Below are 57,511 nucleotides of genomic sequence, written 5' to 3' on the forward strand. Positions count from 1 at the left end.
CTTGGAAGTGATGTAAATCCTGTCTGAGGTGGCAGGGTTTGGGTAGATGTTCAATCCCTCTATTGCTTCCTTGCCGGCAGCAGCAACTCCTTTGTTTTCCTGGGCTTTAGCGCCTATCGAAAACAAACAGAACAGCAGTAAGGTTATATAAAAGTATTTTTTTGACATAGTGGTGATTGATTTTGTAAATATATAAATTTATTTCAAATATTATACCAAAAAAGTTAGGTACGAATTTTACTTTATATTGGCTTAAAATGATTAGATGAGAGGTGTTGTTTTAATACAAAAAAATACCCCTCAAAGAGGGGTATAATCCTGCCAGCGTGTGCAGTATACTAACTTAAATTTATTCGCTTTGCTTATTGCAGAAGGTTTGTGCTTCCTACAGTAGTCCAGTTTCCGTTATCTATGTTCGCTCCTGTTGCAGTTGTGCTTGTAGTAAAGTTACCTGCAGGGAATCCTACTACTATTGCAGGAGTTGCGCCAAGGATGTTGCTGCTTGTGCCAGAGATGTTAAGGTTGGTAAGTTTGATTTTAGAACCGTTCACCTGGTTAGTGTTGGTTGTAGCATCAAATATCCTTACAGCTGCACCAGGGTAAGTTACACCACCTTCGGTATAATCGCCATAGCCCCTGATCACTACATTGTTGAAGTCACCGTTTCCTTCTTTTTTGAATAGGAAAGCATCGCTTTCAATAGCGCCAGGAATCTCAGGAGTTGTGCCTGCTGCCCTTATAAGCGTCACGTTTATAACTTTAGGGAAGAAAGCATTGTTATTGCTTGATGATTCTATCTCCATACCATAGTTTCCTTTAACTGTCTGGTAAGCATACCAGTTCGAGTTGTTTTGGCCTTGCCATCCATCCTGCCAGTCAAAAGCATCGTCATAATTTCCGTAAGAGATAAGGTTTGTAGCGCTTACAGTACCTCCGAAGAATTCGAATCCGTCATCAGCGCCTTTGTAGGCTACAAGGTGGTCAAGTGTTGTTTCTGAACCTACAGAATAGAATGTGAATGCGTTGTTCTCTTTTGAACCATCGGCAAGTTTTGCGCCGGCATATTCTACACGAACATAATGAAGCGCGCCACCATTGTGTTGTGCATTTGTACCACCATAAGACTGGTTGTTTCCGTCTTCTGACGTAGCAGTAGTAACACCACCTGCTGCTTTAATAGGAGCATCTCCATACATGATGATACCACCCCATGAACCCGGAACCGAAGAAGCTTCTGTAAATACAACCGGTTCAGAAGCTGTACCGTTGATAATAAGCTTGCCGCCTTTAAGTACAACAAGGGCGTTGTCGCCTGTTTCTTTGTCACATGTGATAGTTGAACCTTTATCGAAAGTTACTGTTACGCCAGAATTGATCTTTACGATACCTTCAAGAGTATAGTTTCCGTATGCAAATATCGTGTCATTTGCAATTATTCCTGTAATGTTGCCTTCTACAGGTTGTTGAACCGGGTTGCTGTCATCGCTGCTGCACCCTGTAAAAAGAGAACTGATAACTGCAAGTCCTAAAAGAAATTTTTTCATGAGTTGTTGTTTTTAATGAGTTTTGTAGTTTTTAAAAATTATTTTTTTGATGCTCCAAAATTAGCTTTATGCACCGTGCCGGGCGTTAGATAATTGTTATATGATGATTAAGTAATGCTTGCTTTTAGGTTACGGTAACATTACCAATGTAAATTTTTCCAGACATAAGAAAGCCGCTCTGTAGAAGCGGCTTTAAATTGTTGTCCAAGAGGTTTAGAAGGTATAGTTTAGTCCGAGGGAGAATCCTACGCCGCGTTTGTAATCGCTTATTATCCTTGATGATTCGGTGAACTCAGCACGGTTTTCGTCTCCTACTTCAAATCGAACTTTAGGGTTAAGTATGTTGTGTGCAGAGAATTTCACGTCAAAATGATCGGACAGTTTGCTGCTCCAAACAAAGTCAAGCCTGCTTACCGGCAATTCATAAATATGGTCATACGGTATACTTCCCACGCTGTATATCCTTTTACCAAATACAGAGTATACAAACGAAACCGTATTGCTCCATGTCTCACTGAATTTAAACTGGTATTTCAGGTCAGAGTTTATAAGCCATTTAGAGGCTCCCTGCATCTGGCGTTCGCGATGTGTTTCTACCGTTGCCGTGCGGGTACCGTTACTGTTAGTTACAAAATCATTCACCTTCAGGTTGGTATCCATTAGCGAGGTATTGAAGCCCCACGAAAAGTCAGCCAGGTTTTGATTAATACGTGCAAGGTCAAGTATAAAGTCGATCTCTGCGCCGTATAGTGTAGCATCCCCGGTGTTTAGGAATGTCGTTATAAAGCCGCCGGCATTTGCCTGGAAAGTCCTGTCGATCACGTTTTTTATCTTTTTACCAAACACCCCTATAGAGAACATCTCCGTACTGGTAGGAAATACCTCATATTTCAGGTCTGCATTCAGGTTGTCGCTGTTTTCAAGATAAGGATTACCACTCAGTGAAGTACCATCAGCGTTGATGTAGGTTATAGCGAGCATTTCAACAAGAACGGGCCTTGTATAAGTCTTGCCTGCTGCAAAGCGCAGGTTTGAAATTTCATTCAGGCCATATTTAACGCTAAGTGAAGGAAGTATATATGTCTTGTCGAATTTTTTGACTTCAAAAGGTTGGTTAAAAGAGCCATTCTCACGGAATTTTATTTCTCTTTGAGCCTGCTCTACACGCAAACCTCCGTTAATTTCCCATTTTTCACCAAAGTGAAGCAGTAAGCTGCCATACCCGCCATTTATACCTTCAGAAAGTGTCGACTTGTACTGTGCATTCGAGCTTTCCCTGAAGTTGAAATTTCCGGATGCAAGGTCACTGTTTATTTGTGTGTCAATATCGTCAATATTAGTTGTGAAATTTGACGGTGATCCCTCAGCTTTAAAGGTGCTTAAAAAACGGTATGATGTTTCGTTTTCAGACATATTTCCGTTATAGCCTAATGTCAGCTGGTGTTGTTTAATGTCTTCCGAGCCAAATTTAAGCCCATATTCGGCCATGCCTGAGAAATAAAAATTGTTGCTTACATCAAAATACTGGCGAAGGAAATTGTTTCCTCCATAAGAAGTAAGGATCTCATTGTTTGATTGCTTTGTTCCGAGGAAAAATTTCCGGTCAGGCTGTTGGTACGATGTTTTGGAAAAAGAGACACCACTGCGTACAAACTGGTTTTGGTCTTCAGTCAGGAAATACTTTCCGTTAACTTGTGCGGTAAGATAATCCGACTGGTCAAGCTGGTTGGTGCGGATAAGTGCGTTGGGGTTGTTTTTCTGGTTTTCGTATACACCAAACTGGTCGCGGATCAAATTTTCGGTATTCCTTAAATAAAATGCTGTAAACGACAGGTCAAGGCGGTTGTTTTTGTAATTGGTGCCCACCAATGCCGATGTATTGGTTTTATAGCGGTAATCAGTGGTGACAAAATTATTATAGTAGATAATTTCGGTATTGTCTCCGCCCTGGAGGGTACGGTTTACACCCTGATAAACTGTATAGCTGTTGTCAAAGTTCAACGACAGCAGGTAAGTTAGTTTAGAATCATCCTTCAGGTCAAATCGTTCTGAGTGAAGGAAACCTATACTTGAGTTAAGCGGGCTTTTGTTGGAGTCAACATTAAAACCGCTTTTGAAGCTTTTTTGCGATTCGCTGCTTGTCAGTGTCCTGTTCGATGGAATTTCGCCAAAAATACCGGGTAATGCCCTGTCTTTTCCGGTAAGGCCAAAAAAGCCTTTTGAAGAGTTAGCATCCTGGGAGATTTTGAAATCAGATAAGTTATTATCGGTAGTATAGCCAATGCCAATACTTAGCTTTGTAATTGCATTAGTGCCTTTTGATGTTGCGATGTTAAAAGTACCGCCTGCAAAATCACCGTAAATAGACGGATTAAATGTTTTATATACATCTACAACACCTACAATGTCAGTCGGGAAAAGATCAAGTGGAATGATTTTCTGGAAAGGACTGTTTGAAGGTACTGCCAGGCCATTCACTAACAGGTTGTTGTAGCGGTCTTCCAATCCGCGTACAAACAGGCCGCGTGAGCCCACTTTTGTAATACCGGTTATTTTTGTAAGCCCTTCTTCAACATCTCCAATGCCTTTGCGGGATAGTTCCTGCGCGCCGATACTTTGCTTTATCTCAACAGCTGTTTTCTGCTCAAGCAGCAAAGCTGTTTCTTTTTCGCGGTTAAATGTTTTTTCGATAACCACATCGTTCAGCTGTACACTGTCGGAGTGCAGTTGCTGGTCTACAGTTTTTGTTTCGCCCGCAGCTACAGTTACTTCTACTATTGCATCCTGATAGCCTAAAAACCCAAAAACAATAGTGTGTGTTCCTGCCGGTACCGATAGTGAATAGTTTCCGCTTTCATCTGTAGTAGCGGAGATGTTTGTACCTTTTACGAATACTGTTGCAAAGGGCAAAGTTTCATTATTCATGTCTTTGTCTGTAACAGTCCCTTTAATAGTTGCATTCTGAGCTAATCCGGCAAAGAATGTAAGCAGTGTAATTACAAGAAATTTTAATTTCATGTTGTGTCGTGTTGTTGTTAAAATTTTGGTGCAAAGTTGCCCCTAGTATCTAAATCAAGTGTTACTGAATTGTTAGCTTTATAATTGCTTTTTATTATTAAATTGTTAAGACATTAAATTACGGTTAAGGCGTTTAAACGTTTTGTATTATCTTTACCTTTACCACCGAAAAACAAACACATACGTGTTACTATGAAGAAAAAAGACATTAAGATCTTATTAGTTGACGATGAGCAGGATATCCTGGAAATTGTAGGATATAACCTTTCTCAGGAAGGCTACCAGGTGGTAACAGCAGCAAATGGCCGTGAGGCGATTGCTAAAGCAAAAAAAGAACTGCCGCACCTTATAATAATCGACGTTATGATGCCCGAAATGGACGGCATGGAAGCAGTAGAGAATATAAGGAGGATGCCGGAACTCAGCAATGTCATTATTACGTTCCTTACTGCCCGCAGCGAGGATTATTCGCAGGTGGCAGGTTTTGATGCCGGGGCAGATGATTATATCGCCAAGCCTATAAAGCCGAAATTGCTGGTAAGCAAAGTGAAAGCGCTGCTAAGGAGGCTGAAGGATGATGAAAGCAAGGACGATGTGCTGCGTGTGGGGTCGATAGAAATTAACCGCGAAGAATACAAGATCGTTATGGAAGACCGCGAAATTGTGCTCCCCCGAAAAGAATTTGAACTTTTTTACCTGCTGGCCTCAAAACCGGGCAAGGTGTTTAAAAGGGAAGAGATATTGGACAAAGTGTGGGGTAATGAAGTGGTTGTAGGTGGCAGGACAATAGACGTTCACATTCGCAAGCTTCGCGAAAAAATAGGAGAGGATTTATTTAAAACCATAAAGGGTGTGGGCTATAAGCTCGAAGTTTAGTGGCAATAAGTTTTAAGAAGACATACAAATTTGCTGTTAAGTCAGCATTATACATTACGCTGTTCTCTACAGGGTTCCTGGCTGCTATGATGTATTTCTTCCTTATCCTGCGATGGGATTTTATTGCCATATTTGTTGTTTCCCTTTTTATATTTTCTTTTTTTGTAATACAGTACCGTGTAGAGCGGTTCATTTACCGCAGGGTAAAAAAAATATACGACGATGTTTCGCTGCTCGAATCGAGTACCTTCCGGAACAAATCCATTACTACAGACATGGCCACCCTTACCCGCGAAGTACAAAAGTTTGCGCGGGATAAGAAAATCGAGATCGAAACCCTTAAAATACGCGAAGAGTACCGCCGCGAGTTTTTGGGTAACGTTTCGCACGAGCTAAAAACACCGCTGTTTACTGTTCAGGGCTACCTCCTTACGCTGCTCGATGGCGCTATGAACGATAAAACCCTGCGTAAAAAATACCTGCAACGTGCCGAAAAAGGTGTGGAAAGGCTCATCTATATCGTGCAGGACCTTGACATGATTACCAAGCTTGAGGTGGGCGACCTGAACCTGAATTATACCAAATTCAATATTGTGGAAGTAGTTCAGAATGTTTTTGACCTGCTGGAAATGAAGGCCGATAAGAAAAGCATTATGCTTATGTTCGACATGAAGTACCTCAAGCCAATAATGGTATATGCCGACAGGGAAAAGATACAGCAGGTTATAACCAACCTGGTGGTGAACTCTATAAAATATGGGAAAGACAACGGTACTACCGAAATAAGCATAGAAGACCTGGTAAACAATAAGATTATTGTGCGGGTTAAAGATAATGGCGAGGGTATCGAGAAAAAACATATCCCAAGGCTTTTTGAACGCTTTTACCGGGTTGATAAAAGCGGCGCACGTACCGAAGGCGGCTCAGGCTTAGGGCTGTCAATCGTGAAGCACATTATCGAAGGCCACGACGAAAAGATCTATGTGGAAAGCAAGCACGGCGAAGGCTCTGAGTTTTCATTTACTTTAGAGAAAACGAAGTAATTTACTTCAATTGTTTTCTTCTTAATCAAAAACTTTTAAGGGAATAAATATTGCTTGCAATGCCTTCGCGTCTTAAAACGCAGACTTTTCGGCATGAGTCTTAGCGGCTTTGCTCCTTTGCGTGACATTCAAAAAAAACAGGCATCTTTCCTTACATTATTTCCCCTCGAAAAGCCTAAACAAGTCTTTCCATTTAATATCATTCCCCATGTTTTTTAGGCCTTTGTAAAGGTCTGCTTTTTGCAGGTCTTCTATCCTGAAGGCATCCTGTTTTGCATACGGTACCAATCCCGAGCGCTTTAGTTTTTTTGCCAGGTATTCCTGTTCATACTGGCCGGGCGTAGGGATGAAGAATGCTTTTTTACACAATTTGGCGAGATCCATTATGGTAGTATAGCCTGACCGGCACAGTACCATCTCACTTTCGTTAAAAGCCTGTTCCAGCGAAGGGGTGTTCATGAAATTGTAAAAAGTGATGTTGCCGCAAACGGTCATTACTTCTTCATCTTCAACTACTCCGCGTATAAAAAGTACCCGTCCCTCATACCCTGCAAGCTTTTCCCTAAGCAGTTTTTCGAGCAAAGCCCTTTGCGGTTCGGCACCCGAAAGGAGTACCATTAAATTATATTTTTTTTCCAGCGCTTTTTTATGCAGCCTGCTCAGCGGGCCGATGTATTTAAGCTGAAGCGATTCTTCGTCCTCAACATGGCCAAGCCTGCCGGAAAGGTTAGGGGAGTTGGTAACGTCAGGTATCCAGCATTCATTATGCTTTTTTACATATTTGCGGTATATCATGGTGGCAAGCCATGTTGTGTTGCCAGTAAGCACATTCAATTGGTGGGTGATAAAAACCGATGGAATTTCTTTTGAGTATACCCCAAGCCTGTTGTCAGATATAATTCCTGCCAGTTGCTGTTGTTTTACCAGTTGCGTAATGATAGCATTTTCACGCCGTACTGCCCTGAAAATACCAGGCATTTGCAAAAGTAGCTTCAGTTTGAACATTCTGCCGTTTTGGGAATAGTCATTCATGTAAGAAGGCAGTTCGAGCGACGTAAGCCATGGGAATTCTTTTTTGAGCAGGGCAAGTGCAGCGCCATCAGATGCTATAATGGGTTCGTATCCTTGATTTTCGAGCGCTTCAATTACGGGTATGCAACGTGTGGCGTGGCCAAGTCCCCAGTTGAGCGGAGCCACGAGAATTTTCTTTTTTGAATGCAAAGCAGGGTGTTTTTAATAACTATTTAATAAGTGCAATCTAAAATTATTCCCAGTGTCGTATATTTCCCTAATTTTACCAAAAATTTAAGTTTAAGAGTGGGAAGCAAGAATAAATTAAAGAGGTTCAGGGAGAATGAGACGTTTGGAAATGTACTGCAGCCCACAAGGGAAGACGCGGTTTCAGGTGAGTTTCCTTTAAAAGGAAAATGGAATGCTGAATTCTTTAAAAACGACAAGCCCATTGTGCTCGAACTGGGGTGTGGCAAAGGCGAATATACTATTGGCATGGCCGAAAGGTATCCCGAAAACAATTATATCGGAATAGATATAAAAGGCGCCCGTTTTTGGAGGGGAGCCAAGACTGCGGTAGAAAACGGCCTGGATAACGTTGCTTTCCTCCGTACCCAGATAGAGCTTATCCAAAATTTCTTTGCTGATGGCGAGGTTTCGGAGATATGGATCACCTTCCCCGACCCACAGATAAAATACAAGCGTACCAAGCACAGGCTTACCAATGCCGAATTCCTTCAGCGCTATAAAAAGATATTGAAACCGGATGGCGTGGTAAACCTTAAGACCGACAGCGAATTTATGCACGGCTACACCCTTGGCCTGCTGCATGGTGAAGGGCACGAGGTTATTTATGCTAACCACCACGTGTACCGTAATGAGGGAGCGCCGGAAATAGTGACTGCCATACAGACTTTTTATGAGCAGCAATACCTGGAGAAAGACAAAGCGATAACCTATATACGGTTCAAAATAAAATAATTTATGGAGATAATCCTTCCGCTGCTTTTGGGCATTGTGCTGTCTTCTGTAGGTGTAGTCCTTCCAGGGCTCCTCAACATGACGGCAGCCAAGATCAGCCTGAAGGAAGGGAGGCAAAGTGCGGTTATTTTTGCCCTCGGGGCATCCACCGTGGTTTTTTTCCAAACCTATATTGCAGTTTCGTTTGCCAAGTTCCTCTATAGCAGGCCCGATATTATTCATATACTCGAAGAAACCGGCCTGGTTATATTCTCGATACTTACGCTTTACTTTTTACTCATTGCAAAAAAGAAAAAAGTAAAAAAAGGCAAAGATTTGGTGAAGCTGAAAAGCCGTACCAGTAACTTCTTTTTAGGGGCATTGCTATCGGCGCTCAACTTCTTCCCGATACCCTATTATGTATTCATCAGCGTGTCCTTTTCGTCGTATAACTATTTTTACTTTACCAACCTGTTCGTGTTCCTATTCGTAATAGGGGTAGTCATCGGTTCATTCTCTATATTTTACCTCTACATTGTGTTCTTTAAAAAATTGGAGCATAAAGCCGATTTTTTCATGAAGAACGTCAACTATTTCCTGGGCGGGGTAACGGGCATGGTCGCGATACTTACGCTTATCAAGATACTGCGCAGCCAATAACCAAACTGTTATGGCGGATAACGATAACTTTTTCGAACGAGTATATGAAGTGGTAAGGCAGGTGCCTCATGGCAGGGTTACATCCTATGGCGCTATTGCAAAATATCTTGGCGCGTCACGTTCCGCACGGATGGTAGGGTGGGCGATGAATGCCTGTGGTGGCCGCGACGATATTCCGGCACACCGTGTGGTAAACCGCGTAGGGCTGCTATCGGGCAAGCACCATTTTGAAGGAACTAACCTCATGCAGCAACTGCTCGAAAATGAAGGCGTTAAAGTAAAAGAAAACAAGGTTGTAAAATTCGATAAACTCTTCTGGGATCCGGTAAAGGAACTGGGGTTTTAGGAAGAAAGTCCGAAGTCTGAGGTGAGAAGTCCGATGCTTGATGTCCCAAACGTAAATAGCATAGGCTCCAATTTTTCATTTTCAGTAATCGAATTCAGTAATCGAACTTACAACCTCGGCTTGTACTGTACATCCGACCTCCAACATCTGACTACCGACTTGCCGACCCACTACATCCGACTTCGGACCTCCGACTTCCAACAAAAAAACCTTTCCCGAATAAATTTTTCACACTATCTTTGTTGTTTGAATTCAGTCTTAATAAGAGGCTGTTAGATACATTATGAAACTAGACAGAAAAGAAATACTGAAGGCCCTGGAAACCATAACACTTGCCGGAGAAGGCCAGAATATGGTAGAAAGCGGAGCCGTGAGAAACGTACTTACATTTGGCGATGAAGTGGTGGTAGAGCTGGTAATGCACAACCCGGCAATGCACATTCGCAAGCGTGCTGAAGCCGACATCATCAAGACCATACAGGAAAAAATATACGCCGATGCGAAAGTAAAGGTAAATGTGAAGGTTGAAGCTCCTGAAAAACCCGAGATCAAAGGGAAAGGCATACCGGGTATCAGCAATGTTATTGCAGTATCATCGGGTAAAGGAGGCGTAGGGAAATCTACCATTACGGCCAACCTTGCCGTAACTTTAGCGAAGATGGGCTTTAAAGTAGGTGTACTGGATGCCGATATCTATGGGCCATCGATGCCAATAATGTTCGATGTGGAGCGCGAGCGCCCTATATCGGTACAGGTTGACGGTAAATCGAAAATGAAGCCTATCGAAAACTATGGTGTGCAGATATTATCGATAGGGTTTTTTACAAGCCCTGAGCAGGCAGTGATATGGCGCGGGCCAATGGCCAGCAAGGCGCTGAACCAGATGATATTTGATGCCGACTGGGGTGAACTTGACTTTATGCTTATCGACCTTCCGCCGGGAACGGGAGATATCCACCTTTCTATAATGCAGTCGCTGCCGGTAACAGGCGCGGTTGTAGTGAGCACGCCGCAGGCTGTAGCTTTGGCCGATGCCAAAAAAGGTGTGGCAATGTTCCGTCAGGAAAGTATCAACGTTCCGGTACTGGGCATCATAGAAAATATGGCCTATTTTACACCAGACGAGCTTCCTGATAATAAATACTATATCTTTGGTAAAGAAGGCGCAAGAAATCTTGCGGAGGACCTTGAGGTGCCTTTCCTGGGAGAAATTCCATTAGTGCAAAGCATCCGTGAGGCCGGAGACTACGGGCGGCCTGCGGCATTGCAGACTGCTACCCCGCTCGAAGCAGCATTTGAAGCGCTGGCACGCGAGGTGGTACAGGAAACGGTAAACAGGAATGATAACCTTCCGGCAACTGAAGCAATTAAAATAACGACGATGGCTGGCTGTTCAGCAGTAAAAAAGAAATAAAATGACAACAGAAGAGATTAAAAGCAGTGTAGAGAGGGCCCTCGATGAGATCCGCCCGTTCCTTGAGTCTGACGGTGGGAATATTTCGCTTATCAGCATTGAGGACGACAAGCACGTGCAGGTGCGCCTTGAAGGTGCCTGTGTGGGATGCAGCGTGAACCAGATGACACTCAAGGCAGGCGTGGAGACTACTATTAAGAAGTATGCGCCACAGATCGAGACGGTAGTAAACGTTGCCTAAAATATTCCAGCAAAAGCTGATAACCATCATATTTTAAGAAAGTGGTTTTAGGGAACTTTGCCTCAAACCGCTTTTGATAGTACATATAATGATTACAACAGACATTTTAATAATCGGTGCGGGCCCTACCGGGCTTTTTGCCGTATTTGAAGCAGGCTTGCTCAAGCTGAAATGCCATATTATAGACGGCCTTCCGCAACCGGGCGGACAGCTTACAGAGCTTTACCCAAAAAAACCGATTTTCGATATACCCGGATTCCCCTCGGTAATGGCAGGCGACCTGGTAGATAACCTGATGGAGCAGATAAAGCAGTTCCAGCCGGGCTTTACGCTGAATGAAAAGGCCGAAACGGTACAGAAACTCGAAGACGGCACTTTTATAGTGACGACTAATAAAGGCACGCAGCACCATGCCAAAGCCGTAGCCATAGCAGGTGGACTGGGGAGTTTTGAACCTCGCAAGCCGCTGATTGAAGACATAGCTTTCTACGAAGATAAAGGCGTGGAGTACTTTGTAAAAGACCCCGAGCTTTTCCGCGATAAGCGTATCGTTATTGCGGGTGGTGGCGACTCTGCCCTGGACTGGAGCGTTTTCCTCGCCGATGTAGCATCAGAGGTTACGCTTATCCACAGGCGCAATGAATTCAGGGGTGCGCTCGATTCGGTTGAGAAAGTTCAGGAACTGAAACAGGCAGGAAAGATACACCTGATAACACCTGCCGAAGTAACCGGCATACACGGATCGGAAAAGGTTGAGGCACTGGATATCGACATTGAAGGCTCAAACAGGAAAATACAAACCGATTATTTCATTCCGCTATTCGGGCTTACGCCAAAACTGGGTGCGCTTGCCAACTGGGGCCTTGAAATAGAAAAGAACGCTATTAAGGTAAACAACGCGCTGGACTACCAGACAAATATAGAAGGCATTTATGCGATAGGCGATGTTAATACCTACCCCGGCAAACTGAAGCTGATATTGTGCGGCTTTCATGAGGCAACGCTGATGTGCCAAAGCGTTTATAACAAGTTGAACCCCGGCAAGAAATACGTCCTTAAGTACACTACCGTAAGTGGTGTCGATGGCTTTGACGGCACCCGCAAGGAAGCCGAGAAGCAGGTGGTAAAAGCGATAGAATAGTTTATTTGTTTAAAGTTTAAGGTTTCAGGTTCCACTCTTGCCGAAAGGCTTGGGAGTATGAGTAAGCAACTTTAAACCTTAAACTTTAAACCTTAAACTTTAAACCTTAAACTTTAAACCTGAAACAAAAAAAATGGAAGTAACCCTAAAAATAACCGACCGCGAAGGCATTGTACACGAAGTGCAGGCGCCTACCGACATGGCCATGAACATTATGGAACTTTGCCGCGCCTACGAACTGGCTCCCGAAGGTACTATCGGTATATGCGGTGGGATGGCTATGTGCGCTTCCTGCCAGTGTTACATCCTGAATGATGTTGCGCTTCCCGAAATGGGTCCCGATGAGAAAGCCATGCTGTCTGAAGCATACAACGTAAAGCCCAACAGCCGCCTTGGCTGCCAGATCCCGATAACGCAAGAACTGGAAGGGTTGGAACTTGAATTGGCACCGGAGGAATAAATAAAAACCTAAATTTATGCAATAAAAAAAGCGGGACATTAAAACGTCCCGCTTTTCTGTTTATTAAACCGTTATATTAGTTCTTAACGAATTTCAGTTTTTTAGACTGGCTGCCTTTGTCTACTTTGATAAAGTAAATACCGTTACTATATGATGAAGTGTTGATAGTAAGGTTAGCGTTGCTGCTTACTTTTACTGTGGCAATAGTTTGGCCAAGGTTGTTATAGATGGTGAAGCTGTCAGGCAGTTCGCCATTTTCCACTGCAATGTTCAGGATATCCTGTGCCGGGTTCGGGTACAGGTTTATACCATTAAGCAATTCGAAATCTTCAACTCCGGCAGTTGGCGGCTGGCATACTGTAGAAGTTGTAAGCGAAGCCCTTCTTGGTGAGTTTTGCATTACAGTTCTCATCCTTGTTTTTTGATCTGCCGTGAAAATATTCATACAATTATCCCTAGTATAATCCATATAATTATTGGTCATATCTTCTCCCGGCAGGGAAGGGCAAGAATCAAAGCCTTCCGGGCAGGTATCATTCGCATCCTCAGAAACAGGTGTATCGGCGCAGTAATCGCCATTTTGGGCCTGGTTGCTACAGCCAATATAATCGCCCCAAATATGGATTAACCCAAGAGCGTGGCCTATTTCGTGTGTGGCAGTACGGCCTTTATCATAAGGGGTTTGATAAGTACCAGAAGGATAAATTGTCCTTGAGCCGAAATTTTGATATCCGATTACTACACCGTCCCTACTAGCAGTATAAGGAGCGCTAAGTCCTTGAAGACCTGAGGATTGTGGAAACTGTGCGTAACCTAATACATCAGCAAGGTCGCCGCCAAAACGGCATACCCATATATTAAAGTATTTTGTTGGGTCCCATGATGTTTCCGGTTTCATAATGCTTTCAATATCAGAGTTGCCCCATTCAGTCTGACCGAGGTTTACCCTGTCGATGCCGTTGGTAAGGGTGCCATCCGGTGCTGTTTTGGCAAGGCAAAATTCAATTTCAATGTCAGCCCCTACCGCATCGCTATTAAATCCCGGTGTACCGGCCATACGTCTGTAATCCTGGTTAAGCACTGTGATCTGGGAAAGTATCTGGCCTTCTTTAATATTTTCGCCCGAGCCTACCGCATCGCCATCGTGTATTACGTGTACAACAACCGGTATAGTAATTACGATAGCCTCATTACTGGGAGAAGCCTGCCTGCGTGCTTTTCCCTCGGCTATTTTTCCTGCAATCCATTGTTCGAACTGCTCTTTTGTTTCTCTTTCAGGCATCTTTTCCTGAAGATATTCTTCGTATTCGGTAGATACACAGCGTATGTGGCCGCTTTCGCTTGGGGCTGTCTTTACGGGCCTTCCGAAAGCTTTTGCCTTTTGCTGTGCATTCGCAGTAAGACCCAAAGTTAAGAGGGCCGCTAGTAAAGCAATTTTACTATATATAGTTTTTTTCATTGTTTGGGGTAAATAGTAATAATATTAATTTAAAAAAAGTCTCGCAAGGTATTTAAAATCAGTGGTATTTCAAATAAAAAACGTTAAATTTCCTCGCTAATTATCAATATGCAAATTAAAATATAAGTAAGGTTAAATGCAAAAAATGTAGGTAAAAACGCTATTTAAAGCGGTAAACGTTAATGCATGTGTTAAATGTGCTTATTTATCTCGTCTTTATAGGTATCTCCTATAGGAATTACGAAATCATCTATCTGTATGGTTTTATTATAAATTGTTTTAACTTTTCTCAGTGGAACGATGTATGACCTGTGCACCCTTAAAAATTCTGAAGCGGGGAGTTTCTCAAGAATACTTTTCATTGATAGCCTTGTGGTGATCGGGCTTTTATCTTTCAGGTGTATTCGGATATAATCATCAAGGCCTTCCACCAGTAATATGTCGTCAAATTCTATGCGGTGCAGTTTGTAATCGGCGCGTATCAGCAGGTGATTGTGCTCTTTTGTTTGCTGTCTTGCTTTCTGTTCCTTTGCTGCTTTGTCTATGGCCGTCATAAAACGCTCTAACGAAAAAGGCTTCAGCAGGTAGTCTACAGCATTTACATTGAAACCTTCTACGGCATACTCGCTATAGGCTGTTGTAAATATTACCATGACATCACTGTCCAGCTGCCTGTAAAATTCCAGCCCGTTCTTTCCCGGCATCTGGATATCCAGGAATAACAGGTCGACCGGAAACTTTTTCAGGTGCTTTAAAGCCTCTCCGGTATTCGTAAAGGTTTTTTCCAGTTCAATAACAGTTGCCGACTGCCTGCAAAAATGGTCGATCACCTTAAGTGCAAGGGGCTCATCATCTATGGCTATGGCTTTTATCATGCCAGGTTCAGTGTTAATTTAACCTCAAATGAAGATATGGTATCAAAGATAGCCAAGTTATGCTTTTGCGGGTAAAGGTATTCCAGCCGTTGTTTTGTGTTTTCTATCCCATGCTCGCTTTTTTCTTCAGCGGGTATAGCGATGGCTACCTTGTTGTTCTTAACGCTAAGTATCAGCTCACTGTCTGTGATATCAATAGCTATGGCAATGAAAGAGTCCTCTTCGGAATTCAGTCCATACTTAAAAGCATTTTCGATAAAAGGAATAAGAAGCATTGGTGATATTCTTTTTCCGACAGGATCGCCTGTTATTATAAAAGAGAAAGGCGTTCCTCCGTCCATGCGCAGCTGTTGCAGGCTGATGTAATTTTTTACATAGCCTATTTCATTTTCAAGAGGCACACTGTCATGGCTGCTTTCGGTTACCACATACCGCATCATTGCAGAGAGTTTCAATATAGCCTCTGGTGCGGCGTCCGATTTTTCCAGCGCCAGCGCATACAGGCTGTTTAGTGTATTGAAGAGAAAATGCGGGTTTATCTGCGCTTTCAGGTAGGATACTTCTGTTTTTAATTTTTCACTTTGCATGGTGTCCAGCCTTTGGTTCAGGCGCATCAGGAAAGAAAGGAAAAACACCAACAGGAACTGAAATACAGAGCCACCCCGGAAAAAAGGGACAAAAGTGGGGCCGTTACCCAGTGTGGCCCGCCCGTGATGAAGGCATTGGACGTGTCCCGGCATAGCTCCCGACCCCAACATAAGGCCGGGCAATAAAGCTATGATAAAATAGCAGGCTATTATTGCTAAAAAGAAAAGCAGGCGTTTATGCGAAAAATAAAGCCTGGGGATGAAGTAAAAATAATTGGTATAGAAGAAAGCCAATAAAAGAATATGGATTGCAAAATTACGCTGGAAAGGCGCTATATGGAACAGGCTGGGCGATTCGCGGTCCGGCGATAAAAGTATAGGGATGCTGAGGAACAGTACGCCTCCCAATATATGGAGCAGGTATGATTGCGTTTTTTTCGTCATAACGGCAAATGTTGCATCAAAACTAATGAGAAAAAAAATGTAACACGAAATTTTGAGGTGAAACGGGCGATAATTGCGGTAAAATAAAGAACCCCGACATTTGCCGGGGTTCTTTGTAAGAAAGGCTACTAACCTTTAATATTTAATAAATTGTAGTGTTTTTGAGTTTTCGCCGGAAGCTATTTTGATAAAGTAGACACCGTTGGCAAAGCCCGAAACGTTTACCTGTTGAGCCGCCGAAGCAAATTTGCCATTGCCCATAACCTGTCCGAGGCTATTGTATATAGTGTAGCCGTCAGGTAAAGCATTTGCCTGTGGTAAAGCTATCGTCAGCTGGCTGTTGGCAGGGTTAGGATAGAGGCTGATCAGGTTAAGGCCTTCCGCTTTATCTCCAATGCCAAGGTTAGAGTCTATCCTGAAATCTACAGTAACCTGCTGGCCAAACTGGCCACCTTCGGTAATCACCGTGCCATTTGTAGTTTCAAGCCTGTAATAGCCTTCTCCATTTTCGCAGCACATTCCGTCGGCCATAAGGTCAAATACCCCAAATGAATAGCACCCGTCGGCAGGGATAGGTACTGTTATAGTGTGAAGCTCATTAGATCCATAGGTGTTAAACTCGCCTGTATTGAAATCTATATTCGCCGCAATCGGGTTTTCATTGCCGTCTACTATCGCCCACAAAGTCTCTTCGCCAAAATCATCTGTCATAATAGTTACAATAACGGCTGCGGTGTTATATGCACCAACGATCGTGAAGGCCTGCGACTTGTGGTCGTTTGCAGGCGCCTGGTCGGCCATGCCATTTACATTGTTAATAGCTACGTTAAAGGTATGGTCGCCCGATGCAACCGTAAATTCCGGAAGCTGGATGGTAGCTTGCTGATTGCTGGCAAGGCTTCCTGTCCAGTTGTATGTAGCAGGCGACTGCGCGTCGATGTAGTAATTGATTACTGCGGCAGTCAGTGTTGTATTACCGGTGTTTTTAAGCACAACCTTTGGTGCGAATGTAGATCCGCATCCGGGGTTTACACCTTGTATATTCAAGGAGCCGTCGTTATTGAAGGTCTCGCCCGGTACACATCCGTCAGAAGTTGTAAGTGAGGCCCTCCTTGGTGAGTTGGCAAGTACAGCCACAACCCGGTCTTTTTGGTTTAGTGTAAAAATGTTCAGGCAGGCATCATCGGTGTAATCCATATAATTCTGCACCATATCGTGGCCCGCATCGTTAGGGCACGAATCCCAGTCTGCATCAGGGCATCCCTCATTAGCATCTGCGGCTGCAGGGGTATCATCGCAAAAGTCATTGCCCATACAATCGGTCTCGTCTCCCCAAATATGCCTCAGGCCAAAAAAGTGCCCGATCTCGTGAGATGCAGTCCTTCCTTTGTCTTTATTCGGATAATAGTTTCCGCCGGGATAAACGTCTGCTGAACCAAAGCAATTGGCAGCGATCACCACACCATCGGTATTGGCAGTTACAGGCGTTCCTCCATCAAGCCCATCAACTCCTGAATCGGTAGGGAATTGTGCATATCCTGCCAATTGAAGGAAGCCTCCAACATATATTTCATTCACTACCCAAATGTTCAGGTATTTTGTAGGATCCCACTGCGTCTGGGTTTTAAGGACTTCGACATCCTCCATGTCCCAGCCATTTTCAGAACCAAGGTCATAGCGGATAATGCCCGACGTATTAAGCCCGGCAGGGTCGCGCTGCGCCATACAGAATTCAATCTCGAGGTCGGCTCCCACAGGGTTGTCATTGTGGCCAGGCGTGTTCAGCAGTTTCCTGAAATCCTGGTTAAGTACTGTGATTTGCGAAAGGATCTGCCCTTCGGCTATATTTTCGTTGCTACCAACGGCGTCGCCATTGTGTATTACGTGTACCACCACCGGGATGTTAACAACGGTGTTGGTATTCTGCCCGCTTTTTTGGAGGCGGCGTGCACGGGCTTCCGCAACTTTTGGCGCAAGCCATTGTTCAAACTGCTGTTTGTTTGCCCTCTGCGGACTTTTTTTCTGCAAAAGGGCTTCATATTCGGTAACACCGCATTTTGCAAATTCAACAGGCCTCCCAAATCTTTTCGAAGGATGGTCCTGCGCATTGGCGCCAACAGAAAATAAAACCAGGCCAAGCAAGCCGGCTTTGATAGTAAAGTTTAATTTCATATAATAGTTGGTAGTATGGATAATTGCGCCGAATGTAGTTAAAATAATGTTAACCGCGACGGGAAGGCATAAAAAAATCCCCGCCTTGATGGGCGGGGAAAGTATTATATCGATGCAAGGTCATGCTGGAGTATATTCTCCTCAATGGCATCCCACAGGGCAATCCTCTTTTCGAGAGCCATTACCGATACTTCTTGCACCTCTTTCCATTTACGGGTGTCGGTGCCGCAGAGTTCGGTAACCATCTGCATTGCCATTGGCCCGTGCTCATCGGCATCCAATTCTATGTGGCGCTCAAAATAATAAATGAGCTTATCAAGGTTTGCCTCCGGGAAATTGTCCCTGAAGTTTTTCAGTATCTCGGTAAACATTGACGGTATGAGGTCTTCGCGGCCAAAAGTAAACGCCGCAGCAATTTCGTGCGGATGGCCTTTGTCGATAACCCGGAACGTGAAATCAAGGAACCCTTTTATGTGTTCATGCAGCCCACTCTTTTTGATGGACACAAATATATTCTGGGTTTCCACCACATCTTCCAGGAATGCTTCAATAGCCGATGTGTCTGCTCCGCAGGCTTTCATTGCATTGAGGTACATTTCATAATGGCTTTGCCTTTGCCCTTCGGCGTTGATATCGGTCTCTTCCGCAAGGACGATCTCATTGATAAGATAACGCATTTCGGGATTGCCAACAGGCAGCCATGGGGTAGTGGTACATGTAAGTTTGGATTGCAGCGCTTTAAGCAGCGACATAAAATCCCACACTGCATATACATGCCCTTCCAGGAAATGCCTGAGGTCATCAATAGTTTTTACCTTACCATATAAGGAGTGCTGTAACAACAGTTCCTTTTGGGGCAGTATGCTGTTGTTGATTGTAAAAGTATTCATAGCATCAGTTTTTACAAAATTAGGAAAGCTATCATCATTAAAAAGCTTATTTCAATTGTTTTTACCAATACAAATATAGTGCCTGACTATACTCGGAAATTATAAATATAACTCTGTATTTTTAGAATTATTGAGCCGTACAGCAGATTTTTAAATTGGTGTATTTACGAAAAGGTTATTGTTGAAAAGTTTTGGCTTATCAGCTACGCAAGTAGACAGTATAATGATGTGCTCGTGATGTATGAATGTGTCATTAATTTAATGTTTAAGTTAAATTGGCGGATTAAATATTCCTTACCTTTAGAATGCACCTAAAATATATATTTATGAAAACTATTTTACTTTTTTTGTTTTTATGCTGTTGTAGCATAATTGCAAAGGCACAAACTCCCTACCTTGGATCTGATGAAACCTTTGCGAATCCTGACAGGGGGTTTTATAAATTTACGGAAACTCATTCGGGAAATTATACGCTGCTTAATCAAGCAACGGTTACAGGATATCGTTTAAATGAAAATATTACTCTTATTTACAGAGGGTTTTATCTGGAAAACTTTGTTAACTCCAATATATCGCAGGAGTATCTTGATAATATGCAGCTTGATTTCAATGTTATAAGAAATGCAGGAATTAAAGTTATTGTCCGGTTTGTGTATAATAATACGCCGCAGGACGCTTCTAAAACCAGAATTTTATCCCATATAAATCAACTTGGTAATGTGCTGGCAGAAAATGCTGATGTTATTTCAACCGTTCAGGCAGGGTTTATAGGAAGCTACGGTGAATGGTGGGGCACTACTCAGGCGGAGTTTGGCGGTTGGGGATATAATAATACTCCTTTAAATGCAACTAATTACTCAAACCGAAGAGAAATAGTTGATGCTCTTCTTGATGTTTTACCAGAAAATATAATGGTACAAGTGAGGACACCATTTTATAAAATGAATATGTATGCTTCAGATCCACAATCAGCTAATGCAATGCGTGTGGGTTTCCATAATGATTGTTTTTTGGCAAGTTCCGATGATGTTGGTACCTATAATTCTTCCACTATAGAGCAGGAACGTATTTACATGCATGAGCAAACAGTATCTGTGCCAATGAACGGGGAAACATGCGGTTTAAATCCTCCAAGGAGTGAATGTACAACAGCCATAGATGAACTAACTTATTTTCACTGGTCAAGTCTTAATAAGGATTATAACCCAGATGTGCTAAATAGTTGGATTCCTCAATGTTATACCCAGATTGAGAATGCACTGGGTTATCGTTTCAGATTAATTAGCGCAACCCTCCCTGATGAAGTACCTTTAAACCAAAACTTGTCCTTTACGCTAAATCTGCAAAACAACGGTTTTGCCGCACCTTTTAATCAAAGGATAGCCTATATAGTGTTGAGGAATACAATCACCGGACAAGAGTTTAAAGCGCCTTTAACAAGTGATCCCAGGACATGGCTCGGCCCTGAAGAACTTGTGATTACAGAAAGCCTTACTTTTGAAGGTGTAAATGAGGGCACTTATAACATGTATCTGTTTCTGCCAGATCCGGATGCTACACTAAGCATCCGTCCGGAATATGCTATCCGTTTTGCCAACGAAAATATGTGGGAACCAACCACGGGATATAATAACCTGAACCATACCGTAACCGTAGAGCCGCCATTAGGCCTCCAAGAACATCTTACAGGCAGGATTGTTGTTTCGCCTGTTCCGGCCAATAATGTTCTTGCTGTTTCTCTCACTATACCTGGATCGTATTCGGTGATAATGATGAATACCCTTGGACAGGAAGTCAGTTCATACAGCAATGTGTCTCAAGGAATAACAATGCCTGTTTCTAATCTTCCCGAAGGAATTTATTATGTGAAGATTTCAGGCAACAGCGATTCTATGATCAAAAGGATTATCGTAAAGCATGATTAGTAGGCGCAGTAAAATAAAAAACAGGCTGTAAAATAGCCTGTTTTTTTATGAAGTAATTTTAGTTTCCTATTTAAAAGCCGCAAATCCTGTTACGTCCATACCTGTAATAAGGAGGTGGATGTCGTGTGTACCTTCATAAGTTACAACACTTTCCAGGTTCATCATGTGGCGCATGATCGAGTATTCGCCGGTGATTCCCATGCCTCCAAGCATCTGGCGGGCATCGCGGGCTATGGTAAGTGCCATATCCACATTGTTGCGCTTTGCCATAGAGATTTGTGCTGTAGTCGCTTTGCCTTCGTTGCGAAGTACACCAAGCCTCCAGGTAAGCAGCTGTGCTTTGGTGATCTCGGTGATCATTTCGGCAAGTTTCTTTTGCTGAAGCTGTGTCGCCCCGATAGGCTTGTCAAACTGGATACGCTCTTTCGAGTAACGAAGCGCCGTGTCGTAGCAGTCCATTGCTGCGCCTATTGCGCCCCAGGCGATACCGTAGCGTGCCGAATCAAGGCAGCCAAGCGGTGCGCCAAGACCCGATTTATTAGGAAGCAGGTTCTCTTTCGGAACCTTTACATTGTCAAATATAAGCTCGCCTGTGGCCGATGCCCTTAGCGACCATTTGTTGTGTGTCTCAGGAGTGGTAAACCCTTCCATGCCGCGCTCTACGATAAGCCCATGGATACGGCCTGCCTCGTCTTTCGCCCATACTACCGCGATATCGGCAAATGGCGCATTGGAGATCCACATTTTCGCGCCGTTAAGCAGGTAGTGGTCGCCCATGTCCCTGAAATTGCTGATCATGCCGCCCGGGTTCGACCCATAGTCCGGTTCGGTGAGTCCGAAACAGCCCATAAATTCGCCTGATGCAAGTTTCGGCAGGTATTTCATACGCTGCTCCTCATTGCCGTATTTCCAGATAGGATACATTACCAGCGACGACTGTACCGATGCAGTAGAGCGTACGCCGCTGTCGCCCCTTTCGATCTCCTGCATGATAAGCCCGTATGAGATCTGGTCAAGGCCTGCGCCGCCATATTCTTCAGGGATGTAAGGCCCAAACGCGCCGATATCGGCAAGGCCTTTTATGATCTGTGTTGGAAATTCTGCCTTTTGGGCATAGTCCTCTATTATCGGGGAAACTTCGCGCTTAACCCACTCGCGGGCAGCATCGCGCACCATTTTATGCTCATCTGTCAGCAACTCGTCCAACAGGTAGTAGTCAGGTGCCTGGAAAAGATCAGGTTTCATGTACTTTTGTTTTAATACAGGCAAAAGTAAAGAAGTATTCTAACAAATCAATAAAATTATGTTGCAATTTCTACGAAATACGCGAAAACTTATAATTTCAGGAAATAACAGCAATTATGTATCAGTACTGCGGTTCTGAGTTCTTGCTAAATACAAAAAGCCCCGGCTTTCACCCCGGGACTTTCACTCAAACCAAACCAATTAATAAACAAAGCACCCTAATTCCATCCGCCGCCCAAAGAACGGTAAATGGTAACGGTGGCATTCATTTGCTGCAACCTTGTTTCAATAAGGTCAAATTTTGACTCAAGCGCATCGCGCTGGGTGAGTAAGACTTCCATATAGTCGGCACGTGCCGATTGGAATAGGTCATTAGAAATGATTACCGACTGGTTCAAGGCATCCACTTCCTGTGCTTTCAGGTCATAGCTTTTTTGCAGGTTGCTTATCCTCGATACCTGGTTGGCAACCTGGATGTACGCTTCAAGTATCGTACGCTCGTAATTGATAACGGCCTGTACCTGTTTAGAGTTAGCGCTGTAATAAGCAGCTTTTATCGCATTCCTGTTGATAAGCGGAGCTGTAAGGTCGCCCGCAAGGGTGTACAGCAATGACTGTGGCTTAACAAGGTAGGAAGGGTTGAACGCCTGGTAACCTATGCCTGCCGAAATGCCCAGCTGCGGGTAGAAGCGTGCCCTTGCTACTTTTACATCCAGTTTGGCTGCCATAAGGTCAAGCTCTGCCTGGCGGATGTCAGGACGGTTAGCCAGCATCTGCGAAGGGATACCAGCTTGTATCACCTGTGGCACAAGCTCATTGAAGGCCTGCGTACTGCGCTTTACCGGCTGCGGGTAACGCCCTGCAAGGAAGTTAAGCCTGTTTTCGGTCTCAACGATCTTTTGCTGGATCTCGTACTGCAGGCTTTGCGTATTAAGCACCTGTGCCTGGAACCTGCGCACGGCAAGTTCGGTAACGCGGGCCGACTCTTTTTGCAATCTTACGATCTGCAATGCATTCGTTTGTATCTCGATATTCTGCTTTACAATAGCCAGCTGGGTATCCAGGGCCAATAGCTCATAATAGGTAGAAGCGATCTCCCCGATGAGGTTGGTTACCATAAAGTTTTTTCCCTCTACAGTAGAAAGGTACCTGTTCACCGCTGCTTTTTTAGCGTTATGCAGCTTGTTCCAGATGTCTATCTCCCATGAAGCCGTTGCACCAAACCTGTAGTCCTGCAATGGCTCCGGCATTTCTTTACCGGGTGTGATGTCGGTTGTGGCCTCCAGTGCACCGATATTGGTATAACGGCCCACTTTGTCCACGCCTGCACCGGCGCCCAACCCCACAAAGGGAAGGTATTCCCCTTTGCGGGCGCGGATCTCGTTCTTGGCAATGGCTATCTCCTGCATGGTGATGTTCAGCTCCTGGTTATTTTGCAGGGCCGTATCGATAAGGGCAGCAAGGTCAGGGTCGGTAAAATACTTCTTCCATTTTATCTGGGCAGTATTCGTTGTATCCTGTGCCATGCCGTTTGCATAGGCAGCCGGTACGTTTTTGTTCTCCTCCCGCTGCACTACGCCCGGGAGTTTACATGCTGTAAAGCTTATCGCAGCTACCGCTACGACCACGCCTCTGTATATTATCTTCTTAACCATACTATTTGGTTTCATGTGTTTCTTCATTAGGTGTATTGAAATCATCTATCTGGTGCGCAATGGAATCTGATAAAGAGCTTTCGTCTTCAAACTTGATCAGTTTCCTGCCATCTGCCAGTGTACCGAATATGTAGTACAAGCCCGGCACGATAACTACCCCGAATACAGTTCCGAAAAGCATACCGCCCAGTGCAGCGCCACCAATCGTCCTGTTACCAATAGCTCCTGCGCCTGTTGCAATGATTAATGGGATCAAACCGGCGATGAAGGCGAACGAGGTCATAAGGATCGGACGGAAACGTACCTTGGCACCTTCGATGGCCGCCTCGAATATCGATAATCCTTCCCCTCGCTTATGGACGGCAAATTCTACGATCAGTACGGCATTCTTACCTAAGAGCCCGACGAGCATGATGAGCCCGATCTGTGCATAGATATTGTTTTCAAGACCCATTAGCTTAAGCAATAAGAATGTTCCGAAAACCCCAACCGGAAGTGAGAACACAACCGCAAACGGAATGATGAAGCTTTCATATTGTGCTGCAAGTACAAAGTAAACGAATGCCAATACGATCAGGAAGATGTAAACCGACTCGTTACCTTTATTTGCCTCGTCAAAAGAAAGGCCTTCCCATGCAATACCGTATCCTTTAGGCAGCTTTTCGGCTACTTCCTTAACGGCGGCAATAGCATCGGCTGTTGTATAGCCTTTGGCCGGAAGCCCCTGGATCGCTGCTGAGTTGTACATGTTGTAACGCGTGATCTCATTTGGCCCCTGTCCTTTTACCAGTTTCATAAAGGCAGAATATGGTACCATTTCACCTTTGTCATTTTTAACAAAGAGATTTAAGATATCCGAAGGTAGCCTTCTGAACTTAGGGTCAGCCTGTACATACACCTTAAAGAAACGGTTGAACTTAATAAAGCCCTGCTCATAGGTACTACCTACCATGATATTAAGGTTTTCCATTGCATCTCCAATAGATACGCCTTTCTGCATGGCAAGGTTATTATCAATAACCAATTCATATTGCGGATAGTTGGCCGCGAAGAAGGTAAACAAACCTGTCAGCTCTTTACGCTTGCTAAGGTCGTCCATGAATTTTTTGTTGATCTTATCAAAATCGGCATAATCCGTAGTCGTGTTTTTATCCAACAGACGCATTGAGAAACCACCTGAAGATCCAAATCCGGGAATGGCCGGCGGCTCAAAGAACTCGATTTTTGCACCAAGGCTCCTCGTTTTTCCTTCAAGCTCTTCCATCACTTCAACAACAGTATGTTTCCTGTCATGCCAAGGCTTAAGGTTGATAAGACATGTACCAGCGTTAGATCCACGGCCTTCGGTCATGATCTCATAACCTGCAAGGGAAGATACTGATTCCACGCCATCCACTTTCTCACAAATTTTCTGGAGCCTTTGCGAAACCTGGTTTGTGGTTTCAAGCGTAGAGCCAGGAGGTGTCTGGATGATCGCATAAATAGTACCCTGGTCTTCAATCGGGATAAACCCTGCCGGAAGAATCTTGTTCACATAGAATGTACCCGCGCAGAAAGCAAGCAATACAAAAAATGTAAGCCATCTCCTGCTAACGATATTACGCAACAAGCTTACATACTTGCCGGTCATTTTATCAAAGCCGCGGTTGAAGCTGTCAAGGGCTTTAGTAAGTATATTCTTTTTCTTTTCGTGGCCGTGGTGGTTTTTCAAAAGCATCGCACACAATACAGGGGTAAGCGTAAGTGCCACAATAGCCGAAATTACGATCGAGCTCGCCATGGTAATAGAGAACTGGCGGTAGAAGGTACCAACCGGCCCGGACATGAAGGAAATAGGGAGGAATACCGATACCATTACCGCGGTAATCGCTATGATCGCCCCGGTTATCTCACCCAGTACTTTTTTAACAGCCAGGTAAGGCGATATATTGGGAAACTCCTCGAACTTGGCATGCACCGCCTCGACGACGACAATCGCGTCATCCACAACGATACCAATGGCCAGTACAAGTGCAAACAGCGTAACCAGGTTGATGGAAAGGCCAAACATCTGGATGGCAAAGAACGCCCCGATGAGGGATACCGGTACTGCTAATATTGGGATAAGCGTAGAACGCCAGTCGCCAAGGAAGATAAATACAACGATAGCCACAAGGATAAACGCATCCCTTAGCGTATGCACCACCTGCTCTATAGACGCGTCAAGGAACTGCGATACGTCATAACTGATCTTATAATCCATTCCGGGAGGGAACGTTTCCTTCATTTCCTCCAGTTTCGCCTTCACGTTCTTGATTACATCACTCGCGTTACTACCGTAGTTCTGCTTCAATACGATCGATGCCGAAGGGTGCCCGTCAAGGTTCGAGTAGATATCGAAGAATTCGCTGCCCAACTCGGCTTTACCGATGTCTTTCAGGCGAATCGCTTCACCACTTGAATTGGCACGTATAATGACATTTTCATATTCCGAAGGCTCACTATACCTTCCTTTATAGGTAAGTACATATTCCAGCGACTGCGCCTGGATACCGGAACTCTGCCCGATACGTCCCGGACGCCCAACAATACTCTGGTCGCCCAAAGCTTTCATCACCTCGTCAACAGAAATGCTGTAGGCCCTCATGCGCTCAGGGTTCAGCCATATACGCATTGCGTAGGTACGGCTACCTAATATCTGGGTCCTGCCCACACCCTTGATCCTGTTGATCTCAGGAATCATTTTAACGCTGGCATAGTTGTACAGGAACTTTTCATCCATGCCTTTATCTTTGGCATAGAGGTTTACGTACATCAACATACTTGGCTGGATAGGGGTAATAACAACCCCTTCTCGCTGTACAAGTTCCGGTAGCAGCGGCATAACCTGGTCAACCCTGGTTTTCACCCGGATTACTGCTTGGTTAGGGTCGGTGCCCGGTTCAAAGATGATCCTTAGTGTTGCTTCACCGGCGCTGGTTGCATCGGTTGCTATATATCGTGCATCCTGAACACCGTTGATGGCATTCTCCAATGTAATAAGGGTCGATTTAACCAATACATCGGCACTCGCGCCCGGATAGGCGATAAATATATTTACAGTTGTCGGCGCAATTTCAGGAAATTGCGAAGTTGGCAGCTGCATAATTGACAACGAACCCATGAAAACGATCATAATCGAAATTACGATCGCAAAGACGGGCCTTTGTATGAATTTACTAAACATGTTTTTTTCTTTTTAAGTTGTTCAATTATTCAGCGTATAGTTCCAAATGTGACAACACATATTCCGGTTTCTCTACTTTATACTTAATTTTTTCATTTTCTTTTACAAGGCGCAAACCTTCAAGAAGTATTTTGTCATCTGTAGAAAGCCCGTCTTTTATAATAAATACGTGTGGCAATTCAGCAGCCAGGGTTATCTCTCTCGATTTAACCTCGTTGTTCTTGTCTATTACATACACATATTTTTTCTCAAGTACTTCAAATGTGGCTTTCTGAGGTATCATAAGCGCATTTTTATACGGTTCCGTCATACGGATATTACCGGTTTCACCATGCCTTAATAATCCTTTAGGATTAGGGAATGTAGCCCTGAAGGCAATGTTTCCGGTTTCATTATTGAAGTCGGCCTCAATGGTTTCAACAATCCCCGGATATTCAAACATCTCGTTATTTGCCATAAGGAGGTTTACATGCGGCTTCCCACCGGTTTGTATCTTTTCTTTGTAAGCAAGGTATTCAGCTTCGGGAACATTGTAATATACCCACATCTTGCTGTTATCAGAAAGCTCTGTAAGCAGGTCGCCTTCGTCAACAAGGCTGCCCAGCCTTACGTGGAAACGGTCGATGATTCCGTCAAACGGCGCACGGATCTCGGTAAACTGCAGGTGTACTTTGGTAAGTGATAGTTCGGCTTTAGCCTTGTCCAGTTTTGCTTTGGCCATAGCCAGCTCATTAGGGGCTACAACTTTACTGTCAGCCAGCCTTTTGGTGTTTTGGTATTCAATTTCAGCAAAGTTTGCTTCGGCCTGCGCACGCTGCATCTCGGCTTCGTACAGGTTTGGCATGATACGGAAAAGCAGTGTGCCTTTCTTTACAGCCTGGCCTTCATCAACATAAATTTTTTCTAAGTAACCTCTTTCCTGTGCCCTTAGCTCAATGTGCTGTATAGAGCGAACCTGGGCCACATAATCTTTGGTGATCAGGGTATCCTTTTTAATAGGATTGGTTACAAGGAATTCTGTTTCTTCTTCTTTTTTCTCTTCTTTTGATTGACAGCTTGTGAATAATACAGCACACAAGCCCATCACTACGATGATTCTTTTCATTGTTAATTGCTTTTAAGCGGAACGCTATTTTGGTTTTGAGTTTCGAAAAAAAATGTATTGTAAGAGTAACAATACGAATACTCATTTCGTTGGCTAACACCACGATAATCAGTATAATAAAGATGTGAAGATTTTAGGCAATAAGTTGCCCGGAGTAAATCATATCCTGATCACCCTGAACATTATATACCGCCTTTGAGGTGTAAAATGCAAAAAAAGCCCGCTTGGAGGCACGCTTTTTTTCAGGCTTTGGTAAGAAAGTTCGGGAGTGTTCGCGTAATAAGAAGTTGAGAATTGCTTATTAAGCTCGACGTATTTTTTGTAAAACGGAAGTTTGGATATGGAAAGTTCTTCTTCCTCTTCCTCATTGTCAAAAGACTCTATCTTGTCATTTTGTTTCTCAAAATGCAACGTAGCGTAGTTGATAAGTACTGCGTAGTTTTCAAATGATGCAGAGTGAAAACTCTCGAACTCCTGTTCGGCAGCATTTTTTAATGTGTCCTGTAAAAGAATATCCTGACTGGCAAATGACTGTGCATGCCCTCCCAAAAGGAGAACAGAAAGCCATAGATAAGATTGAATCAGGAACTTCTTCATATTGCGGACAAAATTATATAAACCAATGCATTTAAACAAGTGTTTAACGGTAAAATTTTATGTGAATATCTTCGAAAACGTTACAGTTCAGGGAAATATTTTATATTTTATTTATTTAATATCGGTGTTATGGTTTTTTCTACATTTTTAGGTAAAAATCCTGAGTAAGAGCTACATACTCCTTCGTATATATATGGCGGGAAGTCTCTATAATGAGCTCGTCAATAACAGTATTAGGGTTTTCATCCCTCGAAAATGCCATCAGGGTGCGTTTGGTTTCGGCAGTTGGAGTGCCTTTTACGCGGGTTATCTTTACAGGATATAATTCGTTCTCTTTTGCTAAGGCCAAAAACGTATCTTCCTCCTTAAAAGGCAGGATGATTGCAAAGATGCCCACATCAGATAATAATAAAGATGCTGCCTCTGCCAAATCCTCAAACGGGAGTGAGGCGGAGAACCTCGCTGTGTCGCGCTGTTCATCACCACTTGTATAATCTTCGGTATAGAATGGTGGATTGGAAACAATAAGGTCGTACTCATCTTCGGGCTCTTCCATAAATTCGTCCAGGCCGGCATGGTAGCAAAACAGCCTGTCGCTCCAGGGGGAACTTTCAAAATTGTCTACCGCCTGCTCATAAGCATCATCGTCAATTTCAAGCGCATCTACCTGTTCGGCATTGCTGCGCTGTGCCAGCATAAGGGCAATGAGCCCCGTGCCCGCGCCAATATCCAAAATAGAGTAAGGGTTATGGTGCAACGGTGCCCATGCGCCAAGCAGTACACCGTCGGTGCCCACTTTCATAGCGCACTTGTCCTGCTGTATGTTGAATTGCTTGAATTGGAACATTCCGGAGAGATTGTTGGATTATTAGATTTTTAGATGAAAGATAATAGATGAAAGATGTGTAGGAACCATCAACTGACAACCATCAACTGACAACTATTAACTATTAAGGTAAAGATCAACCAGCCCTTCAGGAGTATCCAGGATAATCTTTTTGTTTTCCCTGTCGACTTTTATAATAAAATGGTCGATCATCGGGATAAGTATTTCGATGTCGCCCTTTTTTATTTCGAAAAGCGCCTGCGACGAGGTGTCGTTTACGCCTACTATTTCGCCAATCTCGCCAAGCCTCTGGTCTTCGGCTGTAAAGCCTATGATCTCGTGGAAATAGAATTTGTTGCCCTCCAGCTTTGGAAGCATGGATAGCGGAAGGTATATGGCACAGCCCATGATCTTGTCGGCTTCTTCTTCGCTTGCTATATCCTCAAAACGGATGCGTAGGAAATCATTTTTGTGCAGCGAACTGCTTTCAATAAAAAATGGAACCAGATGTCCGTTGAATTCAACAAACACTGATTCCATATTTTGATAGAGACCCGGGTCGTCCGTGTCCAGCCAGGCCAGCACTTCTCCCTTGTAACTGAATTTTTTGGCGATTTTGCCTAAATAGAAACAATCTTCTTTACGCATTGCGCCGGTAAAATTAAGCCTGGGTTTCTTCTGTGTTTTCTTCCGAAGATGTTTCAGCAACAGTTTCCTCAGTAGCTTCTTCTGCTACCGGCTCATTTGCTTTTGCTAAATCTGCCTCAGCTTGTTTAGCTGCAGCGATACGATCTTCATTTACTTTTTTCTCGGCAGCAAGCGCTTTTGCTTTGGCATCAGCCTGTGCTGTAGAAAGTCCGTCTTTTTTAGCGTCAACTTTTCCTGATTTCTCATCAAGCCATTTTGCTAATTTCTCATCAGCCTGCTCCTGAGTAATCGCTCCTTTACGAACGCCTCCTTCAAGGTGGTGCTTCAATAGTGCTCCTTTATAAGAAAGGATTGCCCTTGCAGTATCCGTCGGCTGTGCGCCATTCCAAAGCCACTGTACAGTGTTGTCAAGGTTAAGCTCGATGGTTGCAGGGTTAGTGTTTGGATTGTAAGTTCCTAATTTTTCAAGGAATTTACCGTCCCTTTTAGAGCGGCTGTCCGCTGCTACTACCCAGTAAAAAGGTTTTCCTTTTTTACCGTGTCTTTGTAGTCTGATTTTTACAGGCATAATCTTTAGATTAAATTTTGAGGTACCCGACCTCGTTAATAAGGGCGCAAATATAATAAACTTTATTGGTATGATACTATAGGTGCCTCTTTTTTTGAATATTTACAGGGTGTAGATTTAAAAATATTAAAAAATAATTATGATTTCTTCTGTTTTGATTAGGATATATTCGATAAAAAACTATTTTTGTCGTTGTAAAATTTGAGTTACCCCTTCTAACTATTTAATAATGAAAAAGATTTTATCACTTATAGTGCTGTTGGCTGTTTTAACCTCATGTGAAGAAGACGTGAAATTTAACAATCCCGCTGTACAGGGACTTAAAGATAATGAGCTATGGAAAGCCACAGAGTTTAGTGCCGTTAAGGGAGGAGATAATTCTCTTACTATAAGTGCAAACAATGGGTTTGAGACTATACTGCTTAAAACACAGAATATAGATCCGGGTGTATATGCACTTGGGGTAAACAATAGTAATAAGGCTTCCTATACATTGTCTGTAGATGGTATTGAAATGTTTTACAGCACAGGATCAGGTATTGGTGACGGGCAGATAACTATAAGCGCAGATCCAAGGGAGACCAACCTGGCTGCAGGATATGTTACAGGGAAATTTTACTTCAATGCAGAGGATGAGGATGGTAACGTGGTAAACTTCCAGCAAGGCGTATTCTTTAGGGTTCCTATTACTTCGGGTCCGTAATTCAGGTATGGTTTTTACGGGAAATAAGCAACTGTTGTATTAAAATTTTATTAAAAAAAAATATTACGGTTATTTATAACTAAATAAGATTATATTTGTAAACGGTAGAATGCCGAAAAAAGAAAATAAATTAATTAATTTTTTATGAACATATTCGTTGGAAGCCTTCCATTCAGCATTGAGGAGGCAGATTTAAGAGAGTCTTTTGAGGCTTATGGATCGGTAGATTCTGTAAAGATCATTACAGATAAATTTACTGGCAGGAGTAAAGGTTTTGGTTTCGTTGAGATGCCAAACGAAGAAGAAGCCCAAAAAGCTATCGATGAGCTGAATGGTGCAACCGTATCTGGAAGGGCAATCGTTGTAAACAAATCTGAGCCAAGACCGGAAGGTGAGAGAAGAAGCTTTAATAATAACCGTCCAAGCGGTGGTGGTGGCTTTAACAGAGACAACAACCGTAGTGGTGGTGGTAGTGGCAGTGGATTTAATCGTGGCGGTGGTGACCGTGGCGGATACAACCGCGGCGGAGGCTACTAATCAGTATAAAGCATTTATAAAAACCATCCTTCGGGGTGGTTTTTTTTTGGTCTTACCGTAATCAGACTTTGCGCTTTCAGGTTAGCTTTATCGGAGTAAAGAACAGGCCTGTTAATAAATCCATTTTACTATTCCCGCAAAATAGCGTATTTTTGAAAAGTCTGCAATTCGCGGACGATTTCTTTTAACTTCCAAATACAAACCCGGTTATGTACCTGATTTTTGACACTGAAACCACCGGATTACCCAAACGCTGGGACGCACCCGTTACCGATACCGATAACTGGCCCCGCTGTATACAGATAGCGTGGCAGCTGCACGATGATATGGGAGGCCTGCTCGAGCACCAGGATTATATCATAAAGCCGGAAGGCTTCAACATACCTTATGATGCCGAGAGAATCCACGGTATTTCTACAGAGCTGGCACATGAGCAGGGCATATCCCTTGCCGAGGCGCTTGAAAAATTCAATGCTGCGCTTTCACGGTCCAAATTCATCGTTGGGCAGAATGTAGGCTTCGATGTGAATATCATGGGCTGTGAGTTTCACCGCCTTTCGGTAGAAAACAGCCTTACAGGTATGAAAGTGCTGGATACCTGTACCGAAATTACTGCCGAAATGCTGAAGCTTCCGGGCGGGCGCGGGGGTAAGTTCAAGCTGCCTACGCTAACCGAGCTGCACCAGCACCTTTTTGGCGAACCTTTTGCGGAAGCGCACAATGCTACTGCCGATGTCGAGGCAACCACACGCTGTTTTCTCGAACTGATAAAAAGGGAGACTTTCAGGCAGGATGAGCTGGATGTGCATCCCACCTATTTCCATGAATTCCGCGAAAAGAACCCGCAGCCCATACAGCTTATAGGGCTTAAGCATATCAATTTAAAGCAGGCGTCGGAAGGAGTAAGGCTCAGGCTTGAAAAGCTGAAATCGGCAGAAGCGGTAACGAAGCAGTCTCCTACAGTTAAGCAGGACCTTAAGGATGTCGATTTTGTCCACCTGCACAACCACACGCAATTCTCTGTACTCCAAAGTACCATTGCTGTACCCGACCTCGTAAAGGCAGCCGCCAAATACAAAATGCCTGCTGTGGCCATGACCGACCATGCTAACATGATGGGGGCCTTTCACTTTGTGAGCAATGTGTTTAACCACAACAAGGCTGCTGAGGCAAAGAATAAAGCGGCGATTGAAAATGGTGAAGAACCGACAGAGGTTATCATAAAGCCAATAGTAGGCGTTGAGTTTTTTGTGTGTGAAGACCATAAAGACAAAACCCGTAAAGACAACGGTTATCAGATCGTCCTTTTGGCAAAGAATAAAAAGGGTTACCACAACCTTGCGAAGATGTCGTCGGTGGCATACACCGATGGATTTTACTACGTGCCGAGGATAGACAGGAATGTTATCCTTAAATATAAGGAAGACATCATAGTGCTTTCGGGCAACCTGTATGGCGAGGTGCCAAACAAGGTGCTCAACATGGGGGAAAACCAGGCCGAAGAAGCGCTGCTTTGGTGGAAAGAAGCTTTTGGGGAAGATTTCTATATTGAGATTATGAACCACGGGCAGGAGGATGAGAACCGCGTAAACCAGACACTGATCGCGCTTGCTAAAAAGAATAACGTAAAGCTTGTTGCGACCAATAATACCTACTATGTAAACAAGGAAGACTCGCATGCGCACGATATTTTGTTATGCGTAAAAGACGGCGAGAAGCAGGCCACCCCTATAGGACGTGGCCGCGGATTCCGTTACGGGCTGCCAAATAAAGAATATTACTTCAAGCCGGGTGAAGAGATGAAAAAGCTCTTCGCCAACATTCCTGAAGCTATCATCAACGTTCAGGAGATTGTGGATAAAACAGAGGCTTATTCGCTTTACCGCGATGTACTCCTCCCAAAATTTGACATACCCGAAGAATTTATAGTTCCCGAAGATGAGGCCGACGAAGGCAAGCGGGGTGAAAACAAATACCTGGCTTACCTTACTTATAAAGGCGCTGAAAGGCGTTATGGCGAAATTACCGAAGCCATCCGCGAACGCCTTGATTTTGAATTAAAGACTATTGAGAATACCGGATATCCAGGCTATTTCCTTATTGTTCAGGACTTCATTGCCGAAGCGAGAAACCTCGACGTGTCTGTTGGTCCGGGACGTGGATCGGCAGCGGGATCGGTGGTGGCATATTGTTTGGGAATCACTAACATTGACCCTATTAAGTACGACCTCCTTTTTGAGCGTTTCCTTAACCCTGACCGTGTGTCGATGCCCGATATTGATATCGATTTTGATGATGAGGGCCGTGGGCGTGTAATGGATTATGTAATAAAAAAATACGGTTCCAATCAGGTTGCACAGATCATTACCTATGGTACGATGGCTGCAAAATCGTCTATCCGCGATACTGCACGGGTGCTTGACCTCCCGCTTTTTGAAGCCGACAAGATAGCCAAGCTGATACCGAACCTGAAGCTCGACAAGATATTCAATCTCGATGCTGCGGCGCTCAAATCGGCATTGCGTTCGGATGAGTATGATAAAGTACAGGAACTGATAGCGATGGCAACGGTTGGCGACCTTGCTTCAGAAACCATTCAACAGGCCAAGGTGCTCGAAGGATCGCTAAGGAATACAGGAATTCATGCCTGCGGGGTAATCATTACGCCGTCGGATATAACGAATTTCGTTCCCGTTGCGCTGGCGAAGGATTCCGACCTGTATGTAACGCAGTTCGATAACTCAGTGGTGGAAAGCGCGGGATTGCTAAAGATGGACTTCCTTGGGCTGAAAACGCTCACCCTGATAAAAGATACAGTTAAGCTCGTAAAATATAAAAGAGGTATTGACCTCGACCCTGATACCTTCCCGATAGACGATGTAAAGACCTATGAGCTCTTCCAGCGCGGTGAAACGGTGGGTATCTTCCAGTACGAGTCGCCCGGAATGCAAAAGTACATGAAGGACCTGAAGCCTACTGTATTTGGCGACCTTATTGCCATGAATGCACTGTACCGCCCCGGGCCTTTGGAGTACATTCCGAGTTTCGTACGCAGGAAAAACGGCGAGGAGGAAATACAATATGACCTTGATGCCTGCGAGGAATACCTGAAAGAAACCTACGGCATTACAGTTTACCAGGAACAGGTGATGCTCCTTTCGCAGAAGCTGGCTGGCTTTACAAAAGGCGAGGCCGACGTATTGCGTAAAGCTATGGGTAAGAAACAGAAGGACGTGCTCGACAAGATGAAGCCGAAATTCGTGGACAAGGCCGCCGAAAAAGGGCATGATCCGGTTGTCCTCGAAAAGATATGGAAAGACTGGGAGGCCTTCGCGAGTTACGCCTTCAACAAGTCGCATTCTACATGCTATGCGTGGATTGCCTACCAGACGGCCTACCTGAAAGCACATTACCCTGCTGAATATATGGCGGCAGTACTTTCGAACAATATGAACGATATTAAGCAGGTATCTTTCTTCATGGAAGAATGTAAGCGTATGGGGCTGCAGGTTTTGGGCCCTGACGTAAATGAATCGTTTTATAAATTTACGGTAAACGACCAAAATGCTGTGCGCTTTGGTATGGGTGCCATAAAAGGCGTGGGCTCCGGTGCGGTACAGACTATCGTTGAGAACCGCAAGAACGGCAGCTACAAATCGATATTCGACCTTGCCAAGCGCATCGACCTGCGTGCGGCTAACAAAAAAGCCTTCGAGAATCTGGCGCTTGCCGGCGGGTTCGATTGCTTTACTAATACGCACCGTGGGCAATATTTCTACATGGATGCAAGCGAAAATATTTCCTTTCTCGAAAAGGCAATCCGTTACGGCTCCAAGTTCCAGGAGAACGAGAACTCTTCGCAGGTAAGCCTTTTCGGAGAAGCCAGCGAGGTGCAGATACCCGAACCCGTAGTGCCGCCATGCGAAGAGTGGAGCACCATGGAAAAACTGGCTAAAGAGCGTGAAGTGGTAGGTATCTATATTTCCGGCCATCCGCTGGATGACTACAGGTTCGAGATGAAATACTTTTGCAACTCGCGCCTGGATACGCTCAAAAGCCTTGAGCAGCATGTTGGCAAAAACCTCAGCTTTGGAGGCATTATATCGAATGTACAGCACAAGGTCGCCAAAAATGGCAAGGGCTGGGCGTCGTTTGTACTGGAAGGGTATGACGAAAATCATGAGTTCAGGATATACGGCGAGGAATACCTCAAGTTCAGGCACTTCCTCATCGGGAATAACTTTACGTATTTAAGGGTTTTGGTAAAAGAAGGCTGGGTAAACCAGGAAGGCAAGAAGGGTGAGCCGAGGCTGCAATTCATAGCCATACAATACCTTCAGGACGTACTGACCACTTTTGCGAAAAAGCTCATCATCCAGTTTAATGTAGCCGAATTGCAGGAACAGGTAATAAATACCCTCAGCCAGATATTTCGCAGCAACTCGGGCGATAATACCGTAACTTTTGAGGTCATGGAACTGGAAAAAGTTAAAAGGAAAGTGGAGATTGCGGCGGCTGTTGCTGTCGCAAATGAGTCGTCTGACGATGATGGTATGGGCGAATTCGATAGTCCTGAAGTGGGCGGCACGATTGAGACCGATGTAGAAGAAATACAAGTGGTTACCAAGCTGACGATGCCTAGCCGGAAGCTGAAGGTGAAGATTTCAAATGAGTTGTTGCAGGAACTGGATAAACTGCAACTGAACTTCCGGTTGAATTAAATTTTCTAATAAATTTAGTCTATACCACTATAGCTAAATCTAATATCGTTTAACAAATCGTTCACGTATTAATGCGTAAATTTGTGTATTAAATCATTCTAAGTAAAAAAATAATATGGCACAAGCAATAACAGATGCTACTTTTGACGAGTTAGTATTGAAATCAGACAAACCGGTATTAGTGGATTTTTGGGCAGCATGGTGTGGACCCTGCCGTATGGTAGGCCCGATCATTGATGAGATTGGCACTGAATATGAAGGCAAAGCCGTTGTAGGCAAAGTTGACGTTGATGCCAACCAGGAATTTGCGGCCAAATATGGCGTAAGGAACATACCTACAGTACTTGTTTTCCAAAACGGCGAAGTTGTGGGAAGGCAGGTAGGCGTTGCCCCTAAGCAAACGTACACTAATGCTATTGATGCGTTACTATAATATTTCTCTTTGAGAACTGAAGCCCTGACGTAAGTTGGGGCTTTTTGTTTGGATTTTTTTTATAGCAGCCGGCTAAGCGCATTTTTGCTGTCGTCTTTCCTGCTGTTCGCTATATCCCTCCTTCGTCGGGGATGTCGCTTCCATCAGGGCTAAAGGGAAAGGCCTTTGTGTATCTTTAGGCTCATTTGCAGTGTAAGGCTATTACGCAGAGTTTCACAGAGCAGGCACAGAGATCCAAAGAGTTAGTTTTTAAAGACAACACCTTTGGTGTGAGAGCACAGAGCGTGACGGCTTATCAGGCCATGCTCTGTGCTCTCGCAAGGAACTTGCAAACTTAAATTCCTCCGTGGATCTCTGTGCCTGCTCTGTGAAACTCTGTGGTAGTTCTTCTAATTCAAAAAATTATAGAGCAGGGGAGTAATGGTTAAATCTTAAACCATCGCTTTCTCAGGGTGCCCTTCCTTATCATTAAGGTAATGAACGTTGTCCCATTCGGCCAGCTGGATAATGATCGGGATGAGCGTGCGGCCTTTTTCGGTCAACGAATATTCTACGCGGGGCGGCAGTTCTTTGAACTCCTCACGTAACACGATCCCGTCGGCCTCCAGTTCTTTTAAAGTAGAGGTCATGACTTTCTTTGATATAGATCCCACAGCTGTATGCAGCTGCCCGAAACGCGCTTTGCGTTCCCGCAGGGCATATATTATAATAGGCTTCCATTTGGTGCCGAGAATGGCCATAGAGCGGTGCATGGGGCAGGCGCTGTACCTGAAAACGTCTTTTTGCATTTTGTGGTTACTTATAGGTTACCAGTATAAACTATCATTGGTTACAAAAGTAGACTATTATGCCGTAACTTTGCATTATCAATTCTAAATAACATTATTCTATGGACCTAAGCCGTTTGTTTAAACCGTTTCAATATAAAAACCTGACCCTTGATAACCGCTTCGTGATGGCTCCGATGACACGTGCTATTACCGCCAATGGGATTCCGACGCAACTTAATACCGACTACTATACCCGCCGTGCCGTAGCCGGTGTGGGATTGATACTTACCGAAGGTACTGTGATAAACCGCCCTTCTTCAAAAAACATGAAGGACATACCTAACTTTTACGGAAAAGAGGCTCTTGCCGGCTGGAAAAACATTGTGGATAGTGTTCATGCTGCAGGTGGAAAAATTGCCCCGCAAATTTGGCATGTAGGCAATACCCCCTCCGGATGGGAGCCGCCGGTACCGTTTGAAAGTCCGGACTCCATGTCAATAGAAGATATTGAAGCCACTATCAAAGCCTTCGCCCATGCCGCGCTTGACGCAAAGAACCTTGGCTTTGACGCTTTTGAGATACACGGCGCGCACGGCTACCTTATCGACCAGTTCTTCTGGGAAGGCACCAACCACCGCACCGATGAGTATGGCGGAAAGACAATAAAAGAGCGCAGCCGTTTTGCTGTAGAAGTCGTAAAAGCGATGCGCGCCGCAGTTGGCCCTGACATGGTTATCATATTGCGATTATCGCAATGGAAGCAGCAGGATTATACTGTAAAGCTTGCACATACGCCGCAGGAGCTTGAGGATTGGGTGCTGCCGCTTGCAGAGGCCGGTGTGGACATATTCCACGGGTCGCAGCGCAGATACTGGGAAAACGAATTTGAAGGCAGCGACCTCAACTTTGCAGGGTGGCTTAAAAAGGTGACAGGGCAGCCATCTATTACAGTAGGCTCTGTAGGGCTTTCGGGCGACTTTATGGAGTTTTTCGGTGCGGGTGCGGGTGCAGGCACTACCGACCTGAGCGAATTACTGCGACGCTACGAGCGTGGCGATTTCGACCTGGTAGCTGTGGGACGTTCACTATTACAGGACCCGGAATGGGTGCAAAAAGTGAAAACAGGAAAGTTTGATGAGCTAAAAGCTTTTGAGCCGGCAAGTGCAGCGAAATTATATTAATCCGTTGCGTGTAATTATTTTTCCACCACATAGAAACATATGCTATACTACTTAAATATAAGAGAAATTTCATTTTATACAGACAAACATAGCTATCTAATCTCTCTTTTTATTTTATATGTTTCTATGTGGTAATTATTTTCAGATTAAAACTTACGGTTAAACTATTTAAATCTAGGTAAAAAAAAACAGGATAAAATATTTCATCTTATCCTGTGCAATTTTATAGTGAATACTTAATTTGTTAAACCCTTATTCACATAATATAACTTTTCCAAAAATTATGGGTTTAATTGTACTTTGAGTTCTTCTCTATCACTTCCTCTGTACAGGGTCACATATGCTTTAGACAGATCTGCATCTTTAGGTACTATGAAATAAAATACTCTTTCAGCTTTCTCACCTTTTTTTAAAACCAGATCATTGTTTGTATCAAGGCTTACAGCATTAGGATTTGCTTTATAAAATTCCGGTTTAAAAGAAGTAAATTTTTGTATTCCTTCTGATTTATCATCTAAATGAATCGAAAAACTTGTATTCATTCCGGAATATACTCCATTACATTCAAGACTCTCAAGGGCAATGTTTACAGCTACTAATTGTTGTTCTTCATTTGGTGCACCATTTTCGAAGTCTGTTTCAGAGAATTTGGCATTTGTAGTATAACTTACAACAGTATATTTTTCTTTTGTATAACTCCCTGTTTGATATTGTTTATCATAAGTATTCTCACTTTCATCTATAAAAGAAGTACCGGATACAGTTGTTTTTGGTTCCGGTCTTACAATAGCAACAGTACTTTCTTTAGTTTGTTCCTCAGTTTGTTCCGTTTTTTGTTCATTCTTACAAGATGTCAGGATCACTGCACTTGCTAAAATTAAAATTCTAAATTGTTTCATGGTTTAAAATATGGTTAATAATTAAAGCGCTAAAAATATAATAATAATCGCTGCTAACCTAAAAATTCGCAAATTAAGGATAGCAAATTTTAAAAGCTACCCTATTTAAGAAAAGTGATTCATTTTAACCACATGGTGTAATTAATTGAAGTAAATAATTTCATTATACATCTATCAAAATACTGAAATTCAAAATCTTGAAGTCTAAAAGCAAACCAATATCCTAACGGGTTATATTTAATTATTTAAGTCCTTCGGGGCTTTTATCTTTTACCACAAGTTGCACAAAGATTTTGCATAAAGTTCGCAAGGCTTTGTGCAACTTATGTTTTGTCTCTTAATAGACTTTATGGTAAAACAAAAAAGACATTTTCACATAGCCGCGGTGGCAGCGACATCCCCGACGGAGGAGGGATAAAGCGGACGACGGGACCATGCCTCTCCAAAGAAGCGTTTCGATGGCTGCTTCAAATAATTTTTTACTATCAGCGTTTCAATATAGAATTGGTGAAATTGGTATAATTCGTGGCAAAATATTCTCAAATTCCCTACATTTGAAATTATGAAGATAGAAGGACAATTAGAAAAGATATCCAGTTTTTCGCACCTGGAGCTACTAGCCAACCAGATCGTGGAGGGGTTTATCTCGGGCATGCACAAGAGCCCGTTTCATGGGTTTTCCTCGGAGTTTGCCGAACATAAGGTGTATAATGCAGGCGAGAGCACCAAGCACATCGACTGGAAGCTGTTTGCGCGTACCGACAGGCTCTACACAAAGCGCTATGAGGAGGAAACCAACCTGCGCTGCCACCTGATAGTTGATAACTCGTCGTCCATGCATTACCCAAAGCTAAAGGATGGCCAGCCATTTTATGAGAATAAGATCGGGTTTTCGGTACTGGCATCTGCGGTACTGATGGACCTGCTGAAGCGCCAGCGCGATGCCGTTGGGTTGAGCGTATATTCGGACACCTACGAATTCTACGCTCCGGAAAAGGGCAGCGGGAGGCACCACAGGATGCTACTGAACAAGCTGGAGGGTATATTAGCAGCTCCCGGGCAGGCAAAAGCTACCGATACCATTACGTTCCTGCACCAGATAGCCCAAAAGATGCACAGGCGCTCGATGATCATATTGTTCACCGATATGTTCCAGCCGGGCAACGACGAAGCACTGTTCAACGCATTGCAGCACCTAAAGCACGACAAGCACAAAGTGGTATTATTCCATGTAATCGACAGGAAAACGGAGTTCAGCTTTGATTTTGACAATACACCGAGGAAATTTATCGACCTGGAAAGCGGGGAGCAGGTGAACCTTTTTGCCGAAAATGTAAAAGACGAGTACGAAAAGCTTGTGGAGGCCTATTTTAAAAAAGTTGCCGACACGTGTATTCAGTATAGGATTAAGTATGTTCCCGTTTCTGTTGATGAAAAATTTGAAAAAATATTGACGACATACCTCGCTGAAAAACAAAAGTTTGGATAAAATGATGAAAAATAATTTTCAAATTGTTTCGAAAACATTTGCAGAAGTGAAAATCTGTTGTATATTTGCACTCGCAATAAAGCACTGGTTTGGTAGTTCAGTTGGTTAGAATACGTGCCTGTCACGCACGGGGTCGCGGGTTCGAGTCCCGTCCAGACCGCTTAAATTGGGAGAAGCCTTTCGTAAAGAAAGGCTTTTTTGCCCCAATAGGGTTTTTAGGAACCAGAACGCAGTTGTGTTGTTTATGCCGCGCGAGCGGTAGGTTTAGTAGTTAGACCAATGAAAAGCTTTCCATTTATGGAGGGCTTTTTTGATTTTAGGCCATTTTGTCCCGCTTAATTATTTTTCCTTATTTTTGGGACAAATGAAGAAACCCTTTGCCATAGTATTTCTGCTTATTCTCAGTTCCTGCCAGTATTTCGAAAAGCAGGTGCCTGATGAAGAAGCATTGCTGCAAAAACGCCTGAAGGAGATCAACTGGAAGGAAGTGAGCAGCTATCCCTCCATTGCGGAATGCGATGCTATACTGGACAAGGAGCTGAAAAAGCAATGCTTCTTTGAATCGATGGCACGGCTGGTACAGGAAAAGCTCGACCTCGATACCATTGCCATGCTGTATCCTGAGATGGATACGATAAATGTTCAGGTGACAGTATATCCTGATGCATCACTAAAATTTGAGCCGCAAATGCCGCCGGACAATACGGTTTCCTACAATACTATTGCTATAGACAGCATCCTCAAAGCCCGCCTGGTCGATTTCCCTAAGATCGAGCCCGCACAAAAAGAAGGCGTTCCTGTTACAACGCAGTTCATCCTGCCTGTTATCCTTGATGTGGAGTAAGGAGCAGTTGAAAGTTAAAAGTTTAAAGTCGGAAGTAGCACGTTCGAGTGAAGCTACTCCCTCTCCTTGGGAGAGGGCTGGGGTGAGGCCTTATCAGTGTTCCTTTCTCTGTCAGGTTTAAACCGAAATACAAAATAACTCCCTACCGATACAGGCAATACAATATTCAACATCCATTGCAGCGTTGCCGCAAAGACCATGATCCACTCATTTACGCCCAGTATCCCGAAGAACCCGATAGCCACACTGCCACGCACGGCAAAGTCCAGCAGCTGGAACGTAGGCAATGATGAGCCAAGGAAATAAACGCCCGCAATGGCGCTTATCATTACCGGATAAGGCAAATCGACCCCAAAGAGAAGGAATATAAAATAATGCTGGTGGATAATTGATAAATAGCGCCCTATTGCCAGTACAATATTCCTGCGATGGATAGCTTTAGGCATTTCGCCCACTTTGGCAAACAGCCGCTGCATAGAATAGCCTTTTATGGTGATATTCCGGGAGGCGAATACAAGCACGCACACACCGAATATTGCACCGATTATAGCCAGCAAAATACTTGTTGCAATAACATGGTACAACGCATTAAATACAGCCAGCCCCGCGATCCCTGCCAGTACTGCTATAATGAGTTGTGCACCATTGCAAACAAGGTTCAGGAAGATGATGTCTTTTGCCTGTTGTTTTTTGAAATACAGCGCCTTTGCAGCATATTCCCCGATACCGTTTGGCGTAAAAATAGCAGCAGTTACGGCGGCAAGCACCTGTTCTGTTGCCTTACCTAATGATATTGGCTGTAGCCACGAAACAAGGTTTTGCCATTTCAGGATCTCCAGGAACCGGTTCAGGAAGGTGAGCAGTAGTATCAGTGAAATAACCATCGGGGCGTTCTCCTGCGAAGCGGCTTCGGTAACGCGCGACCAGTCCAGCTGCTCATTATCGGCAATGCGGCTGTAGATGAAATAAAATGCCCCGCCCACTATCAAAAGTTTGGCCGTAAGAACGAGGAATTGTTTAGCTTTGCGGGAGAGGGTTAACATCCCCGCAAAAGTAAAGAAATTAAAATTGGCAACCGAACGCATCATATTAGGTATCGATCCCGGCACGACCATCATGGGTTTTGGCCTTATAAAGGTCATTAACAAGAACATGGAATTCCTCCAGCTCAACGAACTCCAGCTAAGCAAATACGACGATCATTACGTAAAGCTGCGCATCATCTTTGAGCGTACGATCGAGTTGATCGACACCCATCATCCTGACGAGATAGCTATTGAAGCGCCTTTTTTCGGAAAGAACGTGCAGTCGATGCTGAAACTCGGACGGGCACAGGGCGTTGCTATGGCGGCAGGCCTTTCGCGCCAGATCCCCATTACCGAATACGAGCCGAAAAAAATAAAAATGGCCATAACCGGCAACGGAAATGCCAGTAAAGAACAGGTAGCCAAAATGCTGCAGCAGCTTCTGGGCCTGAAAGAACTCCCCAAAAACCTCGACAGTACAGATGGCCTTGCCGCGGCTGTGTGCCATTTCTTTAATTCCGGTAAAGTCACGGGAAGCAAAAGCTATTCCGGATGGGATGCTTTTGTAAAGCAGAATGAGACGAGGGTGAAAAAATAATCATTCATAATTGTATATAAATCAAACCATTGGCTTTTTTAGCCTCTAGTACCCTGTTTTATTGGGGATGAAGGTGTATATCCAAGTCCAAAAAAGATATATTTGCGCTACACTTTAACTTAAACCAACTTAATTATTTATGAAAAAACTTAAAAATGCACTATTTGTATTGTTTGTCGGATTGGCTGCATCGTGTTCTTCTGACAGTGACACCCCGGTGAACAACCCAATTACCGGAGACGATTATTTCAATTACACTATTGATGGAGTAGAGCAGGATATAACTCAGATTACTGCGGTTAGATCAGGCAACATGTTTGAGGTAGTAGGTACGGCTGCCAGTGGCAGGGTAGTTGATGTCCAATTTAATAAATGGGGCGATGTAGGCGATGTACAGACCCTGGCAAATGATTTCAATATCCCATGGAGGACTACTTATCATTACTTCAAATCGAATTACTTTACGTTTGAGCTTGTTTCTATTGATGAGGCGACCAAAAAAGTAAAAGTCAATTTCTCAGGGAAAGTATATGATGATGAATATATCCTAAGCGATGGTTTTTCTGTTATTGAAGGAAGTTTCCAGGTTACTTATACAGACGTAGCGCCGATCATTTCAGGACTAGGTGTTTCTGCAACCGTTGCGGGTCAGGAATGGCATGATTCCGATGGCGACATTACCGGAGGATGGGCTGGAGAGGACATGACGCTAAATGCATCGAACGACACTAAATACACAATAGGTATTGTTACTAACCACGATGACACGGTAGTTGGCAATTACAGCATTGGCCCTAACGAGACATCGAACAAAATGAAGCTGTTCGTGTATAATACCGAAACAGATGAAGAAGACGAGTATATTACGGTATCCGGCAATATGAACGTAACAACAAAGACAGAGGGATTGCAGTATACTGTTATTGAAGGCACTTTCAACTTTATTGCTAAAAATCCGGACACAAACCAAACGGTAACTATAACCGGCGGTTCATTTAAACAGGCTTACGAAACTCCTTAATCCGGAATTTACATATATCCAAAAGCCCGCCCGAGCGGGCTTTTGTCGTTTTTATAAAATTCATCGTAGCTTTGCAGCATGGCAGGCATTTACATCCACATTCCTTTTTGCAGGCAGGCATGCCACTATTGCGATTTCCATTTTTCGACTTCTATGAAAAAGAGGGATGAAATGGTGTTGGCACTAGCCAAAGAGATCGCCATGCGCCGTGAGGAATTTTCCGCAGAAATTGTTGAAACGATCTATTTCGGGGGAGGTACGCCATCAGTGCTTTCCAATGAAGAAATTCAATTCCTGATCGATGCGGTATATACCAATTACACGGTCGGCTCCAATCCCGAAATTACGATTGAAGCCAATCCCGACGACCTTTCTTCAGAGAGGATAATCCAGTTGTCACAAAGCCAAGTTAATAGGCTGAGCATCGGTGTACAATCCTTTTTTGAGGACGACCTGAAGCTCATGAACCGTGCCCACAACGCTCTTGAGGCAGAAGAGTGCATTATTGAAGCCGTTAAGCATTTCAACAATATTTCCATCGACCTGATCTATGGTATCCCGGGAATGAGCAACGAACGCTGGATTGAGAATGTAGAGAAAGCACTGTCCTTCGGGATCCCGCACATATCAAGTTATGCACTCACGGTTGAGCCGAAGACAGCATTGCACACCCTTGTGAAGAAAGGCATTATTTCCGCACCAAGCGACGAGTCCGCACAGGAGCAGTTCCAAATACTTGTCGATACGCTCGAAGCGAATGGCTTTGTGCATTACGAACTGTCCAACTTTGGGAAGGAAGGCTATTTTTCACGCAATAATACCGCCTACTGGCTGGGCAAAAAATATATCGGTATTGGCCCATCTGCACACAGCTATGACGGCACACGCCGTAGTTGGAACATTGCTAATAATGCACTTTATTTAAAGTCCGTAGGCGACGATATGCTGCCTTCGGAAACCGAAAAACTCACCATTGCCGACCGCTATAACGAATATGTGATGACCGGATTGCGCACCATTTGGGGTGTTTCACTGGAACGCGTTGAAACCGAACTCGGCAGTATGTACAGAGCGCATCTTGAAAAAGAAGCTGCTAAATTCATTACGCAGGGGCTGCTTACCAATGACAACGGCATCATAAAAACCACCAAAAGCGGAAAGTTTTTGGCCGATGGTATTGCAAGTGACCTGTTTTTCCTAAATTTGGATTGAACTAAAAAAAATTCCTTTTAAGCCGTCGTATGTGTCATTTCGACCGAAGCGCAGCGTAGTGGAGAAATCTCAAGTTATTAATAGAGATTCTTCCTTCGTCAGAATGACAAACGGTTACGATAGGCTGACAGAGGGTGAGGCCAAATGAAAGCAACCATACAACACAACAACACAACCTTCGAAGTTGATCTCTCGCAACCCATCGATATTTCGATTCCCCTAACCGACAGTGAAGAAAACCCGATTGCATGGTACCTTAGCAAGCCGGTTATCGAACCGGTAAAAATGGGCGACTGGACCGGGAAAGTGAGCGAAGGCGCATCGACTAATTTTAATAATATCTTCTTCAATCCGCACGGGCACGGTACGCACAGCGAATGCCTTGGCCATATCACCAAAGATTTTTATAGTGTCAACCGGGCGCTGAAGCAATTCTTCTTTTTGGCCGAAGTGGTTTCGATACAGCCGAAAATGCAGGGTGAAGACTTTGTAATAACGAAAGCCCAAATTGAGAATGCATTAAACGGGAAGATGCCGGAAGCATTAGTTATCCGCACGCTCCCGAATGATCCGGATAAGAAGTCTAAAAATTATAGTAATACCAATCCGCCCTACCTGGAAGAAGCGGCTGCCTTGTTCATTCGCGAATGCGGGATAAAGCACCTGCTGATCGATCTCCCAAGCGTGGATAGGGAAGAGGACGAAGGAAAGTTGGTTGCGCACAAAGCATTTTGGAATGTCACCGATGTGAACAACCTCAACAGCGATGCCCGCCATGATGCCACGATAACCGAAATGGTGTTTGTCGCTGATACAGTCGCCGATGGCAGCTACCTTCTGAACCTGCAGATTGCCTCGTTCGAGAATGATGCAAGTCCGTGCAAACCTGTTCTATATAAAATTGCCTGATATGGTTGAAATTTCTACCGATAAGAGCAGGCTCAATGTGCCTTTTATACAAAGTGTGCTGACGGAGCTGTATTGGGCGAAAGGCCGTACCATAGAAGAAGTTCAGACCACGATCGATCATTGCCTATGCTTCGGGGTTTACCTGGACAAGGAGCAGATCGGTTTTGCGCGTATCGTTACCGACTATGCCGTGTTCGCTTACCTGATGGATGTATTTATTGTCGAAGAGCACCGTGGCAAAGGATATTCGTCGCAGCTTATGGAAGCCATGATGAATGAGCCGTCACTGCAAAAGATACAGATATGGCGGCTTGCCACAACCGACGCGCACTTTCTTTACAAAAAGTTCGGTTTTACAGAGCTGGCGCATCCGGAAAAATTAATGGAGAAGATAACTAAAAAAATAAAATAATGAACACACTCATAAAACTTGAAGAAGCCGCCCTTTTCGGATTAGGCATTTACTTATTCACACTGCTTAATTTTGAATGGTGGTGGTTTGCGGCACTACTATTAACACCCGACCTTTCCATGCTCGGTTACCTCGGCGGCAATAAATCCGGAGCGTGGATGTATAATTTTTTCCACCACAGAGGGATAGCCATTGCCGTTTATCTGCTTGGGATTTATTTGGCGAACCAGTGGCTGGAACTGGCTGGCGTGATGCTTTTTGCGCATTCCTCAATGGACCGTATGTTCGGCTATGGCCTTAAATATGAGGAAGGTTTTAAATTTACTCATTTGGGAAACCTTGAAACTAAGAAACCATGACCATACAGGATTACTACGACTACTGCCTTTCTAAAAAAGGCGTTACAGAGCACTTTCCATTCGATGAGGATACGCTTGTATTCAAGGTCGGTGGCAAGATGTTCGCGCTGTCATCGCTTTCGCAATGGGAAAAGAACGAGCCTTCTATAAACCTGAAGTGCGACCCCGATCATGGTACAGAACTGCGTGCGCGATACGAAAGCATAAATCCCGGTTACCACATGAGCAAAATCCACTGGAACACCATCAATGTAAATGGCGATGTGCCGAAAAAGCTTTTGACCGAACTTATCGACCATTCCTATGAGCTGGTGCTTAAAAGCCTGACTAAAAAAGCGCAGGCTGAAATTATGCAGCAGGATAATTAGGATTTTTCCGCCGACTTTGTAACTTTGGGCAACAATTATTTATCCGATGAAAGAACATATAAAAAACTTCCTTAACGAAGAGCAGGACCCGAAAGCGGTAGAGAAGATCACTGCTAAAATAGGCGATATACTAATGAGGAATGAGGAGATAGGCTATATCGGTGTACAAAAAAAGCCGGCCATCACGGTGTTCCCCGACAGTATCGTGCTTACCAATAAAAGGATCATCATCTGCAAGCCGAAGAATCTCGGCCTTTCGATGGAATTTACCGATTATTCATGGGCAGAGATTGCCGGCACTTTCGTAAAGGAGAACATATTGGGTTCTGAATTTTCTTTCAACACTACAACCGATATTTCCGTTACGATAGATTATATACCTAAAATACAGGCCCGCAAGATCAACACATTTGCCAGAGAGCAGATGGAGCTTTTGAAAGAAGGCAATGCTCCCGCAAAACCGGAACCTGTTGCTGAGCCTGCGCCAACAGCACAGGAACCACTGCCGTCTGCCCCAATTGCAACCGAGCCTGTTGCTGCCATTGAAGAAATTGAGGAAGTAGAAACGGAAGAAGTAAATGATTTTGCTGAGATAATGCCTGCAGGTCTACAGCCCCATACTCAGGTGTATAATGAACCTGTGGCTCCGGAACCAGTTCCTGCACCTGCAATGGAAGAAAAGCCTGTAGCTAAAGAAAGAGGATTAAGCGACCTCAGCAAGGAAGAGCTTTTTGACAAATTACAGAATTACAAAAAACTGCTCGATAACGGCCTGATCCTTCAAGGCGAATATGATGCCCTGAAGAAAGAGATACTAAGCCATTTATAGCAGGCAGTCGCAATCACCGGATTTTTTATTTACCCAAAACAACATTTATATGGCACAAAATATTGAAGAGCTGATACCGCACAGGGCGCCATTCCTTTTTGTAGATGAGATAACATCGGTAAGTGCCGAGGAAATCATCGCTATAAAAACTTTTGACAATAAGGCCGACAACATGCTGAAAGGGAGTTTCCCGGATTTCGGCTATATTCCGGGTACGATACTCATAGAGTCGATGGCACAAGCAGGCGGTGCAGGCGTAAGGCTTTTGGGCATAACCGACGGCATCTTCGCATTGGTCCAGATCGAATCGGCACAGTTCTTTGCAGGTGCCGGGTTCGGACAACAAATAAAATATGAGGTAAAGAACCTGCGACTTAGCGAAAAGATTATTAAGCAGCAGGGAAAAGCCTACGTTGGCGATACGCTGGTGTTAGAAGCATCCTGGATGTCAATTAAGATAGACGAAAGATAAAAACAAATATCCGGCACTGCCGGATATTTTGTTTTAAAATGTTATGTAAAGGCACAGTATACTTTGTGATTTGTTACTGAATGGACCAGCGCCCATCCGTAGCCTGTCGCGCTAAAAGCGGGATCATCTGCGTTTCATTCTTCACAACTGTGACTGAAAACTAAATACTACATCACACCCTTCTGCTTCTCCGAAAATCTATCGGCCTGCATTTCGAGCATTTCAATAGCTTTTTTCTTCTTGTAATTGTAGAGTTCCCTGTCGTTCCGTATCTCGGCATACACATCGTCATAAATGCCTGCATCGGTTGTTTTGAGCAATTCGCGTTGGTAGTTATTCTGCTCCAGGTTGGTCTTTATGGCCATTTCACTGTCTTCCAGCTTAAAGTCGTATTCCCCTTTTGGCGAAAGCAGCTTGGCGATTATCGGCGAGGTTTCAATAGCTAAAAACAGTAGCATGATAAAGAACGACGGCAGCCACGGCAGCTTGTTCAGGGCATTAATGCGCGCCATAAGACCGTCAAACTTATCGATTATCGGCTGGCTTTCGTTCACTTTTTTATCGAGGTCGGCCTGCAATGTTGTTGCCTGCTTTTCTTTTGCGGCTATCTTTTCGGTATTGGTTTTGCGCAGGGCTTCCAGTTCGGCGAGGGCGGCATCGTGCTTTTGGCGCTTCTCGGCATATACGGGCCCTTTGCCAAGCTTCATGGTGCCTTTCGTGCCTTCTGCTTCGGTAATGTAAGTGCCGTAGAGCGCATTTACCTCTTTCTCTTTTTTGGTTATAGCCGACTTCAGGCTGTCGGTTTCTGCTTTGTTCTTGTCGAGGTCGCCCTGAAAATAATTGGCTACCTGCTTTTTGTTGGCTATAGCCAGTTCATTTTTTTCCTTAAGCAGCACAGTATCGATCTCCTTCTGGAAAATCTTTATCTCCAACGGTTTTGATATTACAATGGCAATGATCATAGCCAACACGATACGCGGCGTAGCCTGCGTAAATTCCTGCCAGAAACGGTCGCGCTTCCGGATGGTGGACACGATAAAACGGTCGAGGTTGAATATCAGCGAGCCCCATACAAAGCCAAAGAAAGTGGCTGCATAAACACTGTCGAATACCGTATAGAGTGCATAGCTTGCGGCTATCCACGCCATGAGCGCGGTGAACAATACGGTTGCGCCTATACCGGCATATTTATTCTGCTCGCCGTTAGAGCAGCTGTAGATGAGGTCTTTGTCGGCCCCGGAACAGGTAATGAAAAAACGTTTTAACATGATTAGTGTTTTTGATGATGATTGATTCTACAAATGTAACGTGTTTTTCGACAGAATGGTATAAGAGGCTGGTATGTTTTGGTTTATGGCAAAAAAAATCCGCCACGTGGGCGGATATTCAATATCAATTGACAGCTACGGACTTTCTGTGCACGACTTCTTTTATCGTTTTCCCGTCTTTTTGCTTATAGACTATTATGCTGCAGCTTTTAGGCTCATAGTTGCCATATTTCCCCGGATCTAATGTTTTCAGGGAATCCAGCTGTGCATCTGAAACTGAAAATACATCAATACTGACAAGTTCATTCGGGTCAATTTTTGCTGCTTCACTACTATGATCCCAGTCATATGGTTCCGGCTCATCTTTTCTATAGGTGATCTTCTCGGTCGTGCTTCCGTCTTTTTCTTTATCTGTTATCTTTATACGTTTATATCCGGCAGCGGGGTCGTCAAACGTTTTTGGATCCGAAACCAATAAGACCTTTTTTTCGTCTTCGGTCACAGTAGTAACCTCGATGCTTCCGGTTGGCGCAATGTTTTTAGTAACAATTGCAGAAGCCGTTTTGTTTTCAACAATATCACTTGTACTGCACGAAAGTAGCATAAGCGTTGCAATTACAGGCAGTACTGCGAATTGTAGTAACGCTGCCCTGGTTTTTGTGGTGGTTTTTGTCATCATTATAAATCGTTTTTTTGTTACGTTGAAATTGATAGTACTCGCCAGTGCGTATACAGGCGAGGGGATTGCTTTCTCAAGCAGAAGGTGCTGGTAGGCCGGTACGTCAGGATGTTTGCTGATTACATTTTCGTCGGCCAGGAATTCATGGTTCATCTGGATGGCCCTTTTGTACAAATACACCAGCGGGTTGAACCAAAATAGGGTCTTAACTAACTCTATAAATAGGATATCCAGTGTGTGCCGCTGGTGGATATGGGTAAGCTCATGCGTTAAAAGTTCCGGAGCTGCAATTTGCTCCTCATAATCCTTTTCAGAAATAAAGATGTTGTTCAGGAAGGTGTGCGGCAATATCTCGTCTTTGAGTATCACTAAAGCAACGTCTTCGTACGCAATTGTCCTGCCTTGTTTTTTTATTTTATAAAAGCGCCTTATGTTGCCTGCAAATCTTATGGCTAGTCCGAATGCGACGAGTCCGTAGATTCCCCATCCGATGTACGGCCAATAATTTACCGCTTGTGGCGCAACTGCGGCTGCAGTTGTCGTTGCCGGGAGCAGGGCCGATGCAGGAGCGCCTCCTGTAACCTGTGGCATAACCGTTATAACCGCAGGCAGGGTGACAAACGGAATTACAAAGGAGAAGATAATCGCCGCCAAAAGGTAAAACCGGTTGAAGCGGTGCATCTTCTCTCTTTCGAGAAGCAGATGATAGGCTGCCAGCAGTACACCCATGCTTATGGTTGATGTGATTAGGAAATCAGTCATTCTATTAGTTTTTGGATTTCTTATTCTGTCCTCCTAGTGCTTACTTTGTGATATTTATTGTTATCGGAAGGTTCCAGGAAGCCCTTACCTTTTCGCCTTTTATCATGCCGGGTTTCCACTTTTCGCTTTCGCCGATCTTCTTAAGAACGCGCATAGCTTCATCTCCCAATCCAAAGCCCGGATCTCTCAGGATTTTTATGTTGGACATGCTGCCGTCTTTTTCCACGACGAATGAAACATATATTTTTGCCGTCATATCGTTATCCACTTTTGGGACTTTGAATTCTTTATTTACAGCGCTATAAAATGCACCCAAACCCCCTGGAAATTCCGGCTTAGGGTCTAATTCAGCCGAAGAATGTATCTTCTCCTCCTGTTCACTATCATCAGTAATGGTATTGGCATGTACAATGAGGTCTGCGGTAATACTATTTTCATTTGGCTTTTTTTCCTCAGCGTTTGCAATTACTTTATTATTTTTTACCTCTTTTGTAATTGTCATTGTATATACCTTGTCAGGATAGTGGTTATTAGTGCCTTTCAGGTGTTTTTCGAAATAGTCAGGCGTATAGAGCTGGTAATGGAATATTTGCGGATTTTTCTTAGTCAATGCTTCCCTGGCCATGGTATAGCCGCTGTAATAGGCGAAATCTGCGGGCTTATATTTGTTCAATAAGGCATTATCCACATCCTTTCCATCGATCTGCAATGCATATCCTTTTTTGTTCTTAAAGCTTTCAAACTCCTTTTTGGTGGGATGCTTTACTGCATAAACCTCCGGCGCGTAGAAAAGATATTCCTGTTTTTGTGCTTCAGTGAGTTCTTCAAACAGCTTGTCTATCTTAATATTATTGGCTTTGTCATCTATAACAACACGTACACCGCTGTAGTAAGCATCGCGCCTTTCATTTTCTGTCTGTCGTCCCTTGGTAGTGGCTCCGGCAACAGGCCTTTTATTTACAGGCTTTTCCTGAGCTACTGTTTCAATGCAAAGAAGGGCGATCAATCCTGCGATTACAGGCAGTGAGGCAAGTTTTAATACCAATGCCCTCGATCTTGTGGTGGCTTTTGTCATCATGGTAAAACGTTTTTTGGTTACAGAAAAATTAAGGCTGCTGGCCAGTTGATAATAGGTTGCGGGTGTTGCTTTTTGAAGGAGTAATTGCTGGTAGCCTGCGATATCGGCATCGGCAACCACCACCTCATCGGCAAGGAATTCATGGTTCAGCTGCATAGCTTTCTTATAGAAATATAGCAGCGGGTTGAACCAAAGCAGGGTTTTCAGGCTTTCGATAAATAATATATCGAGTGTATGCTTCTGGTTGACGTGTACCAGTTCGTGCGTAAATAGCTCCTCCTCAATCCGGCGGTTTTCATAGTCGGACTTGTTGATGAAGATGTAGTGGAAGAACGTGTGCGGCAATACAGGCTCGTCGACCAATACCAGTACAGCGCCTTCGTGGTCTATGGTTTCATTCGTTTTAATCTTCCTGATGAATTGGAAGATATTGAGCGTAAAGCGAATGGCTAATACCAAAGTGATAAGTCCGTAAGTACCCCAAGCGATATAAGGCAGGTAATTGATGGCTGATTCCTGTGTTACGGATGCGTGCGCATCAAATGTGGCAGCAGGCATATTTGATAGCGTTGGCATTGGTTCCGATACTACTTCGGAATATACTTCTATCGCAATAAAAGGAAGCACCAGTGAAAAGGCTATTGCCGCTAAAAGATAGAAGCGGTTAAAGTGGTGCATTTTTTCCCTTTGCAGCAAAAAGTGGAACACTGCCAGCAGCAATCCCATGCTTATGGTCGATTTTATAAGAAAATCAGTCATTGCTTTTCTTTTTGATCTCTGTGTCGATGATCTTCCGGAGTTCTTCCAGTTCTGCGGTGCTCATGTCGGTTTCTTTCGTAAAGAAAGAAGCAAACTGGGCGGCCGAATTGTTGAAGAAGCTTTTTATCATTCCGTTTACCTGTTTCGAAAAGTAATCGGATTTTTCCACGAGGGGAAAGTACTCACGGCTCTTGCCGTATTCCTTATAGCCTACAAAGCCTTTATCGGCCATACGCTTCAGCATGGTCGCCACCGTAGTCGTCGCGGGCTTGGGCTCAGGAAACAGGTCGAGCAGGTCTTTCATGAATGCCTTTTCCAGTTTCCACAAAAATTGCATCAGTTGTTCTTCGGTCTTCGTTAATTGCATAATGCTCTACAATGTTAGAGTTGTTTCTACAAATGTAGAGCAAAAAATAACATGTGCAACTTTTTGGCTAAAAATTTTAAAGTAATTTGTTATTTGATAAATAACATACATGTTTAGGGTTAAAATTGATGGATGTGTAAATCATTCGCTAACAGAATAATATGCGTATCATCGAATGATTTTTTCTATATTTATGCAACCAATAAAATCGTATTGATATGGAAAAAAATATAGCAACCTCCAAAGCGCAGGATGTGTTCAGAATATTACTGGGCTTATTGCTGCTGTTTACAGGCACAAGTCACCTCACTTTTGCACGTACCGATTTTTTAGCACAGGTGCCCAATTGGGTACCGCTAAGTGATGACCTTGTAGTGCTGTTATCGGGAGGTGTCGAGCTGGCTTTGGGATTATCGCTTATACTGCTTGGCAAATATAAAGTATGGGTGGGCTGGGCAGCGGCTATCTTTTTCATAGCGATCTTCCCGGGCAATTATGCCCAATATAAAAATCACGTAGATGCGTTTGGGCTGAATACCGATAACCTGAGGCTAATCCGCCTTTTCATGCAACCTTTACTGGTTATCTGGCCATTGTGGAGCACAGGTGCCTGGAAAGCCGCTTTCGGAGCCTCACCCCAGCCCTCTCCGAGGGAGAGGGAGTAGCTTCACTCGAAGTGGAAGTTGCGAGCCTGTAAACAGCATGTAATTAGCTGAACGCTGCGACTGCGACTGAAAACTTCTACGGCCCCAACTCACCCACAGGCTTAGGCACTTTATACCGGAAAGTTTTATGCCCGGGCGCAATAATTATAATGATAGTGCCTGCTTTATGGTTGCTTTCTTTTTTCACTTTCTCCGTATAGCTGTCAAATTGTTCTTTAGTCAACGCCTGTTTTATAGTAATGGTAACGCGTCCGGGTTCTGTTTTGGTGTCGGTTTGTATGACCTTCAGCTCAGACCGTAACGAATCTGCGGGTGTTAATATAACCTCGTTGACCGTACCTTGACGTACGGAGCCGGGTGAAAGGACAACAACCTCCAATTCGTTTTGCTGTTTTTCCTTTTTGACCGAATCCGCCTTAAACAATACTGCCTGTGGCATCAGGCTGTCCTTTGCAATTAATTTTTCCCCGAACATAATACTTTCCGGCTTTAGGGTAGGAGCATCTGTCAATTTAATTTTTGTATTCTCTTTTATTTGCAACACCTCTCCGGAAGGTTTATATCCTGCGGGAGACACGGTTTCCATTTTTACGGCATGAGACGTAAGCCTTAAAGTATCTTTTGATATTATTACAGCATCAGCCGGACGTAGTACACCGGGAGTGGGAGCAAGGCTGGCGGCACCGGGTTGAAGCACCGGCAACTTAACTTTTTTTATAGTATCAGTAATGTCATATTCGCTGTGCACAGTGGCATCTTCAACAACTTTGGTATTATTGCTTTTGTGGCCTGTTACTCCTGCATCCTGTGGCTTTGCAGTTTCTTCACCTGCTTTAGGACTATAGGCCACCATCCAGATTATTGCAACAACAACACCCAATACGTTCATTATCAATAGCTTTTTAAGCAGTGAAAGACCGGGTTTATCTGTAGCAGCCTGCGGTGCCTCATTAAGCCCGTTTTCTATTTTGGCCCATAAAGCATCGCCCGGCGCTTCGTCAAAGGATTGCTTCCTGCCTTTAAAAAAATCGTATAGTTCTTTATCTTCCATGGCTTCCTGTTTTAGTGGCAGGGCTGAAAAAGGCCTGCTTTAATTTTTCCTTTGCATAATGCAGCTGCGATTTTGATGTGCCTTCGGATATGCCAAGCTGTTCGGCGATCTCGGCATGCTTGTACCCTTCAATGGCATAAAGGTTAAATACGATCCGAGCGCCATCGGGCAATGTTTTCAGCATTGCTTCAATATCGTCATTGTGCGAATGTGATGATGTTTCATCCGGGGCAGGCAATTGTATTGTATCGGTGGTCACTTCAATAGAAAATGTGGTTTTCTTTCGCAGTTCCATAAGGCAGCAGTTTACGGCGATCTTTAGTATCCAGCCTTCAAAACTGCCTTCGTTTTTGTACTGTCCTATATTTTTGAAAACAGAAAGGAACGTATTCATGGCCATTTCCTCCGCGCGCTCCCTGTCCTTCATATACCGCTTGCATATACCCATGACTTTTGGGCCATGCAGGGCATAAGCATGGTGCTGTGACAGTCGGTCCTGCCGCGCGCAGCCGGAAATAAGTTCCTGTTCGGACATCAATTAACTTTTAGTGTATTGCCTTCCATTTGTATTTCGGTGTAAACGGGCTTTACGATTTCTTCGCCGCTGCAATCAATAAACCCATACAATCCCTCCCGTTTTACCAATATCCAGCCCGGCTTGTATTCGTCCTGGCGGCCTATCATCTCATATTGCGCTTCGACAATTACATTGCCATAAGTATCGACAAGGCCATAAAGCCCGTTTTTCCGTACCAGCGCCATATTGCTGCAGCATTCGCCGAAACGGCCTATCTCCTCATAAACAGGCGGTATTATTTCCTCCCCGGTCTCATCCAGGTACCCTGTAAGCCCCTCGTTATAAACTTTTACCCAATTGCTCTCAGGCCCAGATTCCTTTTGGAATGCAATAAAATTTTGCGAGTATGCGCTTAATGTAAATATAAATAATGTGCTCGTTAAAATCGTTTTCATATCCTTGTTATTAATGGTTCTTTCCTGTAAAGATGCAGGTCGGGTCAAAAGGGTTGTAATGGGCATAAAAAAAATCCGCCGTTTTTGGCCTCACCCCCAACCCCCTCTCCAAAAGAGAGGGGGCAGCTTCACTCCTGCCTGCGTACTCTTAGGTAATGCGCTGTCTCTCCTTGACCCATGAACAGTTGCGTAAGCTATACACGAATCTGGCAT

At 44.0% G+C, this 57,511-nt stretch carries 54 protein-coding genes and 1 tRNA gene (1 of these 55 cut by a window edge); 28 read left to right on the forward strand and 27 right to left on the reverse strand.

Translation table 11 applies throughout. The annotated features are described in order from the left end of the window. The 3 genes from AAEO56_RS15140 to AAEO56_RS15150 all read right to left on the reverse strand — a co-directional run. Nucleotides 1–168, reverse strand: partial view of a T9SS type A sorting domain-containing protein gene (locus AAEO56_RS15140; RefSeq protein ID WP_341697903.1) — the beginning only. The gene continues 168 nt to the left of window position 1, outside the view; the window shows 168 of its 336 coding nt (coding positions 1–168); it begins with the start codon at nt 166–168; its stop codon lies off the left edge, out of view. 194 nt (nt 169–362) lie between these two features. Next, nucleotides 363–1,544 carry a hypothetical protein gene (locus AAEO56_RS15145; RefSeq protein WP_341697904.1) on the reverse strand — a complete coding sequence of 394 codons (1,182 nt, stop codon included), beginning with the start codon at nt 1,542–1,544 and terminating at the stop codon, nt 363–365. Nucleotides 1,545–1,757: 213 nt separating this feature from the next. Next, entirely contained in the window at nt 1,758–4,562 is a 2,805-nt protein-coding gene (locus AAEO56_RS15150) for a TonB-dependent receptor (RefSeq protein ID WP_341697905.1), read from the reverse strand. Nucleotides 4,563–4,754: 192 nt separating this feature from the next. Between AAEO56_RS15150 and AAEO56_RS15155 the strand changes: the two genes are divergently transcribed. Continuing rightward, nucleotides 4,755–5,438 (forward strand): response regulator transcription factor, encoded by a 684-nt coding sequence (locus AAEO56_RS15155; protein ID WP_341697906.1) that lies wholly within the window; start codon nt 4,755–4,757, stop codon nt 5,436–5,438. Then, nucleotides 5,438–6,481 carry a sensor histidine kinase gene (locus tag AAEO56_RS15160; RefSeq protein ID WP_341697907.1) on the forward strand — a complete coding sequence of 348 codons (1,044 nt, stop codon included), beginning with the start codon at nt 5,438–5,440 and terminating at the stop codon, nt 6,479–6,481. The genes AAEO56_RS15155 and AAEO56_RS15160 overlap by 1 nt, the downstream gene beginning before the upstream one ends. A gap of 156 nt (nt 6,482–6,637) precedes the next feature. Here AAEO56_RS15160 and AAEO56_RS15165 read toward each other — a convergent pair whose 3' ends face one another. Continuing rightward, nucleotides 6,638–7,702 carry a glycosyltransferase gene (locus AAEO56_RS15165; protein ID WP_341697908.1) on the reverse strand — a complete coding sequence of 355 codons (1,065 nt, stop codon included), beginning with the start codon at nt 7,700–7,702 and terminating at the stop codon, nt 6,638–6,640. A gap of 96 nt (nt 7,703–7,798) precedes the next feature. On the opposite strand from AAEO56_RS15165, the gene trmB reads away from it, so the two are divergent. The 7 genes from trmB to AAEO56_RS15200 all read left to right on the forward strand — a co-directional run bounded on the left by trmB (nt 7,799) and on the right by AAEO56_RS15200 (nt 12,714). After that, entirely contained in the window at nt 7,799–8,473 is a 675-nt protein-coding gene (gene trmB, locus AAEO56_RS15170; RefSeq protein WP_341697909.1) for a tRNA (guanosine(46)-N7)-methyltransferase TrmB, read from the forward strand. Nucleotides 8,474–8,476: 3 nt separating this feature from the next. Further along, nucleotides 8,477–9,112, forward strand: a complete 636-nt coding sequence (locus AAEO56_RS15175) for a LysE family transporter (protein ID WP_341697910.1) — start codon at nt 8,477–8,479, stop codon at nt 9,110–9,112. A gap of 10 nt (nt 9,113–9,122) precedes the next feature. Further along, nucleotides 9,123–9,458, forward strand: a complete 336-nt coding sequence (locus AAEO56_RS15180) for an MGMT family protein (RefSeq protein WP_341697911.1) — start codon at nt 9,123–9,125, stop codon at nt 9,456–9,458. A gap of 283 nt (nt 9,459–9,741) precedes the next feature. After that, on the forward strand, nt 9,742–10,872 hold the full coding sequence (locus AAEO56_RS15185; RefSeq protein ID WP_341697912.1) for an Mrp/NBP35 family ATP-binding protein: 1,131 nt from the start codon (nt 9,742–9,744) through the stop codon (nt 10,870–10,872). A gap of 1 nt (nt 10,873) precedes the next feature. Then, nucleotides 10,874–11,113: a NifU family protein gene (locus tag AAEO56_RS15190; RefSeq protein ID WP_108776756.1), complete on the forward strand. Its 240-nt coding sequence runs from the start codon at nt 10,874–10,876 to the stop codon at nt 11,111–11,113. A gap of 88 nt (nt 11,114–11,201) precedes the next feature. Then, on the forward strand, nt 11,202–12,254 hold the full coding sequence (locus AAEO56_RS15195) for an NAD(P)/FAD-dependent oxidoreductase (protein ID WP_341697913.1): 1,053 nt from the start codon (nt 11,202–11,204) through the stop codon (nt 12,252–12,254). Nucleotides 12,255–12,387: 133 nt separating this feature from the next. Beyond that, nucleotides 12,388–12,714, forward strand: a complete 327-nt coding sequence (locus AAEO56_RS15200; RefSeq protein ID WP_341697914.1) for a 2Fe-2S iron-sulfur cluster-binding family protein — start codon at nt 12,388–12,390, stop codon at nt 12,712–12,714. A gap of 76 nt (nt 12,715–12,790) precedes the next feature. Here AAEO56_RS15200 and AAEO56_RS15205 read toward each other — a convergent pair whose 3' ends face one another. The 5 genes from AAEO56_RS15205 to AAEO56_RS15225 form a co-directional block, all read right to left on the reverse strand. Next, nucleotides 12,791–14,173, reverse strand: a complete 1,383-nt coding sequence (locus AAEO56_RS15205; protein ID WP_341697915.1) for a T9SS type A sorting domain-containing protein — start codon at nt 14,171–14,173, stop codon at nt 12,791–12,793. 191 nt (nt 14,174–14,364) lie between these two features. Next, nucleotides 14,365–15,048: a LytR/AlgR family response regulator transcription factor gene (locus AAEO56_RS15210; RefSeq protein WP_341697916.1), complete on the reverse strand. Its 684-nt coding sequence runs from the start codon at nt 15,046–15,048 to the stop codon at nt 14,365–14,367. Further along, nucleotides 15,045–16,079 (reverse strand): sensor histidine kinase, encoded by a 1,035-nt coding sequence (locus AAEO56_RS15215; RefSeq protein ID WP_341697917.1) that lies wholly within the window; start codon nt 16,077–16,079, stop codon nt 15,045–15,047. Before AAEO56_RS15215 ends, AAEO56_RS15210 begins: the two co-directional genes overlap by 4 nt. 135 nt (nt 16,080–16,214) lie before the next feature. Further along, nucleotides 16,215–18,251 carry a M43 family zinc metalloprotease gene (locus tag AAEO56_RS15220; protein WP_341697918.1) on the reverse strand — a complete coding sequence of 679 codons (2,037 nt, stop codon included), beginning with the start codon at nt 18,249–18,251 and terminating at the stop codon, nt 16,215–16,217. A 104-nt stretch (nt 18,252–18,355) separates the two neighbouring features. Beyond that, nucleotides 18,356–19,141, reverse strand: coding sequence for a DUF3050 domain-containing protein (locus AAEO56_RS15225; RefSeq protein WP_341697919.1), 786 nt, complete (start codon nt 19,139–19,141; stop codon nt 18,356–18,358). 326 nt (nt 19,142–19,467) lie between these two features. Between AAEO56_RS15225 and AAEO56_RS15230 the strand changes: the two genes are divergently transcribed. Then, nucleotides 19,468–21,066, forward strand: coding sequence for a DUF4832 domain-containing protein (locus AAEO56_RS15230; protein ID WP_341697920.1), 1,599 nt, complete (start codon nt 19,468–19,470; stop codon nt 21,064–21,066). Between the two features lie 66 nt (nt 21,067–21,132). Here AAEO56_RS15230 and AAEO56_RS15235 read toward each other — a convergent pair whose 3' ends face one another. The 8 genes from AAEO56_RS15235 to AAEO56_RS15270 form a co-directional block, all read right to left on the reverse strand. Next, nucleotides 21,133–22,311 carry an acyl-CoA dehydrogenase family protein gene (locus AAEO56_RS15235; protein WP_341697921.1) on the reverse strand — a complete coding sequence of 393 codons (1,179 nt, stop codon included), beginning with the start codon at nt 22,309–22,311 and terminating at the stop codon, nt 21,133–21,135. Nucleotides 22,312–22,529: 218 nt separating this feature from the next. After that, the gene (locus tag AAEO56_RS15240; RefSeq protein ID WP_341697922.1) at nt 22,530–23,966 is read right to left on the reverse strand and encodes a TolC family protein; all 1,437 of its coding nucleotides are present in this window, start codon (nt 23,964–23,966) and stop codon (nt 22,530–22,532) included. A gap of 1 nt (nt 23,967) precedes the next feature. After that, complete coding sequence (locus AAEO56_RS15245; RefSeq protein WP_341697923.1) at nt 23,968–27,171, reverse strand: efflux RND transporter permease subunit; 3,204 nt, start codon at nt 27,169–27,171, stop codon at nt 23,968–23,970. A gap of 25 nt (nt 27,172–27,196) precedes the next feature. After that, nucleotides 27,197–28,276, reverse strand: a complete 1,080-nt coding sequence (locus tag AAEO56_RS15250; RefSeq protein WP_341697924.1) for an efflux RND transporter periplasmic adaptor subunit — start codon at nt 28,274–28,276, stop codon at nt 27,197–27,199. A gap of 159 nt (nt 28,277–28,435) precedes the next feature. Continuing rightward, entirely contained in the window at nt 28,436–28,873 is a 438-nt protein-coding gene (locus AAEO56_RS15255) for a hypothetical protein (RefSeq protein WP_341697925.1), read from the reverse strand. Nucleotides 28,874–29,012: 139 nt separating this feature from the next. Beyond that, nucleotides 29,013–29,720, reverse strand: a complete 708-nt coding sequence (locus tag AAEO56_RS15260; protein ID WP_341697926.1) for a tRNA1(Val) (adenine(37)-N6)-methyltransferase — start codon at nt 29,718–29,720, stop codon at nt 29,013–29,015. 96 nt (nt 29,721–29,816) lie between these two features. Further along, nucleotides 29,817–30,347: a ribosome maturation factor RimM gene (gene rimM / locus AAEO56_RS15265; protein ID WP_341697927.1), complete on the reverse strand. Its 531-nt coding sequence runs from the start codon at nt 30,345–30,347 to the stop codon at nt 29,817–29,819. 13 nt (nt 30,348–30,360) lie between these two features. Continuing rightward, entirely contained in the window at nt 30,361–30,915 is a 555-nt protein-coding gene (locus AAEO56_RS15270; protein ID WP_341697928.1) for a 30S ribosomal protein S16, read from the reverse strand. Nucleotides 30,916–31,144: 229 nt separating this feature from the next. On the opposite strand from AAEO56_RS15270, the gene AAEO56_RS15275 reads away from it, so the two are divergent. From AAEO56_RS15275 to trxA, 4 genes are all read left to right on the forward strand, one after another. After that, on the forward strand, nt 31,145–31,618 hold the full coding sequence (locus tag AAEO56_RS15275) for a DUF6252 family protein (RefSeq protein WP_341697929.1): 474 nt from the start codon (nt 31,145–31,147) through the stop codon (nt 31,616–31,618). Between the two features lie 144 nt (nt 31,619–31,762). Next, nucleotides 31,763–32,155 carry an RNA recognition motif domain-containing protein gene (locus AAEO56_RS15280; RefSeq protein ID WP_341697930.1) on the forward strand — a complete coding sequence of 131 codons (393 nt, stop codon included), beginning with the start codon at nt 31,763–31,765 and terminating at the stop codon, nt 32,153–32,155. Between the two features lie 209 nt (nt 32,156–32,364). Continuing rightward, the gene (dnaE, locus tag AAEO56_RS15285) at nt 32,365–36,876 is read left to right on the forward strand and encodes a DNA polymerase III subunit alpha (RefSeq protein ID WP_341697931.1); all 4,512 of its coding nucleotides are present in this window, start codon (nt 32,365–32,367) and stop codon (nt 36,874–36,876) included. Between the two features lie 115 nt (nt 36,877–36,991). Continuing rightward, entirely contained in the window at nt 36,992–37,309 is a 318-nt protein-coding gene (gene trxA, locus AAEO56_RS15290) for a thioredoxin (protein ID WP_341697932.1), read from the forward strand. 431 nt (nt 37,310–37,740) lie between these two features. Here trxA and AAEO56_RS15295 read toward each other — a convergent pair whose 3' ends face one another. Further along, complete coding sequence (locus AAEO56_RS15295; RefSeq protein WP_341697933.1) at nt 37,741–38,097, reverse strand: winged helix-turn-helix transcriptional regulator; 357 nt, start codon at nt 38,095–38,097, stop codon at nt 37,741–37,743. Between the two features lie 101 nt (nt 38,098–38,198). Here AAEO56_RS15295 and AAEO56_RS15300 point away from each other — a divergent pair, with 101 nt between their 5' ends. Beyond that, nucleotides 38,199–39,260 (forward strand): NADH:flavin oxidoreductase, encoded by a 1,062-nt coding sequence (locus tag AAEO56_RS15300; RefSeq protein ID WP_341697934.1) that lies wholly within the window; start codon nt 38,199–38,201, stop codon nt 39,258–39,260. Nucleotides 39,261–39,541: 281 nt separating this feature from the next. On the opposite strand, the gene AAEO56_RS15305 is transcribed toward AAEO56_RS15300, so the two are convergent. Beyond that, nucleotides 39,542–40,159 carry a hypothetical protein gene (locus AAEO56_RS15305; RefSeq protein WP_341697935.1) on the reverse strand — a complete coding sequence of 206 codons (618 nt, stop codon included), beginning with the start codon at nt 40,157–40,159 and terminating at the stop codon, nt 39,542–39,544. 562 nt (nt 40,160–40,721) lie between these two features. On the opposite strand from AAEO56_RS15305, the gene AAEO56_RS15310 reads away from it, so the two are divergent. The 3 genes from AAEO56_RS15310 to AAEO56_RS15320 all read left to right on the forward strand — a co-directional run bounded on the left by AAEO56_RS15310 (nt 40,722) and on the right by AAEO56_RS15320 (nt 42,492). After that, nucleotides 40,722–41,648: a DUF58 domain-containing protein gene (locus AAEO56_RS15310; RefSeq protein ID WP_341697936.1), complete on the forward strand. Its 927-nt coding sequence runs from the start codon at nt 40,722–40,724 to the stop codon at nt 41,646–41,648. Nucleotides 41,649–41,734: 86 nt separating this feature from the next. Beyond that, nucleotides 41,735–41,808, forward strand: a tRNA-Asp gene (locus AAEO56_RS15315). A gap of 204 nt (nt 41,809–42,012) precedes the next feature. Beyond that, on the forward strand, nt 42,013–42,492 hold the full coding sequence (locus AAEO56_RS15320; protein ID WP_341697937.1) for a hypothetical protein: 480 nt from the start codon (nt 42,013–42,015) through the stop codon (nt 42,490–42,492). A 53-nt stretch (nt 42,493–42,545) separates the two neighbouring features. Here AAEO56_RS15320 and AAEO56_RS15325 read toward each other — a convergent pair whose 3' ends face one another. Further along, complete coding sequence (locus tag AAEO56_RS15325) at nt 42,546–43,535, reverse strand: hypothetical protein (RefSeq protein ID WP_341697938.1); 990 nt, start codon at nt 43,533–43,535, stop codon at nt 42,546–42,548. Between the two features lie 25 nt (nt 43,536–43,560). Between AAEO56_RS15325 and ruvC the strand changes: the two genes are divergently transcribed. The 9 genes from ruvC (at nt 43,561) to AAEO56_RS15370 (ending at nt 49,697) form a co-directional block, all read left to right on the forward strand. Next, entirely contained in the window at nt 43,561–44,115 is a 555-nt protein-coding gene (gene ruvC / locus AAEO56_RS15330) for a crossover junction endodeoxyribonuclease RuvC (protein ID WP_341697939.1), read from the forward strand. Nucleotides 44,116–44,254: 139 nt separating this feature from the next. Next, nucleotides 44,255–45,136, forward strand: coding sequence for a DUF6252 family protein (locus AAEO56_RS15335; RefSeq protein WP_341697940.1), 882 nt, complete (start codon nt 44,255–44,257; stop codon nt 45,134–45,136). Nucleotides 45,137–45,214: 78 nt separating this feature from the next. Continuing rightward, nucleotides 45,215–46,348, forward strand: a complete 1,134-nt coding sequence (gene hemW / locus AAEO56_RS15340) for a radical SAM family heme chaperone HemW (protein ID WP_341697941.1) — start codon at nt 45,215–45,217, stop codon at nt 46,346–46,348. A 144-nt stretch (nt 46,349–46,492) separates the two neighbouring features. Further along, nucleotides 46,493–47,257 carry a cyclase family protein gene (locus AAEO56_RS15345; RefSeq protein WP_341697942.1) on the forward strand — a complete coding sequence of 255 codons (765 nt, stop codon included), beginning with the start codon at nt 46,493–46,495 and terminating at the stop codon, nt 47,255–47,257. A gap of 1 nt (nt 47,258) precedes the next feature. After that, entirely contained in the window at nt 47,259–47,669 is a 411-nt protein-coding gene (locus tag AAEO56_RS15350; protein ID WP_341697943.1) for a GNAT family N-acetyltransferase, read from the forward strand. Beyond that, entirely contained in the window at nt 47,669–48,028 is a 360-nt protein-coding gene (locus AAEO56_RS15355) for a DUF4260 domain-containing protein (RefSeq protein ID WP_341697944.1), read from the forward strand. Before AAEO56_RS15350 ends, AAEO56_RS15355 begins: the two co-directional genes overlap by 1 nt. Beyond that, entirely contained in the window at nt 48,025–48,396 is a 372-nt protein-coding gene (locus AAEO56_RS15360; RefSeq protein WP_341697945.1) for an MmcQ/YjbR family DNA-binding protein, read from the forward strand. Before AAEO56_RS15355 ends, AAEO56_RS15360 begins: the two co-directional genes overlap by 4 nt. Before the next feature lie 46 nt (nt 48,397–48,442). Then, nucleotides 48,443–49,225, forward strand: a complete 783-nt coding sequence (locus AAEO56_RS15365) for a PH domain-containing protein (RefSeq protein ID WP_341697946.1) — start codon at nt 48,443–48,445, stop codon at nt 49,223–49,225. A 49-nt stretch (nt 49,226–49,274) separates the two neighbouring features. Beyond that, nucleotides 49,275–49,697: a 3-hydroxyacyl-ACP dehydratase FabZ family protein gene (locus AAEO56_RS15370; RefSeq protein WP_341697947.1), complete on the forward strand. Its 423-nt coding sequence runs from the start codon at nt 49,275–49,277 to the stop codon at nt 49,695–49,697. Between the two features lie 167 nt (nt 49,698–49,864). Here AAEO56_RS15370 and AAEO56_RS15375 read toward each other — a convergent pair whose 3' ends face one another. The 4 genes from AAEO56_RS15375 to AAEO56_RS15390 all read right to left on the reverse strand — a co-directional run bounded on the left by AAEO56_RS15375 (nt 49,865) and on the right by AAEO56_RS15390 (nt 54,610). Further along, nucleotides 49,865–50,965: a DUF4407 domain-containing protein gene (locus AAEO56_RS15375; RefSeq protein ID WP_341697948.1), complete on the reverse strand. Its 1,101-nt coding sequence runs from the start codon at nt 50,963–50,965 to the stop codon at nt 49,865–49,867. A 124-nt stretch (nt 50,966–51,089) separates the two neighbouring features. Next, nucleotides 51,090–52,406: a M56 family metallopeptidase gene (locus AAEO56_RS15380; RefSeq protein ID WP_341697949.1), complete on the reverse strand. Its 1,317-nt coding sequence runs from the start codon at nt 52,404–52,406 to the stop codon at nt 51,090–51,092. Between the two features lie 40 nt (nt 52,407–52,446). Further along, nucleotides 52,447–54,243 carry a M56 family metallopeptidase gene (locus AAEO56_RS15385; RefSeq protein WP_341697950.1) on the reverse strand — a complete coding sequence of 599 codons (1,797 nt, stop codon included), beginning with the start codon at nt 54,241–54,243 and terminating at the stop codon, nt 52,447–52,449. Then, nucleotides 54,236–54,610, reverse strand: coding sequence for a BlaI/MecI/CopY family transcriptional regulator (locus AAEO56_RS15390; RefSeq protein WP_341697951.1), 375 nt, complete (start codon nt 54,608–54,610; stop codon nt 54,236–54,238). The genes AAEO56_RS15385 and AAEO56_RS15390 overlap by 8 nt, the downstream gene beginning before the upstream one ends. 218 nt (nt 54,611–54,828) lie before the next feature. On the opposite strand from AAEO56_RS15390, the gene AAEO56_RS15395 reads away from it, so the two are divergent. Continuing rightward, nucleotides 54,829–55,275, forward strand: a complete 447-nt coding sequence (locus AAEO56_RS15395; RefSeq protein WP_341697952.1) for a DoxX family protein — start codon at nt 54,829–54,831, stop codon at nt 55,273–55,275. Between the two features lie 76 nt (nt 55,276–55,351). On the opposite strand, the gene AAEO56_RS15400 is transcribed toward AAEO56_RS15395, so the two are convergent. From AAEO56_RS15400 to AAEO56_RS15410, 3 genes are read right to left on the reverse strand one after another with little or no spacing between them, the layout of a single operon-like run. Next, nucleotides 55,352–56,326: a hypothetical protein gene (locus AAEO56_RS15400; protein ID WP_341697953.1), complete on the reverse strand. Its 975-nt coding sequence runs from the start codon at nt 56,324–56,326 to the stop codon at nt 55,352–55,354. Then, nucleotides 56,316–56,861: an RNA polymerase sigma factor gene (locus tag AAEO56_RS15405; RefSeq protein ID WP_341697954.1), complete on the reverse strand. Its 546-nt coding sequence runs from the start codon at nt 56,859–56,861 to the stop codon at nt 56,316–56,318. Before AAEO56_RS15405 ends, AAEO56_RS15400 begins: the two co-directional genes overlap by 11 nt. Continuing rightward, nucleotides 56,861–57,298 (reverse strand): WG repeat-containing protein, encoded by a 438-nt coding sequence (locus AAEO56_RS15410; protein WP_341697955.1) that lies wholly within the window; start codon nt 57,296–57,298, stop codon nt 56,861–56,863. Before AAEO56_RS15410 ends, AAEO56_RS15405 begins: the two co-directional genes overlap by 1 nt. Nucleotides 57,299–57,511: the final 213 nt, after the last annotated feature.

It is taken from the genome of Flavobacterium arundinis (genome assembly GCF_038289855.1).
Taxonomy (GTDB): domain Bacteria; phylum Bacteroidota; class Bacteroidia; order Flavobacteriales; family Flavobacteriaceae; genus Flavobacterium; species Flavobacterium arundinis.

What these genes read in the sequence shown, in the direction of transcription:
- AAEO56_RS15145 (WP_341697904.1), bottom strand. Translation starts at nt 1,544, where the DNA reads ATGAAAAAATTTCTTTTAGGACTTGCAGTTATCAGTTCTCTTTTTACA.
- AAEO56_RS15150 (WP_341697905.1), bottom strand. Translation starts at nt 4,562, where the DNA reads ATGAAATTAAAATTTCTTGTAATTACACTGCTTACATTCTTTGCCGGA.
- AAEO56_RS15155 (WP_341697906.1), top strand. Translation starts at nt 4,755, where the DNA reads ATGAAGAAAAAAGACATTAAGATCTTATTAGTTGACGATGAGCAGGAT.
- AAEO56_RS15175 (WP_341697910.1), top strand. Translation starts at nt 8,477, where the DNA reads ATGGAGATAATCCTTCCGCTGCTTTTGGGCATTGTGCTGTCTTCTGTA.
- AAEO56_RS15180 (WP_341697911.1), top strand. Translation starts at nt 9,123, where the DNA reads ATGGCGGATAACGATAACTTTTTCGAACGAGTATATGAAGTGGTAAGG.
- AAEO56_RS15185 (WP_341697912.1), top strand. Translation starts at nt 9,742, where the DNA reads ATGAAACTAGACAGAAAAGAAATACTGAAGGCCCTGGAAACCATAACA.
- AAEO56_RS15190 (WP_108776756.1), top strand. Translation starts at nt 10,874, where the DNA reads ATGACAACAGAAGAGATTAAAAGCAGTGTAGAGAGGGCCCTCGATGAG.
- AAEO56_RS15195 (WP_341697913.1), top strand. Translation starts at nt 11,202, where the DNA reads ATGATTACAACAGACATTTTAATAATCGGTGCGGGCCCTACCGGGCTT.
- AAEO56_RS15200 (WP_341697914.1), top strand. Translation starts at nt 12,388, where the DNA reads ATGGAAGTAACCCTAAAAATAACCGACCGCGAAGGCATTGTACACGAA.
- AAEO56_RS15205 (WP_341697915.1), bottom strand. Translation starts at nt 14,173, where the DNA reads ATGAAAAAAACTATATATAGTAAAATTGCTTTACTAGCGGCCCTCTTA.
- AAEO56_RS15210 (WP_341697916.1), bottom strand. Translation starts at nt 15,048, where the DNA reads ATGATAAAAGCCATAGCCATAGATGATGAGCCCCTTGCACTTAAGGTG.
- AAEO56_RS15215 (WP_341697917.1), bottom strand. Translation starts at nt 16,079, where the DNA reads ATGACGAAAAAAACGCAATCATACCTGCTCCATATATTGGGAGGCGTA.
- AAEO56_RS15220 (WP_341697918.1), bottom strand. Translation starts at nt 18,251, where the DNA reads ATGAAATTAAACTTTACTATCAAAGCCGGCTTGCTTGGCCTGGTTTTA.
- AAEO56_RS15225 (WP_341697919.1), bottom strand. Translation starts at nt 19,141, where the DNA reads ATGAATACTTTTACAATCAACAACAGCATACTGCCCCAAAAGGAACTG.
- AAEO56_RS15230 (WP_341697920.1), top strand. Translation starts at nt 19,468, where the DNA reads ATGAAAACTATTTTACTTTTTTTGTTTTTATGCTGTTGTAGCATAATT.
- AAEO56_RS15235 (WP_341697921.1), bottom strand. Translation starts at nt 22,311, where the DNA reads ATGAAACCTGATCTTTTCCAGGCACCTGACTACTACCTGTTGGACGAG.
- AAEO56_RS15240 (WP_341697922.1), bottom strand. Translation starts at nt 23,966, where the DNA reads ATGGTTAAGAAGATAATATACAGAGGCGTGGTCGTAGCGGTAGCTGCG.
- AAEO56_RS15245 (WP_341697923.1), bottom strand. Translation starts at nt 27,171, where the DNA reads ATGTTTAGTAAATTCATACAAAGGCCCGTCTTTGCGATCGTAATTTCG.
- AAEO56_RS15250 (WP_341697924.1), bottom strand. Translation starts at nt 28,276, where the DNA reads ATGAAAAGAATCATCGTAGTGATGGGCTTGTGTGCTGTATTATTCACA.
- AAEO56_RS15255 (WP_341697925.1), bottom strand. Translation starts at nt 28,873, where the DNA reads ATGAAGAAGTTCCTGATTCAATCTTATCTATGGCTTTCTGTTCTCCTT.
- AAEO56_RS15260 (WP_341697926.1), bottom strand. Translation starts at nt 29,720, where the DNA reads ATGTTCCAATTCAAGCAATTCAACATACAGCAGGACAAGTGCGCTATG.
- rimM (WP_341697927.1), bottom strand. Translation starts at nt 30,347, where the DNA reads ATGCGTAAAGAAGATTGTTTCTATTTAGGCAAAATCGCCAAAAAATTC.
- AAEO56_RS15270 (WP_341697928.1), bottom strand. Translation starts at nt 30,915, where the DNA reads ATGCCTGTAAAAATCAGACTACAAAGACACGGTAAAAAAGGAAAACCT.
- AAEO56_RS15275 (WP_341697929.1), top strand. Translation starts at nt 31,145, where the DNA reads ATGAAAAAGATTTTATCACTTATAGTGCTGTTGGCTGTTTTAACCTCA.
- AAEO56_RS15280 (WP_341697930.1), top strand. Translation starts at nt 31,763, where the DNA reads ATGAACATATTCGTTGGAAGCCTTCCATTCAGCATTGAGGAGGCAGAT.
- dnaE (WP_341697931.1), top strand. Translation starts at nt 32,365, where the DNA reads ATGTACCTGATTTTTGACACTGAAACCACCGGATTACCCAAACGCTGG.
- trxA (WP_341697932.1), top strand. Translation starts at nt 36,992, where the DNA reads ATGGCACAAGCAATAACAGATGCTACTTTTGACGAGTTAGTATTGAAA.
- AAEO56_RS15295 (WP_341697933.1), bottom strand. Translation starts at nt 38,097, where the DNA reads ATGCAAAAAGACGTTTTCAGGTACAGCGCCTGCCCCATGCACCGCTCT.
- AAEO56_RS15300 (WP_341697934.1), top strand. Translation starts at nt 38,199, where the DNA reads ATGGACCTAAGCCGTTTGTTTAAACCGTTTCAATATAAAAACCTGACC.
- AAEO56_RS15305 (WP_341697935.1), bottom strand. Translation starts at nt 40,159, where the DNA reads ATGAAACAATTTAGAATTTTAATTTTAGCAAGTGCAGTGATCCTGACA.
- AAEO56_RS15310 (WP_341697936.1), top strand. Translation starts at nt 40,722, where the DNA reads ATGAAGATAGAAGGACAATTAGAAAAGATATCCAGTTTTTCGCACCTG.
- AAEO56_RS15320 (WP_341697937.1), top strand. Translation starts at nt 42,013, where the DNA reads ATGAAGAAACCCTTTGCCATAGTATTTCTGCTTATTCTCAGTTCCTGC.
- AAEO56_RS15325 (WP_341697938.1), bottom strand. Translation starts at nt 43,535, where the DNA reads ATGTTAACCCTCTCCCGCAAAGCTAAACAATTCCTCGTTCTTACGGCC.
- AAEO56_RS15335 (WP_341697940.1), top strand. Translation starts at nt 44,255, where the DNA reads ATGAAAAAACTTAAAAATGCACTATTTGTATTGTTTGTCGGATTGGCT.
- hemW (WP_341697941.1), top strand. Translation starts at nt 45,215, where the DNA reads ATGGCAGGCATTTACATCCACATTCCTTTTTGCAGGCAGGCATGCCAC.
- AAEO56_RS15345 (WP_341697942.1), top strand. Translation starts at nt 46,493, where the DNA reads ATGAAAGCAACCATACAACACAACAACACAACCTTCGAAGTTGATCTC.
- AAEO56_RS15350 (WP_341697943.1), top strand. Translation starts at nt 47,259, where the DNA reads ATGGTTGAAATTTCTACCGATAAGAGCAGGCTCAATGTGCCTTTTATA.
- AAEO56_RS15355 (WP_341697944.1), top strand. Translation starts at nt 47,669, where the DNA reads ATGAACACACTCATAAAACTTGAAGAAGCCGCCCTTTTCGGATTAGGC.
- AAEO56_RS15360 (WP_341697945.1), top strand. Translation starts at nt 48,025, where the DNA reads ATGACCATACAGGATTACTACGACTACTGCCTTTCTAAAAAAGGCGTT.
- AAEO56_RS15365 (WP_341697946.1), top strand. Translation starts at nt 48,443, where the DNA reads ATGAAAGAACATATAAAAAACTTCCTTAACGAAGAGCAGGACCCGAAA.
- AAEO56_RS15370 (WP_341697947.1), top strand. Translation starts at nt 49,275, where the DNA reads ATGGCACAAAATATTGAAGAGCTGATACCGCACAGGGCGCCATTCCTT.
- AAEO56_RS15375 (WP_341697948.1), bottom strand. Translation starts at nt 50,965, where the DNA reads ATGTTAAAACGTTTTTTCATTACCTGTTCCGGGGCCGACAAAGACCTC.
- AAEO56_RS15380 (WP_341697949.1), bottom strand. Translation starts at nt 52,406, where the DNA reads ATGACTGATTTCCTAATCACATCAACCATAAGCATGGGTGTACTGCTG.
- AAEO56_RS15385 (WP_341697950.1), bottom strand. Translation starts at nt 54,243, where the DNA reads ATGACTGATTTTCTTATAAAATCGACCATAAGCATGGGATTGCTGCTG.
- AAEO56_RS15390 (WP_341697951.1), bottom strand. Translation starts at nt 54,610, where the DNA reads ATGCAATTAACGAAGACCGAAGAACAACTGATGCAATTTTTGTGGAAA.
- AAEO56_RS15395 (WP_341697952.1), top strand. Translation starts at nt 54,829, where the DNA reads ATGGAAAAAAATATAGCAACCTCCAAAGCGCAGGATGTGTTCAGAATA.
- AAEO56_RS15400 (WP_341697953.1), bottom strand. Translation starts at nt 56,326, where the DNA reads ATGGAAGATAAAGAACTATACGATTTTTTTAAAGGCAGGAAGCAATCC.
- AAEO56_RS15405 (WP_341697954.1), bottom strand. Translation starts at nt 56,861, where the DNA reads ATGTCCGAACAGGAACTTATTTCCGGCTGCGCGCGGCAGGACCGACTG.
- AAEO56_RS15410 (WP_341697955.1), bottom strand. Translation starts at nt 57,298, where the DNA reads ATGAAAACGATTTTAACGAGCACATTATTTATATTTACATTAAGCGCA.